Below are 57,671 nucleotides of genomic sequence, written 5' to 3'. Positions count from 1 at the left end.
GCGGCATTTCCTTTTGTTATTTTAATGCCAATCGGAACGATGGAAGAAGGGATAGCTTCTATTCCCTCTTCTTTTAGGCGATCGATAACTTCTTCAACGGTTACGCGCATCACGTTTACTCGCGCTGTTTGTTCTGGTGGGAAGTTGTTTACTTCGCACATCCGTTTCGTTTCATCGAAGCCAAACTGTTCGATCCATCGGCGCACAAGCCATACGGGATGACTTGTCGCGATGGCTAACCGTTCGCTCTCATCTTTTATGTCGTCCAAGGAGCGCAATCCTTGCCGTTGAACAGAACGTAATATGCCGTTGACGAGCGAAGCGATGCCACGATGACCACGACGCTTGGCAATTTCGACTGCTTCAAATAACACCGCCCGATCAGGGATTCGATCTAAATATACCATTTGATAAAGCGACATGCGAAGTAGTAGGTGCACCCACGGCTCGATTTTTCCTTTGATAAACGGCTGTAAATAGTAATCAAGCGTATCGCGTCGCTGAATCGTGCCGTATACTAATTCTGTTAAAAGGGCAACGTCTTGGGCGGATAATTCGTTCGTTTCGATCACATGATGTAATGATAAATTGCTATATGCTCGTTTTTTTTCAATATCGATTAGCACATCTAATGCTACATTTCGCACGTTACTCATTCGTTCCTCCTAATACTGTCCCGATGGAAATCGTCGTGCCGCGCAAAAAGTCAGTTGCGCTCATTTTCCGTTTCCCCGCTGGTTGTAGTTCCGTAATTTTAATTGCCGTTTCATTCCCTGTCGCAACGATGATGCCATCTTGTTCAACGGCGACAATGGTACCAGGTTTCGCTTGTGAAGAAGCGGGTACTTTTTCTCCCCACCAAATTTTCCACCGTTCCTCACCATACATCGTATAGGCAACAGGCCACGGATTCATGCCGCGAATATGGTTGTAAATGTCTTCTCCTGTTTTTGTCCAATCGATTCGCTCTTGTTCTGGTTTAATGTTGTACGCAAACGTCGCTTGTTCATCATCTTGCTTGATCGGCATAATGTCGCCTCGAAGCAGTTTTGGGAGCGTCTCAGAAAGTAGTCGTGCTCCTGCTTGGCTTAGTTTGTCGTGCAATGTTCCGACGGTATCGCGCTCATCGATTGGCACTTCCACTTGCGTTAATATATCGCCTGCATCTAGTTTTTCAACCATATACATAATGGTAATACCTGTTTTTTCTTTTCCTTGTAAAATGGCGTAATGAATCGGTGCCCCTCCACGCAACTCAGGCAAAAGCGAGGCATGCACGTTAATACAACCGTACGTTGGTGCGTCAAGAAGCGGTTTCGGTAAAATTTGTCCGAATGCAGCGGTCACAATTAAATCAGGCTGTAGAGCGATGACGTGCTCGTATTGTTCTTTCTCGCGAATTTTCGTTGGTTGAAATACCGGAATGCCGTACGATTCCGCTGCCACTTTGACAGGTGGTGGCGTCAATTGTTGTTTTCGCCCTTTCGGTTTATCTGGCTGTGTAACGACGCCGACCACGTTGTATCCGTCTTTGATCAATTGTTCTAAAATCGGAACAGCAAAATCAGGTGTTCCCATAAACACAATGTTCATTGTTCGAACTCCCCTTCTTCATAATAGCGAATCACTTTTGACGTAAATAATATGCCATGTAAATGGTCAATCTCATGTTGTAAGGCACGCGCTAAAAAGCCGGTCGCTTCGATTTCAAACGGGCGACCGCGACGATTTTGCGCACGTACTTTCACGTATTGAAAACGTTTTACTTCCCCAAACAGTCCCGGAAAACTTAAACAGCCTTCGGGACCGATTTGCTCGCCGTTTTGGGCAACGATGATTGGATTAATTAATTCAATGCGCCCATGACGGTCGCCAATATCGACAATGGCAATTTGTTGATCGACACCAATTTGTGGAGCAGCTAATCCAACTCCATCGGCCGCAAGCATCGTATCGTACATATCATTTAATAACTTGATTAGCTTTCGGTCAAATACGGTGACTGGTTGACAAACCGTTTCTAAAATGGGTGCAGGATATGTCACAATCGGTAAAATGGCCAAAATGGTTCCTCCCTTATTTACATCATCATATATGGATTTAAATCGATCGTAATCGTCACATCGCCGCGCGCCATGTCGCGCTGATAATGTTCGACAATCGCGCGAAGCGCTGTCGTTAAGTTCGTTTCCCGCTTGTATTTTATCATGCATTGGTAACGATATCTATCGTTCATGCGTGCAATTGGCGAAGCAACAGGTCCTAACACGACCGCTTCAGCTGACAAATGTTTTTTCACATGTGCAGCGATTTTTTCAGCGATGCTTATTCCTTTTAGCGCATCGACATGGGATACGGTAATGAGCGTTAAATAGTAAAACGGTGGATATCCATGTTTTTTTCTGTTCATCATTTCGCGCTCATAAAATGCTTCGAAGTGATGATCGGCTGCTAGTTGAATGCTGTAATGTTCGGGCGTATACGTTTGAATAACGACTTCTCCCGGCAAATGATGCCGCCCCGCTCGGCCACTCACTTGCGTCAACAGTTGAAACGTTTTTTCGGCCGCCCGAAAGTCAGGGACATGAAGCATCGTGTCTGCCGCTAATACGCCAACTAATGTGACGTTCGCAAAGTCAAGCCCTTTCGCTATCATTTGCGTGCCGAGTAAAATGTCCGCTTTTCCGTCGCCAAACTCGTTTAACAGCCGTTCATGTGCTCCTTTTCGGCTCGTTGTATCGACATCCATGCGAATGACGCGAGCATGAGGGAGAAGTTTAGTTAATTCTTCTTCCACCTTTTGTGTTCCTGTTCCGAAAAAACGAATATGTTCGCTTTGACAAGCAGGACAATGGGCAGACATGCGCTGTTCGTATCCACAATAATGGCATTTCAGTTGCTGCTGCACGCGATGATACGTAAGCGAAATATCGCAATGTGGACATTGAATGACGTGACCGCAATCGCGACACATGACAAAAGATGAATAACCACGACGATTTAAAAACAAAACAGACTGCTCCCCTTTTTGTAGCCGCTCCGTTAATTTTTCATATAAAAGACGAGAAAACATGGAACGGTTTCCTGCGCGCAGTTCTTCACGCATATCAACAATCTCAACAGGTGGGAGCGCATGATCATTCATTCGTTTCGTTAACGTCACTTGCTTATATACCCCTTTTTTCGCACGCGCAAACGATTCAAGTGATGGCGTAGCGCTGCCGAGCACAACCGGACAACGATGGTAACGACCACGAAAAATAGCCACATCGCGCGCATGATATCGAGGCGATTCTTCTTGTTTGTAGCTCGTTTCATGTTCTTCATCAATAATGATGATGCCGATGTTTTCAAATGGGGCGAAAATGGCAGAGCGAGCGCCAACGACAAGTTTCACTTCTTTTCGTTGAATTTTCCGCCATTCATCATACTTTTCTCCGAGTGATAATCCACTATGAAGAACGGCTACTTTGGAGCCGAATCGCTCTTTAAACCGTCTGACCATTTGAGGCGTAAGCGAAATTTCAGGGACGAGCACAATCGCCTCTTTCCCTTTTTTTAAAACGAGATCGATCGCTTGCATATACACTTCCGTTTTTCCGCTCCCGGTAACACCGTACATTAAAAAAACATCGTGCACGTTTTGTTCAATGGCTTGTCCGATCGCTTGTAACGCTTGATGTTGTTCATCTGTTAAGACGAATGGTTTTGTTTTTGAAAATGAGCGATTGGAGTACGGATCTCGATATATTTCTTTCTCTTTCACAGCGACAAGTTGTTTTTTAATGAGTGTTTGAACAGTTGCCCATGTGCTATTTGTTTCGCTCAACAGCTGTTTTAAAGGCAAAGCTCGTGCTGTCAACAAATGTTCGAGCACTTGCTTTTGTTTCATTGCGCGCGTTGAAAGTGATGCAAGTGCATGGGTGACGTGTTCGTCATTTGCACATAATTCGACCCATTTTTCTGTTTTTATTTTTCCTTTTTCTTCAACTCGATAAACGACTTCAATATGACCTTTTGCAATTTCTTTTTGTAATAGGCGCACATATGGCGTTTGCTCAACCTCGCTCCATGGGATGGTGAGACGATCACGAAACAGCGCGCGCACGTTTTCGTGGACGAGGGGCATATGTTGTTCGATGAGTCGAATATCTTTCTCATATTTCGCTTTCATCGCCGCAGGTAACATCGCTTGAAAGGCAGATACCATAAAACAAAGTGTCGTTTCGGTTAGCCACCTCCCTAATTGAAGTAATTCCTCGTTTAATACAGGAACGACATCAAGAAGGGAATGAATTGGCTTTAGTTGCTCGATGGGCATATCGGTCGTTTCTTTTACTTCGATGACAAATCCTTGTAAAAGTCTATTGCCAAATGGCACGACGACGCGCATGCCTGGTTGTACGATATCGACAAACTTAGGCGGGATGATATAATCAAACGGGCGATCCGTTTGACTCGCTGGAATATCAACAATGACAGAAGCAATCGTCATAAGCGTCCCTCAATTTCACGATGAACTTCACGCAAAATTTCTTTTGCCACTTCCGACTTTGGTAAAAGCGGAAGGCTTTTCACTGTTCCGTCCCGTTTAAACAGTGTCACAATATTTGTATCCGTTCCGAATCCCGCCCCTTCTTGTACGACGTTATTAGCGACAATCATATCGGCGTTTTTGCGCGCAAGCTTATCTTTGGCATATTGTTCGACATCGTTCGTCTCTGCCGCAAAGCCGACTAAAAATTGATGCGTTTTTTGTTCACCGAGCGTTTGTAAAATGTCGATCGTTCGTTCCAAAACAACGGTATAGTCCCCTTGTTGCTTTTTTATTTTATTGTCAGCGACGTATTTTGGGCGATAATCAGCAACGGCGGCTGTTTTAATGACGATGTCGCTATGATGAAAATGTTTCATCACTTCTTCATACATGTCTTGCGCACTTTCAACGCGAATCATTTGTACACCCGGAGGGCTAGGAAGCGCCGTCGGACCAGAAATAAGAACGACATTCGCTCCAAAATCACGTGCGGCTTCTGCAAGTGCATAGCCCATTTTTCCTGTCGAATGATTGCTGAAAAAGCGAACAGGGTCAAGTTTTTCACGCGTTGGACCAGCGGTTACTAACACTTTTTTTCCTTTTAATATGTGATTTGTTGCAAAATGTTGTTCAAGCAACGTAACGATCGTTTCCGGTTCTTCTAATCGTCCTTTTCCAACATAGCCGCACGCAAGCATCCCTTCGGCTGGTTCAATGAAGCGATAACCGAACGACTGCAACGTGCGCATATTTTGTTGGACGGCTGGGTGTTCGTACATATGGACGTTCATCGCTGGTGCAAGCCACACCGGTGCTTTTGTCGCAAGCAAAATCGTTGTCACCATATTGTCAGCTAAACCGTGTGCGAGCTTTGCGATCGTGTTTGCAGTCGCAGGGGCAACGAGTACGACATGTGCCCAATCAGCTAAATCAATGTGTGCAATGACGTTTGGCTTTTTTTCATCAAATGTATCGACGTACACCTCATTTTTTGATAACGCTTGAAACGTAAGCGGTGTGACGAATTGACAAGCAGCTTCCGTCATAACGACTTTGACGTTCGCCCCCGCTTGTACAAGTTTGCTTGTGAGCGCTGCTGCTTTATACACCGCAATGCCACCGGTAACACATAATAAAATGTTTTTTTGCTCAAGCATCAACGTTGCCCCTTTCGTTTTGATATTTGTAAAAAAATAACAACCTAAAACTAGGTTGTCGTAAGTAGGTTATTGCGTTGCTTCTTCTTCGCTAACGACTTCAATATGACCCGCCGCAATTTCTTCTAACGCTTTGCCGACAAATTTTTTCGACACAGGTTTTTCGATTGTTAAATCGTTTTTGACTTGCAATTGACGGGCGCGTTTCGCCGCCACGGTCACAAGCGTATATTTTGAATCTAATTTTGTCATAAGTAAATCAATGGAAGGGTACAACATATTACTCAACCTCCAACATCTTTTTGTATCGTTGTGCGACGCGTTCGCGTCGGCAATGCTCTGCCATCACAATCGCTCTAATGCGTTCACACGCAAGCTCGACTTGGTCGTTTTCGACGACGTAATCGTACGCATCCATCATTTCTAGTTCTTCTTTTGCCGCCTTTAACCGATCGCGAATGAGTTCTTCCGATTCAGTTCCGCGCATTTCGATTCGTTTTCGCAATTCGCTTAAACTTGGCGGGGCTAAGAAAATAAAGAGCGCCTCTGGGAACACTTTGCGAACTTGCATCGCTCCTTGCACTTCAATTTCTAAAAAGACGTCTTTTCCTTCTTGCAACGTTTTTTCCACGTACTCAATTGGCGTGCCGTAGTAATTTCCGACATATTCGGCCCATTCTAACAATTCATTTTGGCGAATCATTTGTTCAAACTGTTCTCGCGTTTTGAAAAAGTAATCAACGCCATCCACTTCACCTTCGCGCGGTTTGCGCGTTGTGACGGAAATGGAATATTGTAATTGAATGTCTGGCTGTGAAAATAAAGCTTTACGCACCGTCCCTTTTCCGACACCGGACGGTCCTGATAAAACGATTAATAAACCTCGCTCTTTCACGTTGATCCCTACCCTTCTGTAATAAACAAACTACTCCACATTTTGCACTTGTTCTTTAATTTTTTCAAGGGCGCTTTTCATGTTAACAACTTCCGAAGCAATGTGGCTATCGTTTGCTTTAGCACCGATCGTATTCGTTTCGCGATGGAGCTCTTGAACGAGAAAGTCGAGCTTTCGTCCGACAGATCCTCCTTCGGAAACGATGCGACGAAACTGTTCAATATGGCTATATATGCGTTTTAATTCTTCATTAATGTCGACTTTTTCTGCAAATAAAGCGACTTCTGTTAATAGCCGTTGTTCGTCGACGATACCTTGTACAAACTCGTGCATTCGCTTATGTATGCGATCGCGGTAAGAAGCGACGACCGTTGGCGCAAGTTGTTCAATACAACGTGCACTTTTTTCAATCGTTTCCAATTGCGTCAGCATATCTGCTAATAGCGCTTTTCCTTCTTGTTCGCGCATATATTTTATTTGCTCAACCGCTTCTTTTGTCGCTTCTAAAAGTAAAGAAAGAAGCGCATCGTTTTGTAACGGCTGTTCTGTCATTTCCACCGCATCTGATAGCATGTATACAACATCTCGAAGCGATACATCGTCTTTCAAATGAAACCGGCTGCGCACATCAGTCAGCATCCGATAATACGCATCGACAAGCTGCCAGTCAACGTGTAGCGTTCGTTCAACGAGCTGTTCCCCTTCAATCGTCACAAACACCTCAACACGTCCACGTGCAATATGTTCTGTAATTACCCTTTTTATTTTATCTTCAAACATCATCCACTGTCTAGGCATGCGGATCGAAATTTCACAAAAACGGTGATTGACGGATTTCATTTCCACCGTAACGCGTACGTTTTCGCCTTCTTTTTTCCCTCGGCCAAATCCTGTCATACTGACGATCATGTTCTCACATCCATTGTACATATGAAATATCGACAACAAAAGAAGGTAATAGATTCACTCCATTACCTTCTCTTATTATAGCACATATCACTATATAGCGAAAACATTTCATGAACGGCGACGCGCAAATAGCGAACCTGCCAGTAAAAACGTCGGAATAGCCGATAAGCCGATAATAAGCAACCAATCGGTAACCGGTAGCGAAACGGTATGGAAAATTGGTTGTAGCGGCGGATAATAAATGACAACAAGTAACAGTAGAAGCGACGACAAAACCGCAAGCACTAAATACATATTTTCAAATGGGTTGCGGTCAAACACCGATCGTTCGCTTCGACAATCAAAAACGTGAATGAGCTGAGCGAGCACGAGCGTTGCGAAGGCGACCGTCTGCGCATACGTTAAGTTTTCCGGATGTCGCGTATGCACAACGAGAAACGCGATAAGCGTCACCATACCGATAAGAAAGCCACGGCTAACAATTTTCCAACCGAGCCCGCGCGCAAACACCCCTTCTTTCGGATGGCGTGGCGGCCGTTTCATGACGTTTTCTTCTGCAGGGTCTAATCCGAGCGCCATGGCAGGCAATCCATCTGTCACAAGATTGACCCATAAAATTTGAATCGGTACAAGCGGGAGTGGAAGAGCTAAAATCATCGCAAATAACATGACTAAAATTTCTCCGACGTTTGATGCAAGCAAATAGCGAATAAATTTACGAATGTTTTCGTAAATGTTTCGCCCTTCTTCAATGGCAGCTTTAATGGTCGCAAAGTTATCGTCTAACAAAACGAGGGAAGCCGCTTCTTTTGAGACGTCCGTTCCTGTGATCCCCATCGCAATGCCAATGTTTGCTGTTTTAATAGCCGGGGCATCGTTGACGCCATCGCCTGTCATTGCGACAATATGCCCTCTTTTTTGCAACGCTTGTACGATTTTTAATTTATGTTCTGGCGATACGCGCGCAAAAACATACACATCCTCTACAACGTCTTCTAACTCATCGACAGTGAGTTGCGATAACGTCTTTCCGTCCATTACTTTTCCGTTTGGCGGCAACATGTGAAGTTGCTGGGCGATCGCTTTCGCGGTTAAAATATGGTCGCCTGTAATCATCACCGTTTTAATGCCTGCTTTTTTACATTCGGCTATCGCTTGTTTCACTTCTTTTCGCGGTGGGTCGATCATTCCTTGTAAACCGATGAACGTTAAGTCGCTTTCTGCTTTCGTTTCATCGTTGATCGCTTCGGCGAATGAAAGCGGACGATACGCGATCGCAATCGTTCGAAGCGCCTGTGAGGCGAGCGTATTGACCGTTTGTTGCACCGTTTTTCGTTCTTGGTCATGCAACGGTTTCGCTTGACCGTTCATGTATAGGAAACGGCATCGTTCGAGCAACATATCTGGTGCTCCTTTTGTCACGATAAAGCGCCGATTCGAACGATCTTTCACGATGACGGTCATCATTTTGCGCGTCGAATCAAATGGAAATTCATGTTCAATCGTAAACTCATTAGCGATTTTGTCTTTCGTCCATCCGGCTTTCGCAGCAGCTACAACGAGCGCCCCTTCTGTCGGATCGCCGTCAATCATATATGTTTTTCCTTTTTTCTTCAGCTCGGCATGATTGCACAACGCCCCGAACAGTAACAGTTGTTGCAACGATGTGTCTATTTTTTCTTGTTTCCCGTTCAACAAAAACGTTCCTTTTGGTTCATAGCCCGTCCCGCTGACCGTCCATAATCGGTTATTTACCCATACGTGTGTGACGGTCATTTGATTTTCTGTCATCGTTCCTGTTTTATCGGAACAAATGACGGACGCGCACCCGAGCGTTTCAACGGCCGGAAGTTTGCGCACGATGGCGTTTCGTTTCATCATTCGCTGCACACCGAGCGCTAATACGACGGTGACAATAGCTGGTAATCCTTCAGGAATCGCCGCAACCGCAAGCGACACGCCTGCCAAAAACATGTCATACAGTTCATGTCCTTGCCATACACCAAGCACAACAACGAGCGCTGTGAGCGCTAAAGCGATGACAATTAAAATTTTTCCGAGTTGTTCAAGCTTTCGCTGTAATGGTGTCATCATCGTTGGTGCAGACTGCAATAAATGGGCGATTTGTCCCATCGCGGTATTCATCCCTGTCGCTACGACAATACCTGCACCGCTTCCTTTCGTCACGAGCGTGCCCATAAACGCCATATTCGTCCGATCACCTAACGAAACGTCTTGGGGAAGTGGCGCTGTTTGTTTTTCAATCGGAAGCGACTCCCCTGTCAAAGACGATTCTTCAATATATAGTCCCTTCGCTTCAATAAGGCGTACGTCAGCCCCGATACGATCGCCGCTTGCGAATTTCACAATATCACCAACGACAAGGTCGGCAGACGGCACTTTCATCCATTGACCATCACGTAAAACGAGCGATTCTGGGGCGGATAGTTTTTTTAACGCCTCAAGCGACTTTTCCGCTCGCCGCTCTTGTATAAATCCTAGGCATGCGTTAATGATCACAATCGCTACGATGGCGATCGCATCAATGTATTCCCCTAATACGGCAGAAATCGCCGTTGCCGCCAATAAAACGAGCACCATAAAGTCTTGAAACTGCCCGATAAATTGTTTGAACGCAGACGGCTTTTTTTCTTCTGATAGCTCATTTTTTCCAAATTGTTTTAATCGTTTTTTCGCTTCTTTTTCCGTTAATCCGAAACCGATTGTTGTGTTTACTTGTTGTTCGACTTGTTCAACACGCAGTCCGTGCCAGCTCATTTCTTTCCCCCTTCCGCTTATCTTATCTATGACAGCTTATTCAGGCATGTACGAAAAAATGATATGGTATAATGAAAAGAAAAAGAGAAAGGTGTTTTTTATGTCGTTTGACGGAGTATTTACATATGCGATGACAAAAGAATTGCAGCGCACGCTTGTCGGGGGGCGCATTTCAAAAATTTATCAACCGTTTCCACATGAATTAGTACTTCATATTCGTTCGTACGGAAACAACTATAAACTGTTATTATCTGCTCATCCTACTTATGCGCGCATTCATTTAACCAATGAGGTGTACGATCATCCATCAGAGCCGCCGATGTTTTGTATGCTTCTCCGTAAACATATCGAAGGAGGCGTCATCGAAGCGATTACGCAAGTCGATTTTGATCGCATCATCATCATTCACGTGAAAGCAAGAAATGAGCTTGGTGATGTATGTACGAAGCAACTCATTATTGAAATGATGGGCCGCCACAGCAACATCATTCTCGTCGATGCACAGACGAATACAATCATCGACAGCGTCAAACATCTTTCACCTGCTGTGAACCGCTATCGAACGGTGCTGCCGGGGGCGCCTTACATTTCGCCGCCATCACACAACAAACTGAATCCGCTTGATGCGACGGAAGAAACGGTGTTAAAAAAAATCGATTTTCTCGCTGGAAAATTAGCCGATCAACTCGTCGCCACATTTATGGGCATTTCTCCGCTGTTTGCGCGCGAAGCTGTTCATCGGGCAGGGCTAGCTAATCGGACGACGCTACCGAAAAGTTTTATGTCACTCATCGCAGAAGTGCGAAATGAAGCATTTACTCCGTGTATATATCGCGGACAAAAAGAAATATTTTACGCTTTACCTCTTACGCATATGGACGGGGAAGTGCAGTCGTTTGACACATTAAGCGAGATGCTTGACCGCTTTTATTTCGGAAAGGCCGAACGCGACCGTGTCAAACAACAAGCACACGATTTAGAGCGATTTGTCGCGAATGAAAAAGCGAAAAATGAGAAAAAGCTGTTGAAATTAGAAAAAACGTTAGAGGAAGCAAAGCAGGCGGAACAATATCGACTATATGGGGAATTGTTAACCGCAAATCTTTATGCAGTCAAACGCGGAATGAAAGAAGTGGAAGTTGTTAACTATTACGACGAAAATGGTGCAACGGTCACGATTCCACTTGATGAACAAAAAACGCCATCGGAAAACGCGCAAAGCTATTTTCAAAAGTATCAAAAAGCGAAAAACTCGCTTGCGATCGTCCAAGAGCAAATCGAACGCACAAAAGAAGAAATCGTGTATTTCGATACGCTATTGCAGCAGCTAGAAACCGCCTCGTCAAAAGATATTGAGGGCATTCGCGACGAATTAATCGAACAAGGATATTTGCGCGCCAGGGCGACAAAACAGAAAAAACAAAAACCGCGCACGATTGAACTTGAACGCTACATCTCAAGCGACGGAACGGAGATTTTTGTCGGCAAAAACAATAAACAAAACGACTACTTAACAAACAAATTCGCAAGCAAAGACGACATTTGGCTTCATACGAAAGACATTCCGGGTTCGCACGTCGTGATTAAAAGTAAACAACCGTCGGAACAAACGATCATCGAAGCTGCCCATTTAGCCGCCTACTTTAGCAAAGCGCGCCACTCGAGCTCCGTCCCGGTCGACTACACGCGCGTCCGCTACGTTAAAAAACCGAGCGGTGCCAAACCGGGCTTTGTCATTTACGAAAACCAACAGACCGTTTACGTCACACCGGATGAGGAGTTAGTTGTGAGGATGAAAAAACCCGTCTGACAATGGGCAGGCGGGTTTTTGCTTTTTCTCCATATTTTTCATATTTCACAAAGTCCAGTTATTTACCCGAAATGAATTTTTCATAATCTATATAAGTTGAATTAAAGATTTACAACTGAACACACAAACGATCGATCGTTTGTTCTGGTTTCTGGTTGATTCGCTGAATAAAGGCTTGGACATTCTTTCTAATTTCTTGCACACTCGAATAGAACACGTTGTAAATCACGTCTGATTTCAGCCATTTCCATAGCCCTTCAATCAAGTTCAATTGCGGACTGTATGGTGGCAAAAAGACGAGCTCTAACCGATCTTCGTGTTCTTTTAAAAATGGCTGAATGAGTTTGGCATGGTGAATTCGAGCGTTATCTAAAATCATCACTATTTTGCCTGTGGGATAGCGTTCTAACACAAGTTGAAGAAATCGAAGAAATGTTTCCGCGTCATAGCGTTCTTCTTCGATGCAAAACACTTCCCCTGTTTCGTAGTTCAACGTGCCAATCAGCTTCAGCCCTTGATGTTTTCCAAACGTCGGAATGATTCGTTGTTTTCCTTTGACAAACCATGTTTTTTGAATCGCTTGGTAATCACGAATCATCGACTCATCTTGAAAGAGGACATGGGCGATGTTCCCATCTACCAGTTTTTTTTACTTCAGGGAAGGTGATTTCGACGAATTCTTTTTGTTTCTCTTCATCGGCATTGGCTAGTGTATAGGTCGGTTTCGTATAGCTTAGCCCTAACCGATGCAGAATGTCACTTGTTCCGCGAAGCGTGTATGTTGGCCCCCACTTTTGTTGAATGAGTTCAGCGATTATCGCAAGCGTCCAATTATATTTTGCTTCGAATCCCACATCTACGGGGAGCTGATGTTCAATGATCAAAGCCAGCTCTTTTTCCTGCTCAGGGGTCAATCGACGTGGGGCGCCAGGTGAGTATTTCATCTCCAGTCCATCAAGACCGCGCTGGGCGTAGGCATGAATATAGTTATAAATAGTTTTCTTGGATCGACCAATAATCGTTGCGATTTCTCCTTTGGTATATCCCTGCAAATGAAGACAAATCGCTTGGTAGCGTTCATATGCTCGTTTACTTTTTGCTTCTTTCATGGCAGTGGACAACTTTTCGATCTCGTCTTTGTGATTTGGCATCATAGTTTTCTCTCCGTTCCCTTATTTTCTCTTTGTATTTATTCGCCGTGGAACGGGAGAAAACCTTTATTTCAATTTATATAGCACCATAGGGAATTTTATTATCTTTCTCGCCTCTTTAACTTCACTGTTTGCTAAATCATCTATGGTAAATAAAGTTTCGATAAAAAGCTTACAAAACTTTCGCTTACTTTTTCAGCCATATTTTCTTCATGAAGCCATAGGTAAATTGGAGGATTTTTGTGATTTTTACTGTAATCAAAACATAAGTAATTACCACTATCATCATTTGCAAATGGGATAAACTTAGAAGGTAGTCTTCCTGATATCCAATTCATTACATCCAAAATATTTCCCTCATCTTTTTGATGTAAAGATAATAATGATTTAACTGTACGTTCTTTTGTTTTTTCGGTATCGTATACGTTAGGTTTCGGTCTAGCCCCGTTATAATTTAATACAATTTTCTTATATTCTTCTGGAAATTCTATATCAAAATACTTCTCAATATTAGAAATGGTCTCTCTATCAATTGGTGACTTAGTAAATTTCCATTCAATTTGCGGAAACATCTTCATTATCCTCCCTAAATCTTTATTAACGGTGCGGCGAACCTCCACCCCATATATTCCGTCCTCCAGTATGACCTGTTAGAGCATGAATCCTTTCATCAACTAATTGTAATTTCCCGACTTCCTCACTATGATGCCATGTAAATCCATCTGGTGTTTCCCCTTCTTCAATCTGTTCAAGCTGAAGAGCATTAAACCGCTTAGCCAATTCCGGGTTTTGTTGAATCGCTTCTTTAAGTTGTTGATTTGCATAGGAAAATTGCCGGTAATCAGTGTCTAAATACATATTTTCAGGTAATTGCACATCAAAAGTGGGGTCGAATTGCGGAAAAACCCCCTCAATTCTCGTGCCGTCTGTAAGTTCAATTACTTTTGCTTCAAATGGTACACCTGTTTCTGGGTGAACAGTTCCTTCTAAATGATCATTAATTGTCTCTATTCTAGCGATAGGAAAATGTGCTTCATCAATAACCGTATGTCTCTGTCGTTCAGGATATAGTTCTTGTAACTGTTTATCCACTTGTACTTCGCTTAAATCGCCGTTTATACGGTTTAGGTCAATAATATCTTTTTTACTCATTTCTTGTTCATATAAAGGTTTGTCCGCTTCTGCATAGTTTAATACCTCAGTAGCATTCAAATCCTTCACAAATGTCGGGATATCTTTTAATAATGAGCCAATTTCTTTCTTGGCTATTTCTGCTAAAAAAACTTCAATCATACTGCACTCTCCCTGCGATAATGTTCAATCCACTTAAAATAAAAATCTTTAAACTCATCATTTTCTTTCGATCGCTCCCGAAGGATACATTGAATAAATACCTTCTCGTATGCATCGTTTTCTTGTAAGTCAACATATCTCTTCAATGCTAAACTTACACGTTCGTTCCATTCATTAAAATCTTTAGAACTTCTTGCAAATCGCAATAATTTTTCTACTGGCACAAAAAGAGCAGCAAGATGCGCCAATTCCTCAAAACGATTTGTTTCCCATAGACTCATTGCTCCCTTTTCTATATATTGGTACAAATTATCTATTAATATTTGCTTTTCTTTCAAATGAATCTCTTGCTGTTCCAACCATTTTATAAGTGAATGGATATCGAGATGGCTTAAATCGAGTTTTTGTTCTGTAGCTACCCGTCCTTCTAAAAGCAGCTGGATAATATTACTCCGCATTTGCTTATCATTGTCGTTATTGGCATCATTCATATAAATATAAGGTTTCGCGCTTTTAAATTCATCAATCTCACATAGAACAGGTTCAAGCCAGTTATTTTGATAAATAACAGCAACCCCCGTTTTTAATTTTGCTACTTCGTTCATTTGCTGTTCATTCAATGTTGTAGCTTGTCCGACATCTTCACGATCATACCGATCCGGCAGGCGAAGAATGATTTTTGTATTTGTGTTACGTATCACCGATCTATCCAATAGTCCAGGAGCCTGATCGACAATAATAAATCCTTCACCATATGTCCGCATTTCAGCTATGGCATTTGCCAACATTTCAACCGCTTTCCCTTGAAGATTGGCACTTTCTTGAGTTTGATCAAAATTTGTACGTCTTAATAAATGATGGGCTTCCTCTAATACCGTTACGTGTTGTAATTCGTGATTCATAGTTGATGTGAATGACATACGATGTTCTTGTAACCGCATCAATAAAATCCCCATCATTAACGCTTTCGTTTCAGTTGAACCAATACGGCTTAAGTCGATCAAACAGTTTCGATCAAATAGTTTCATATTATCCGTCTCATGATCAGAGAACATACGCCCAATTAAACCATTTGTTAATGAGTGAACCCTTGTCACTAACGCGCCGGTATAATCGCTTTTCGTATCTTGCGAATAAGCGGAATTATTGATGACTTCCGGCAACGTGTTAAGTAAATCTTTGAATGTTGGAAAAACAGGCTCTTCATAAATATTGATGGATTCCTCTAAGTCCCAACCACATTTCTCATAACTCTGCTCAATTGCTTCTTTTAATATTGCTGGCATGGCGGCATACATCGGCCAACATGCGTTAAAAATTTCAATTAGTCGATCAATGTGCTCCAACACATGAATACCGTTTGGGAAACGAAACGGATTAATTTTTAATAAAGTAGACAACGTTGGATTCGTTCCAAAAACATAAACGTCTTTTCGTCCACCAAATACTTGTTTGTATTCACCTTTAGCAGGTTCAATGACTAGAAAATGTATATTTTCTTTTTCAAGACGATCTAATAAAGTGTAGACTGTGTTAGATTTACCAGAACCTGTAGATCCTGTAATAAATGTGTGCATAGAAAGACTTTGTAGATCAAGAGTGACTTCCGTTTCTTCGGAACGCCCCATATGGAATATTTTTCCTATAGATATTTGCTTTTTCTCATCATTTTTATTGTCATATGTCCAAACATTTCTCCCAAACTCCACTGCTTCAAGAACTGGCAACCCGCTGACCGATTTTCTCGGCAACGCAAAACTAATCGCTAGTTCCCTTCCATTAATGAGCGTCCCCGGAGATACGTAAGGAACGTTTAGCCCATTATTCACTTGCAGGCGAATGAGCGGATGATGCAATTTAGTTAAATACTTCGTAATCATTTCTAATTTTTGTTGATTATCATTATCCCACGTATTAATAACGGAATGTTCAACAGAGGAATTATCTCCTCGCATAATCGATTGATACGTACTTGCAGCCACTTTTGCAGTTTGGGCGTCTTCTGCGATAAAATAACAAGCACAATTCCATAAGCCATAGTCTTCTGAGCTTTTTAGACGTTTTAATTGTTCATCGATCTTTTCAAGTAAATTTGTAACCGATTTATTTTCAAACTTAATTTGCAAACTTCTGCTTGTCCCCTCTGTAATCGTTTCTGTCTTACTAGTTGTTGTTGCGTCTGATTTTGATGTCCCTGTCGTTGTCGTTGTTCCTTCTGTATCTGACGTGCTTAACGTTGAACTAATTGTTACTCCTTTCGTTGATGATCGATTTGTTCCTACTGAGAAAAAGAGAGAAATTCCTGTGTTTCCTCCTTTAGAAACACTCTCATTCCGGGAACTTCCTTCCGTTGAACCTTTTGTATGACTTTGTGTTTTAGCAAGGCTTTCATTAATGGTATTCGTAACACTATTACTGATTCCTTCGGCGACCGCTTTACTATCATTTTCGCTAAAAGAAAGTTCCGTTTGTTGAAATGGGACAAGCTGTGAATATAATGTTTCGTAGCCTTGATAAATTTCAGCGACTGTTTTCGGTTGTACAGGCTCAGCAATAAATATGGCTGAAAATGTCTCACCTTTCATCGAGTCAATTAATTTTTCCAACCCTTGTATATAGCTTTTTTTATCAACATCTTTAAGCGCAGGGATACCTGAAACTGATGTAATCACTTTATTCGATTCACTTAAGCGTGATTGAAATAAATTTTCTACAACTTTCTCAATTTCACTATTTCGCAAATTACGAAGTTCTGTTCCTGGGAAATGGCCGTTAAAACTTTTTTGCAATCCTTTCTTTGCTTCATTTATGCTTCGCTGTGGATCGATCGAGCGCACTCCAATATATAAATCTACATCCGTTCCTTTACTGTCGAGAATGAGAATAAGAGAACTATTCAAGTTTCCTACCGTATTAAAAATGTTAATAAGCTTTTCTGAAATATCCTCGTTTTGATCATAAACAATTTTGGTGATTTTAAACAAACGAATATGCTGTCTCACTGTTAAACTTTCAATATGAGGTGGTATAGGAACCACCTCATGTGTTGTTAGCTCAGATAAGTAGTTTTTTTCAACAAATTCATTTGCCAGCTGAAACGATTGAATAAGATCATTTTCTTTTCGAACATCAAGTGTATTCATGGGACCACCCTCAACTGCGTATTATTTATTTCGTGAAGTACTCATGATTTTCCATTCTTTTTCAAACTGTTCTTTGTTTTTATTTACCATTTGTTGTTTAAAGCTTGTTTCAGACGCCTCGTTTATTTTTTTATTAAATTTATTAGGTAATACAATACTGCTGCTGTGGCTATCACCACCATTCCTGCCACAATATTCTTTCCCGATGATTTCGGATTTTTCTTTGTTTCTACATTTCTTGAACTATTTACTTTTGAAGAATAGTTAGGGGAAACAGACGGTTTTGCTGTTAACTCCCCTTTATACACTTCTTTGCCAACTTCCATCGTATGATGAAATCGCTCTTTAGAGAAATTAGTCATTAATTGCGCCTGCAACAGTGAAAAATACTCTTCGTCCCATTTTGTCCGGTCATGCTTAAAATCTCTCCCATCATGTTCTTCCCAAATATTAATTCCAGCCGCTTCCACTTTACGAACCGCTTTCTCTGTTTCCCCATATCGATCAAGAGGATCAGCCATAATATACGAACCAATAGCACTTCGGATTTTACGGACGTTTTTTTCTTGAATCGCTTGATCTAAAAACGTTGTTGAATTTGCCATTTCTATTTCCTTCCTTTCGATGTTATATTTCGAGAATCGCATCTAATCTGGCAATAAAATCATCAAGCCATTGTTTTTTCCTTTCATTTTCTTCGATTCTTTTTTGCAGTTCATTGCTGTGACTTGCCATTTCTTTAAGTTCTTGCACACGCTTTTTCATCTCTTTCTCAAGTCGATTAATTTCAGAAATAAAATATTTTTTTAACTTTGCCTTTTCCTTTTCTAAATGATTTATCGCATTAGCGAAATTTTCTTCTAATGAAAAACGAAAAGACTGTAAAAACCCTTCTAGAAACTCCGACAATTTTACGTATTCTCTTTTTTCATATATGTCTTTTTCCACATATGCAGGCGAAAACCAGGTCCACGGCTTATACCATTTTTTATTTTCGTTTTTTACTGTCCGCGTACCAACTTTCACTTTTTTTTCGTATGTGTAGGAATTTATTAAATCGTCAACATCCGGCAAATCTGCTTCAAAAAATTCAATTGGTGCCCAAGTTGGCCATTTTCCTTCGTCAAAACCAACAATATTACGAATATACGATCGATACTCATCAATATATTGTTGGGCATCGTTACGTAATCTATCTATCATCGTTTTTTCTAAATCAGTAATTGCATCGCTTTGCAGTGCTTCTACATCTTTTCTTACATGATTCAAAATAGCATATGCTTCATGTTTAGGAACATCTTCATTACGGAATTTATTGCTAATTTTTTGTAAATTATCATAAAAAATTTTGTGCCTTATTTTTTCAATACTCCCCTTAATATCTTCAAAGGTTAAGTTTTCAATTTTTTCTCTAAACTGCTTCGCTTTTTCACCTTGTTCTAATTCCCCCCCGATCCGTTCCATTTCTCTATAAATTTCTTGACGCTTCTGCTCATCGTTTTTTATGTCCTCTTGAAGTTTTTGCGCAATGCGCTCTCGTTCGACAATTTTTCTAAACGAGTTAACCGCGTTTGTGATTTTCGATGTGACCGCATATTTATCCAAGTACTCATTGATCGCTGCTTCTATCGATGGAACGCCGGAATGATAGAGTGCTTCTGTATATCGATCTTGGTGATCTCTTGCCATCATGATCTTGTCTGCTATCGCATTTTTTAATGACGGACTTAACGGCGCATACTGCTCTAAATGCATAATCGGCTCCTCGATAAATAAATCAATTCCGTTCAATATTTGCTTTTGTTTTCTCGTTAAATCAATTCCGTTTTGATACATACGGATAACCTTTGCCGTTTCAGCTGATACAGGATAAATATTCGGATTTTCAATTCCATGCTTTTCTAAATATTTTTTGACACGCTCTAAAACGCCACGTAAGTCTTCTCCTTTTTCTGGATCAAATTCATCCGCTTTATTGACGGCAAAAATAAAACGATCTTTTGATTGTTTGCCGCCTACCTTCATTGCCTCTGCAACACTATTTAGCAGAAAATAATCATCATCTGTATGCAGTTGCGTTCCATTTAAAACATATAGGACCATTGGTTTGTCGTCATCTTTAATCACGCGATATGTGTGCTCCCTATGACTACTGTCCACTGAGTTATTAGGACCTGGAGTATCCACGAGCACTAAATTCATTGTCTTTGCCGAGATCGGCGGAATATTTCCTTCCACTTCAATGACAGACACTGTTCGATTATTATTAAAGTCATCCATATCTTCATAAGTTACATTTTCTTTGGACGTAATTTCATTCCCATCAGCATCGTAACAAACAGCTGAAAAAGTGGAACGTTCAGGAACGTTTTTAATTCGAGCGATGGTCGCTGTGCACGCCTCGTTTTTTGAAGGCATTAATTCTTTTCCTAATAATGCGTTGATTAATGTTGATTTTCCAGAACTCATCGTGGCAATAACAGCGATTTCAAATTCGCTATTTAGCGCTTTATAGAAATTTTCTTTCACTTTTTCGTTACGCAACGATTCGAAAGGACCGCTTTGCATATGTTCAACTAATTTCTTTAATTCTTCCATTTTATCGGCGCTTTCTTTTGCTGGGATATGTTCAATGCGAATAGAAGAAAACTGTTGGCAAGCTTCCCGTAAATCTTCATAGTCAGGCAATGTTCCTTTAAAGCGAATATGTATGCTATCCTCATTTAACTCTTCAATCAATGTAGGCAGCAATTCATGAATCCACACTTGCAATCTTTCATTTTTATACTTGCTTAGCTTTCCGTTTTCCATCACATTTTTCCCATCTATTTCGATGACAGTTTCAACAGTGTATGGATTATATTTCATATACACATCAACCATTGAGTGCTCTTCCCCCTAAATTACATGTAGTTTTTAATTTGATACATTCCTGAGTGCTGTAAAACGGTATAAATACGCTTAATATCATATGGTTTATTTTTTGTTTTCACCTCCCGTTGATCATTCGGAATCTCTGGTCGAAATGCGCAAGGTTCTGTTGCATATTTTGTCAAGTCTTGTGTTTCTTCCGCAAAATAGTCGTAAAAGAAATCGAATTGATTTTGTTCCCTTCTCGTTAAGCTTTCGCCGTTTAAAACTTTTTGACATAGGTTGCTTATATAGGCGGAAAGCAGTATTATGCTAGGGTTTTCAAATCCATTTTGCTTTAAGTATGTTTTTGTGCTCTCCAACAGTTCTTGAAGCGATTCATTTGCCTCTTCATCGATTTCATCGGCTTTGTTTACAATGAATATAATTGGCTTATCGTTATGATTTTCAATATGCTCTTTTACATAGCTAAGCAGCCTTCGATCATCGTCTGTACCAAGCTGGGTAGCGTTCATTAAATAAAAGATTGTATCGTATTGTTCGTTTCGAATCGCTTCCAAAGTAGCCTCCTCATGACGGCGATTCATAGAATTATTCGTTCCAGGTGTATCGATAAATACAACACGATGTTCAAAAGACAATATGGGGGACGTTTTTCCTTCGATTTGCACTCGCTTAACTGTCGAATGTTTATTTAACTCATCAATTTTCCCCATAATGTCATCAGTCACATAATCAAAAGATTCATGTTGATCCCATTGCAAAATGAAATGTTCTACAGAAGGTCGATGAACATATGTAAACAGTTTTGAGGTACATGCTTCATTTTGCGAAGGAAATATCTCTTTTCCTATTAAACTATTTAAAAAAGTTGATTTGCCGGAACTCATCGTTCCCACAATTAAATATCTTTTTTCCACACCCTTTAAAAATTGTGTTTGTTTCTTATATGCATCATAATAAAAATGCAAATGATGAAACTTCTTTCGATTCAAATACGACTTTGCTGCTTCGAAATCTCCTGTTTTTAGCGCATTGACAAAATGAACAATGCACTCTGCATCTTTATTATGAATCTTTAAATGTTGTTTATCGATTACGTCTAATACATAAGGATGATCCATTGATATATATCCATATATTAACAACAAATAATGCGCGAAAAACAAGTATTTGTAGTTATATACATGAAGTTTCGCTTTTTCGAATTTCCATCTTGTCTTTCGAATTTCTTTGATAAATTTTAGACTACTCTGCGAGGTTTGTTCCTTATAAATTTCTTCTATATTGAAACAATGTTCATATAATGTAATGATCGGTTTGCAGTACCTCTGATAATCCACATCTTCTTTTGCATAATGATGCAGCAATATTATATATGCCCTTCGGAGAGCCTTATTTTCATAAAAGATTGGGTGATTTTGATAAGGAAATGAACAAATCATTTTGTAATATTCCAAACTACTTTCTCTCCGAATGCGAACGTTATCCTCTACAGCCAGCATACATCCTATTCTCCTTCGACAAGAAACATGTAAACTTCACTATACATGGACACTATCATTCTTATGAAACTATTGACTCGTCTCCCAACATAAACTTACCGAACTTTTCGTTTGTGTCATACTTAATAAAAACACCTAACTTCTTTGCAGGTTTAGAGATTGAATGTGCAACTTGAGAATCGTCATTTATAGCAATTTTTAAATGCGACAAATCCGTTACTACTTCACTGCCTGACGGTAAAAATGAATGGCATGTTGTTCTTCTTCCTTAATTTGTTCGGCTAATAATCCACTCTAATCCTCCCTTACCTATAATTTTCCAACATCTTCTCAATCGTCTCCCTCATCTCCTCGCGAAATTCTTCCGGCTTGATTACCTCCAAATATTGCGCCTGGCTTAACAGCCACATTTTTATACCTCGACCGTATACTTCTGCCTCGATGATAAATGCTTGCCCATCGTTTCCGACTACTTCTGCAGTGGGCAAACGATCTAAAATGGCTTGTAATGAGGAACCCCAATAGCGGAATGTAATTTTCATTAACTCGCCTGGATGCATGAATTGAACTCGTTTACGAAACTGGCCTTCTTCAAACCTTGTCGCATAATCCAATTTAAAGCGCTCATCGCTTAGTTCGTAACGGACAATTCGATCTATTCGGTAAATGGTCGGAAAGCTGAATTCATATTCTGTTAAAAACGCAATAAGGTAAAAGTAATATTCAGAAAACACGATGCCTACCGGCTTGAGCTTCCTTATAACAGACTCTTCGCTACCTTCCTTTCTATACTCGACAACAACTAGCTTCTTAGTGTAAATGGCTTCGCTCAAATCCCAAATGGAACGAATGAGCGGCTTGTTATGGTGGAGGGATACGTAATGAAAACGCTCATTTCTAATCATATTCTCAATAAACGAACGGGACTTTTGATCCGCTACCAACACGAGCTTATCAAGCAACTCCTTCATTTCTTCTCTCTTTAGCGCACGACTTTCAAGTAATATTTTAGAAATAATAAGAATATCTTCATTTGTCAAACACCTTTGTTTTGATTCCTTCTGGCGCCATACGTATCCCCTTTTTTGACGGTCGTAGTCAATTGTAACCGAATCATAGAACGTGTCTGCGATATACGCCCGCAATTCTTCAATGTCTCGTTGAATCGTTTTTTCATCTACACTAAAACGATCAGCTTCTTGCTTTTTTAAAATAGTCTCCCCTTCTCGTAGACGGTCGTAAATGGATAAAATTCTCCAAGGTTTAGAACACTGTTCACTCACACTTTTCACTCCATAAATAGAAATACTATATAAATCACCCGTTTTTTTATCTTTTATAACAATATATTACTATTTTACATGGACAATATATGTACAAGAAGAAAAAAATTCAAAAAAATTGTCGTACTTTTTCGTTTTGTCTCCCTTCTTTCTGTCGAATGATGGTATAATAGAAACGGAAAGAGGAGGTGAGATGGGTGGAACAGTTGTTGCAACGCATTTTTGATGAGCTGGCATATTTGCGTGCGAATATGGCAACGAAAGAAGACGTCGCTATGTTGAAAGATGACATTCGCGTATTAGAAAACCGCGTGAGTCATATCGAACAGACGATGGCGACAAAAGACGACGTCGCAAGCATCGAGCAGCGTATGGCGACAAAAGACGATGTCGCAAGCATCGAGCAGCGCATGGCTACAAAAGACGATATCGCAAGCATCGAGCAACGTATGGCGACGAAAGACGATGTTGCCGCTTTGCAAAACAGTATGCATACGCTTGAGCATCGAGTGGGGCATATTGAACAGACAATGGCTACGAAAGACGATGTCGCAAGCATCGAGCAACGTATGGCGACGAAAGACGATGTGGCGCTTGTGCCAGCTATTCGGGAAATGGTTGGACAGTTGATGGAACGAATGACTGTTGTTGAGTTGCATGTGCAAGAAATTCCGGCCATAAAACAGCAAATCGAACAATTGTCGCAACAAATGGAAGAAGGATTTGAAAAAATGGCGCATCAAGAAACGATTCTACAAGCATTATCACTCCGTTCGATTCAACAAGCAAACGATATCCACTACTTAAAAACAAACACGATTTCCACGAAATAAGTGTAAAATCAAAAAGGGTGTCGCTCATCGGACACCCTTTTTTTATGCTTCTAACTGCTCGCGCCACTGGTGTAACGTTGCTCGCTCTTTTTCGGTAATGATACTAAGCTCTGTTGCTGTTTCGATGAGCGTATCGTAATCAGTGGCGGTGTAGTATGGGACTTGTTCCTGCTGAAACGCTCGTTTGCCTTTTTGTAATCCGTATGTGAAAATGGCAACGACGCCAAGCACGTGGCATCCTGCTTCGCGCAAAGCCCGTACAGCATTTAGCGAGCTGCCGCCTGTTGAAATTAAATCTTCTACGACAACAACGCGTTGCCCTCGTTCGACTTTCCCTTCAATTTGTTTCCCTTTTCCATGTCCTTTCGCTTGACTGCGAATATAACACATCGGTACATCGAGTCGTTCGCTCACCCATGCCGCATGGGGAATGCCTGCCGTCGCTGTGCCAGCGATAACTTCCACATCCGGAAAATGCATGCGAATAAGCGAAGTGAGTTCATCGGCAATCATTTTTCTCACCGCTGGGTACGCTAACGTCAGCCGATTGTCGCAATAAATAGGAGCTTGTATGCCGGAAGACCACGTAAATGGTTCGTTTGGGCTTAACGATACTGCACCGATCGAAAGAAGTTGTTTTGCGATTTCTTTTTTCATCATTGTCCACCATCCCATTCTCGTTTTAGCCGTTCATATGCCGCATATGGATTGTGCGCTTTTGTGATGCTTCGTCCGATGACGATATAATTTGTTCCAAGCTGTTTCGCCTCATATGGTGTTACAACGCGCACTTGATCGTCCGCTTGATCATCCGCAAAACGAATGCCTGGGGTAACGGTGATGAACGATGCGCCAAGTGATGCGCGAAGAAACGGCACTTCTTGCGCCGAACAAACGACGCCGTCAAGCCCGCTACGATACGCAAGCGTAGCGTAATGAAGCACCGTTTCATTCATCGTCCGGTCAATCAACAATTCATCATGAAGCATTCGTTCGCTTGTGCTCGTTAGCTGCGTCACCGCGATGCAACAGGGACGCTTCATTCCAGGCGGCGTTCCTTCTTCTAATCCTTCGATCGCTGCGCGCATCATCGCGCTTCCCCCTGATGCATGAACGTTCACTAAATCAATGCCTAATTTCGCCAATCCTTTCATTGCTCGTTTTACTGTATGTGGAATATCATGAAGCTTTAAATCTAAAAAAATATCATGTCCGCGCTGCTTTAATTCGTCGATGATCGCTGGACCTTCTTGAAAATATAGCTCCATGCCGACTTTTAAAAAAAGCGATGTGTCAGAAAATAACTGCAAAAACGACCGCACTTCTTCCTTTGATGAAAAATCAAGTGCCACAATAAACGGTTTGTCCATTGTTCCAGCCCCTCCCCGTACATTCCGAAATATGATGAATGCCAAGTTCATCTAAAAGCGGTGGCAAATCGCGGATAATATGTGGACAAACGTACGGGTCGATAAAATTCGCTGTTCCGATCGCGACCGCACTCGCACCAGCGTAAAAAAACTCGATGACATCTTCGGCGCTTTGAATGCCGCCCATGCCGATAATCGGAAGCGATACCGCTTGGCTTACTTCATAAATCATTCGAATGGCAATCGGTTTAATGGCTGGACCGGATAATCCGCCTGTTCCGTTCGCTAAAATCGGCTTCCCTGTTTTGACGTCAATACGCATGCCTAATAACGTATTAATCATCGTCAATCCGTCCGCGCCTGCTTGTTCAATCGCTTTCGCCATCGCGACAATGTTTGTCACGTTTGGAGATAGTTTCACATACACAGGCACGGCAGACACTTCTTTTACCGCCCGCGTCAGTTCGGCGGCAACTTCCGGCACAGTACCGAACGCAATGCCACCTTGTTTTACATTGGGGCATGAAATATTTAACTCGAGCGCATGAACGTTTGGCGCTTTTGATATGCGCTTGGCGACTTCCACATATTCTTCCATCGTAGAACCGGCAATGTTTGCGATAATCGGCACGTCGTATTGCGCTAACCACGGCAGTTCTTCGGCAAGCACATAATCAACGCCGGGATTTTGCAACCCGATCGCATTTAACATGCCGCTTGCCGTCTCGGCGACACGTGGCGTCGGATTGCCGAAGCGCGCGTCAAGCGTCGTCGCTTTAATCATAATTGCTCCGAGAACGCTTAAATCGTAAAATTTCGCGTATTCCCGTCCGAATCCGAAACAGCCCGATGCAGGCATAATCGGATTTTTTAATGAAAGTCCTGGCAATTCAACTGCTAATCGGTTCATAACACGACCTCCCCTGCTCGAAACACCGGCCCGTCGCTACATACTTTTTTATATGCTGTTTCGCTGTTTGGCACGTGGCATACGCATGCAAAACAAGCGCCGACGCCGCAACCCATTCGTTCTTCTAATGACAAATATAGTTCTTTATGCGGAAATTGTTGTTGTAATGCTTTTAACATCGGCTTCGGTCCACACGCATATAGCACATCAAACGAAAGGGCGTGACGTTGAATGACGTCGGTAACAAATCCTTTCATGCCGTACGAACCATCTGCCGTTGCAACGTACGTCTTACCGAACGAAGCAAATTGTTGCTCGTAAAAGACGACTTCTTTCGTTTGAAAACCGAGCACGACTGTGACACATACACCGTTTTTCACTAGTTGCTTTGCTAGTTCATATAACGGCGGCACCCCAATGCCACCACCGACAAGAAGGGCATGTTGCCCGCTTGAAAGAGCGGAAAGCGGAAAGCCGTTTCCGAGCGGACCGAGCACATCGAGCGACTCCCCAGGCTGTTTTTGCGAAAGGAGCATTGTTCCTGCCCCTTCCGCACGGTAAATGATCGTACATTCTCCTGCTTCGGGATTAATGTCGCAAAGACTGAGTGGCCGTCTTAGTAACGGTTCACGATGTCCCACTTTAACATGCACAAATTGTCCGGGCGTACGCATGCGCCGAACGAGTGAACCAGCGAGCGTCAATTCATAAATGTCTTTTGCGATTTGGCGATTGGAGATAATCGTCATATTTTCCTTCATACGCCCACCTTCTTTTCTGCCATCGCTGTTGTCGAAAACGTCATCGCTTCTAAGACGAGAAGCATCGCTTTCGCTGTATCGAGCGACGTTAAACAAGGAATGCCGTTTTCTACCGCTTCGCGACGGATGCGGAAGCCGTCGCTTTCTGTTTCTTTTCCTTTTGTTAATGTGTTAATAACGACTTGCGCTTCGCCTTGGCGAATGACGTCAAGAATGTTTGGTGAGCCGGTATGAATTTTATTGACGACAGTCACAGGAATGTTCGCTTTCCGCAACGTTTGCGCTGTGCCGTTTGTCGCTAGCAACTGATAACCAATGTTGTAAAAGCGGCGCGCGATATCAATCGCCTCTTCTTTATCTTTATCGGCAATCGTCAATAAGACGGCACCGTGCGGACGAATGTGGATGCCAGAAGCGACAAGCCCTTTATAAAGCGCCTTCGCAAACGTGTCGTCTTTCCCGATCACTTCACCCGTCGATTTCATTTCTGGACCGAGCGAAATATCGACGTTACGCAACTTTGCGAATGAAAACACAGGCGCTTTCACATATACCCCTTCACTTTCTTCTTTTAATCCAGTGTAGTAACCAAGCTCGTTTAACTTTGCGCCTAAAATGACTTTTGTTGCGATGTTTGCCATCGGCACGTTCGTAATTTTACTTAAAAATGGAACGGTGCGGCTTGAACGTGGATTCACTTCTAACACGTACACATCGCCGTCATATAGTACGAACTGAATGTTCAACAATCCGACGATGCGCAATCCTTTTGCCAACGCAATCGTATAGTCAACAATTTGTTGTTTGATGTCTCTTGTTAACGTCTGCGGCGGATAGACGGCGATCGAATCGCCCGAATGAACACCGGCGCGCTCAATATGCTCCATAATGCCTGGGATAAACACATCTTCCCCATCGGAAATCGCATCGACTTCAATTTCTTTTCCAATTAAATAACGGTCAATTAATACCGGGTGTTGCGGATTGACTTTCACTGCATGCTCCATATAATGTAACAGCTCTTCTTCTTTATATACGATTTCCATCGCACGACCACCAAGCACATACGATGGGCGCACGAGAACAGGATAGCCGATGTCTTCAGCAATGCGTACCGCTTCTTCAACCGAAAACGCTGTTTTTCCTTTCGGTTGCGGAATGCCGAGTTGCGCAAGCGTTCGTTCAAATTTGTCGCGGTTTTCGGCGCGATCTAAATCTTCAAGCGAAGTGCCGAGAATGCGCACCCCACGCGCCGCTAATTCCGCCGCTAAGTTGATCGCTGTTTGTCCACCAAATTGAACGATAACGCCAATTGGCTGTTCTAAATCGATGACGTGCATCACATCTTCAATCGTTAACGGTTCAAAGTAAAGCTTATCGGAAATACTAAAGTCGGTTGAAACCGTCTCTGGATTGTTGTTAATAATAATCGCTTCGTATCCCGCTTCTTTAATCGCCCATACGGAATGAACGGTCGCATAGTCAAATTCGATCCCTTGCCCGATCCGAATCGGACCCGAACCGAGGACGACAACACTTTCACGCGTTGTAACAATAGATTCGTTTTCTTCTTCATACGTGCTGTAATAATACGGCGTTTCTGATTCGAATTCCGCTGCGCACGTGTCGACCATTTTATATACAGGTGTAATGCCAGCACGTTTCCGCATTTCGTACACGTCGCGTTCGGTCATCTGCCAATATTTCGCGATTGCCACATCGGAAAAGCCCATTTCTTTCGCTTTTTTTAGTACGTCGATATCACCAACATGTTCGCGTAAAACGGATTCGTACTGTACGATGCCTGAAATTTTCGTTAAAAAGAACGGATCGATTTGGCTCCATGCATGCACTTGTTCGACTGTTACGCCGCGGCGAAACGCTTCCGCAATGTAAAATAACCGTTCATCACCCGCTTTTTGAATGCGTTTTTGTAGCAATGCATCATCGACTTGTTCTTTTAATTCTAAATGATAGACGTTCGTTTCGAGCGAGCGGACCGCTTTTAATAGCGACTCCTCAAACGTGCGCCCGATCGCCATCACTTCGCCTGTCGCTTTCATTTGCGTGCCGAGATGGCGGTTCGCTGATTCGAATTTGTCAAATGGAAAGCGCGGAATTTTTGTGACGACGTAATCGAGCGTTGGCTCAAAGCAAGCGTACGTTTTTCCCGTCACCGGATTCATCATTTCATCAAGCGTTAAACCGACCGCAATTTTTGCGGCAAGCTTCGCAATCGGATACCCCGTTGCTTTCGATGCAAGCGCCGATGAGCGACTGACGCGCGGGTTGACTTCAATGACGTAATATTGAAAACTGTGCGGATCAAGGGCAAGCTGCACGTTGCAACCCCCTTCAATGCCGAGCGCACGAATAATGCGGAGCGAGGCGTTTCGCAACAGTTGATATTCGCGATCGCTTAACGTTTGGCTTGGCGCAACGACAATCGAATCGCCCGTATGAATGCCGACAGGATCAATATTCTCCATATTGCAAACGACGATGGCGTTATCTTTCGCATCGCGCATCACTTCGTATTCAATTTCTTTATAGCCTGCGATACTTTTTTCTAATAAACATTGATGAACAGGGCTCATTTTTAAACCGCTTGAGACGATGTCGATTAGCTCTTCTTCGTTCGTACAAATGCCTCCGCCTGTTCCACCGAGCGTAAATGCAGGGCGAACGATGACCGGATACCCGATTTGTTCAACGAACGCATACGCCTCTTGCAAACTATGCACGATTGAGCTTTCCGGCACCGGTTCGCCAAGTTCGTTCATAAGCGCTCGAAATTTTTCGCGGTCTTCTGCTTTTTCAATCGCTTCTAATTTCGTGCCGAGAATTTCAACGCCGCACTCTTCAAGCACTCCTGCTTTTGCTAATTCGACAGCTAAGTTTAATCCCGTCTGCCCGCCAAGCGTCGGCAAAATGGCATCGGGCCGTTCTTTCCGAATGACGCGCGAGACAAATTCGAGCGTTAACGGTTCCATGTATACTTTGTCAGCAATTTCTGTATCGGTCATAATCGTTGCCGGGTTGGAGTTGACGAGAATGACTTTATATCCTTCTTCTTTTAACGCCAAGCAGGCTTGCGTTCCCGCATAATCGAACTCCGCTGCCTGCCCGATGACGATCGGTCCAGAACCGATGACGAGAATCGTTTTAATATCTTGACGTTTAGGCATGAACGGCACCTCTTTCTTTTTTAAACTGTTCAATCATCGCAATAAAATCGTCGAATAAACCGTTTGCGTCTTCTGGACCTGGCGACGCTTCCGGATGATATTGCACGGTAAACGCAGGAACGTCGCGGTGGCGAAGCCCTTCAATCGTTCCGTCATTTAATGCGATATGCGTCACTTCTAATCGCGTATGAACGAGCGACTTTTCCGTGACAGTGTAGCCGTGATTTTGCGAGGTGATCGCTACTTTTCCTGTTTCAATATGTTTCACAGGATGATTCGAACCGCGATGGCCGAACTTCATTTTTTCTGTATTCGCTCCGCAGGCGAGCGCAAACAGTTGATGGCCGAGACAAATGCCAAAAAGCGGAACGTGGCCAAGTATGTGTTGAATCATGTCAATCGCTTCGGGTACGTCTTTCGGATCCCCTGGTCCGTTCGATAACATGACACCATCGGGATGAAGTTGTAACACGTCTTCTGCTGTTGCGTTGTATGGTAATACGATAACGTCGCAATGACGTTTATTTAACTCGCGCAAAATGCCGTGCTTCATGCCAAAGTCGATTAAAACGATGCGATGGCCGCGCCCTGGACTAGCGTACGGACTTTTTGTCGATACGCGTTTCACTTGATCGCGCGCAAGCTCCGTTTCCTTTAAATAAGCGACTGCCTCCGTCACAGACACGTCCATGTCGCAAATCATCCCTTTTAACGTGCCGTATTGACGAATAATGCGCGTTAGTTTCCGCGTATCGACACCTGCTAAGCCGGGGATATTTTTCATGCGCAAATATTCGTCAATCGTTAGCTCACTTCGCCAATTGAACGGAGATAGGCACGCTTCTTTCACAATAAATCCAAACACATGCGGTTCGATTGATTCGAAATCGTCGCGGTTGACGCCATAGTTTCCGATTAAAGGATACGTCATCGTTACGATTTGTCCGCAATACGACGGGTCCGTTAAAATTTCTTGATATCCTGTCATTCCGGTGTTAAAAACGACTTCACCGACTGTTTGTCGTTCGCTTCCAAACGCTTCGCCAACAAAACGTGTACCATCTTCTAAAATGAGTTGTCGTTTCATTCTCCTCTTCCTTTCTGCCAAACCATTTTTCCATCTACAATCGTCATCGTTGGCCATCCTTTACACGTCCAGCCTGCAAACGGTGTATTTTTTCCTTTCGATACAAAAGTGTTTGGATCAATGGCTTGTTCGTTATGTAAATCGATAATGACGAAATCTGCTTTGGCGCCAACTTTTAGTTCCCCGCCGTCAATGCGAAACGTCTCGGCTGGTTTTTTTGAAAGCCAGTCAACAAGCTGTTTTAACGTACATATTCCTTTTTCAACAAAATGCGTATATAAAAGCGGAAAGGCGGTTTCTAATCCAACGATGCCAAACGGGGCAAGCACCATCCCTTCGCTTTTTTCTTCTTCTGTATGCGGTGCATGGTCGGTTGCGATAAAATCAATCGTTCCATCAAGCAATCCTTCAATTAACGCTTGTTGATCTTCTTTCGTTCGCAACGGTGGATTCATTTTAAAGTTCGCATCTAACGTTGGGATGTCTTCATCACAAAGCAGTAAATGGTGCGGAGTCACTTCAGCAGTGACCCGAATGCCTGCTTGTTTCGCCTCGCGCACGATGCGCACCGACTGTTTCGTGCTTATATGGCAAACGTGGTAGTGACACCCGGTCGCTTCGGCTAACAACACATCGCGTGCAATATGTACCGCTTCACAAACGGAAGGAATACCGGTCAGTCCGTGTCGTTTCGCAAACGCTCCGTCATGCACGCATCCTTTATACGTCAGCGTTTCGTCTTCACAATGTGCGACAATTGGCATATCGAGAGCTGCCGCTTGTTGCATCGCTTCATACATGATGCGCGCGCTTTGCACTCCCACGCCATCATCTGTAAATGCAAACGCTCCTGCTTCTTTTAATGCGGCAAAATCAACGAGCTGTTTTCCTGCTTGGCGCACGGTAATGGCGGCATACGGTAACACGCGCACGTGCGCCGTTTCGCGAATGCGGTTGACGAGCCACTCCATTTGTTGTTTCGTATCAGGTACTGGTTTTGTGTTTGGCATCGCTGCAATCGTTGTAAATCCACCTTTCGCCGCAGCGAGCGTACCTGTCGCGATCGTTTCTTTATGCTCACCACCGGGTTCGCGCAAATGAACGTGTACGTCGACAAATCCTGGCGCGACAAATTGGCCGTTAACATCAATCACTTCATCGTCATCGCTTGCATCGAGGTCAGGGGCAATATGAACGATGCGACCTTCGTCAATTTGTATATCGGCCGATATGAACTCGCCTTGCTCATTAAGCAAACGCGCACGTTTGAAAATGATAGCCATGTTTCGTTCCTCCTTTTTGTAATGCTCGTTTTAAAACAGCCATGCGCACGTATACACCGTTTTCCATTTGTTTAAAAATGCGTGATCGTTCACATTCAACGAGTTCACTTGCGATTTCTACATCGCGATTGACAGGAGCGGGATGTAGAATAATACTCGTTTTCTTCATCTGTTTTTCTCGCGCGATCGTTAAACCGTACTGTTCATGATATTGCTCTTTCGTCCATCCCATTTTTTCTTCATGCCGCTCATGTTGAATGCGAAGAAGCATGACGACGTCTGCTTCTTTCACTGCCGTGTCAAGATCGACGTATGTGCCGTACGGATTCGTTATATCTTGCCACTCAGGAGGGCTGCAAAAGAAGACGTTTGCGCCGAGCCTTGTTAATATTTCAGCATTCGAACGTGCTACTCGGCTATGACGAATGTCACCGACAATGGCAACATTCAGTCCGATAAATGTGCCAAATTGTTGACGAATCGTCAGTAAATCTAATAACGATTGCGTCGGATGATGACCGCACCCGTCGCCTGCATTAATGATCGGAATGTCAATCGTATGGCGCAACGGTTCAAAGTAATGATCGGATGGGTGGCGAATGACGACCGCTTCCACTCCGATCGCTTGCAACGTCCGAATCGTATCGTACAACGTTTCTCCTTTTTGGACGCTCGACATGTCTGCATCAAACGGAATGACTTCAAGCCCAAGTTTTCGTTCCGCTATTTCAAAACTACATTTTGTGCGCGTGCTCGGTTCAAAAAATAAGTTGGCGACAAACGTTTGTTTATTGACTTTCCACGTTTCACCGTTCGCAAATCGTTCCGCTTCATGCAAAATGGCGAGCACTTCATCAACCGAGAGCTCTGCTAACGTTAGTAAATGCATATAAACTCCTCCTTTTTAGTAAAAAAACACCTTGCCGAGCGAGGCAAGGTGTTTGAAAGCTCGAGGAAATAGACCGTTTCGATGAACGGGTTTCCTCTAGTACACCTTTGTAAGCCTCGCTGGACTTCTTTTAAAAGGTGTGTTATGCGACATCATGTTTTTGTTCAAATACGCTATCCGACACTTTCGGACGACCAGGCAAAATGAGGTTTAATACGATACCTGTGATTGCTGCAAGCGCCATACCGTGCACTTCAAATTGTTCTGATACTTTCACAACCGCATCCCCGATGCCGATGACAAGAATAACTGATGAGATGACTAAGTTTCGTTTGTCACCAAAATCAATTTTGCTGTCGACGAGCATGCGCAAACCTGAAGAAGCGATAATTCCGAACAGTAAGATCGATACGCCACCCATGACCGGCGTCGGAATCGAGCTAATAAGCGCCGTCACTTTTCCTAAAAATCCGAATGCGATCGCGAGCACAGCCGCACCAGCTAACACATATACGCTATATACGCGCGTAATTGCTAATACACCGATATTTTCTCCGTATGTCGTCTTTGGCGGACCGCCGATGAGGGCTGAAATCATCGTCGCTAATCCATCACCGAAAATCGAGCGATGTAAACCTGGTTCTTTAATGTAATCGCGCCCAACGACTTTGCTTAATACGAGCTGATGCCCGATATGTTCAGATAATGTCACAATGGCGACAGGCACCATCAATAGCACAATATCGAGTGTCACGCGGACATCGTAATGAACGAACGGCAACAAGAAATCAGGCATCTCAAGCCATTTTGCTTTTGCTACCCCTGATAAATCGACGACACCAACAGCTAATGCGTACACGTAGCCGACGATAATGCCCATAAGGACAGGTACAAGGCTAAACATTCCTCGCGATAAAATCGAGAATACAATCGTTGCCGCGAGCGTCACGATCGCAACGGAAAAGTGCGTTAAACTATATTTTCCGTCTGGACCGTTCATCGCCATGCTGACGGCAACGTTTGCTAATCCTAAACCGATGACGATAATGACTGGACCGACGACGATCGGTGGAAGTAAATTCATAATCCAACGATAACCTGCTTTTTTAATCGCTAAAGCGACGATGCCGTACACAAGCCCCGCTAAAAAGCTGCCAATCATCGCCGCACCCGGACCGCCAGCTGCTTTCGCTGCAATAATTGGCGTAATAAACGCGAACGATGAGCCGAGGTAAGCAGGTACTTGCCATTTTGTCACGATTAAAAAGGCGATTGTACCGAGTCCGCTGGAAATGAGCGCCATCGCTGGACTTAATCCGACTAAATATGGCACTAAAATCGTTGCACCAAACATCGCAAACAAATGTTGTAAACTAAGCGTAACAAGCTGTCCAAAAGAAGGGACATCTTTCACGTCTAATACCGGTTTGTTCATCTTCTCTCTCCCTTTCTCAATTTATATAAAAAACCCTCTTTGTCCGTACGAAGGCACAAAGAGGGTGTAAAAAACCGTTCCCCTTTGTCAGCCTCGCTGGACTGCCTTTAAAAAGGGTGCTTTATTCATGTATGCTCACTTGATCGATGTCGTCTACTTCTTTTAATTCGACGACAATTCTTTCTGCGCTTGATGTCGGGATGTTTTTGCCGACGAAATCAGCCCGAATCGGCAACTCGCGATGACCGCGGTCAACGAGAACAGCTAATTGAATTTGCGCCGGACGACCGAGATCCATAACGGCATCCATGGCGGCGCGCACCGTTCGGCCTGTAAATAATACGTCATCAACTAAAACGACTTTTCGATTTGTAACAGAAAATGGGACGTCCGTTCCTTTCACAAGCGGTTCACGATCGTCTGTTTTTACTGTTAAATCATCACGATATAATGTAATATCTAACTCGCCAACAGGAATAGACGTTCCTTCAATTTGTTCAATGCGTTCAGCTAATCGCTTTGCTAAGTAAATGCCGCGCGTCTTAACACCGATGAGGACGCAATCGTCAATCCCTTTATTGCGCTCAATAATTTCGTGAGCAATGCGCGTCAACGCGCGTCGAATCGCTTGTTCGTCTAATACAATGGCCTTTTGCATCGTTCCACCTCCATACAAAAAACCCTCTCACCGTTTGGCGAGAGGGTATATGTAGGCAGACGTCACCTAAATCCGACACCTTCTCAGCCTCACGGGACTGAACTTAAAGGTCTTTGTTCACTTGAGTTCATTTTACGTTTCCTTGTTTCGTTTGTCAACGATTATTTCGCAACATATCGAGCAATCGTTCAAATTCGTGAGGAATCGGGGCTTCAAACTGCAAATATTCGCCTGTGCGCGGGTGATGAAACCCTAATACGCCGGCATGAAGCGCTTGTCCATCAATCGGTAGCGTTTTGCGCGGACCGTATTTCGGGTCACCCGCAAGCGGATAGCCGATATATTTCATATGAACCCGAATTTGATGCGTTCGCCCTGTTTCGAGTTGACACTCCAAAAACGTATAATGTTCAAATCGTTCAAGAACGCGAAAATGCGTCACCGCTTCTTTCCCATTTTCAACAACGGCCATGCTTTGACGATCGCGTGGGTCGCGCCCGATTGGAGCATCAATCGTCCCATAATCGTGCGGAATAACACCGTGAACGATCGCGACATATTTGCGCGTCACCGTTTTGTTTACAAGTTGATTGACAAGCGACTCATGCGCCAAATCGTTTTTGGCAATCATTAATAAACCGGACGTATCTTTATCGATGCGATGAACGATGCCCGGTCGAAGCACACCGTTAATGCCGGAAAGGTCTTGACAATGTGCAAGTAACGCGTTAACAAGCGTCCCGTGCATATGCCCTGGTGCTGGATGAACGACCATGCCGCGCGGCTTATTGACAACGAGCACGTCCGCATCTTCGTAATAAATGTCGAGTGGAATCGGCTCCGGCTCAACATCTAACGGTTCTGGGTCAGGAATGGAAATGACCACTTCATCGTCGACATGGCATTTGTAGTTCGGTTTCACCGCTTTGCCGTTGACAAGCACGCGGCCTTCTTTTAGCCATTGTTGTACTTGGGAGCGCGACCATTGTTCATTTAATTCGGCAATGACTTTATCAATGCGCTCTCCATCGTGTTGTTCTTCAATCGTGAGTTGAATTTGCTCCATCGTTCATTCCCTTTCGTTGTTTTTCTTCGGTCCATGTATAAATAAACATGAGCGCGACACCAATCGTTAACGCGGCATCAGCAACGTTAAAAATCGGAAAGCTGTAACTAAATATGTACGCATGAATGAAATCGACAACTTCTTTTCGAAATACGCGATCAATAAAGTTCCCGAGCGCGCCGCCAAGCATGAGCCCGAGCGCGATGCCAAACAGCCGTTGCGTCGGTTGCAACCGTTGAATGTATATGACGATGCCGACAACGACGACAATTGTAATCAAATAAAACAGCCAAAATTGTCCTTGCAACATGCCCCATGCCGCTCCACGATTGCGATGCGATGTAATGTATAACACGTTTTCAATAATTGGAATGCTTTCCCCTAATTCCATATAGCGAACGACAAGCCATTTTGTCCATTGGTCGATCAATATAACGACAAAAGCAAGCAAATAATATAACATCATACCCCTCCAAAGCAAAATTCTTTTTCATTTTATCATAAACAATCCCCCCTTGAAAGCGAGGGGGGATATGTGTTATTGCTTGACAATGGCCACACAACGTGGACATAGCTCTGGATGGTCTGCATCTTCGCCGACTGTTGGTGTAACGACCCAGCAACGTGCGCACGTTTTTCCTTCCGCTTGTTTGACGACAATCGCTGTTTTCGTAAATGTTTGCGCCTCGCTCGGTGCATCAGCAAACGTTCCGCCGATCGAAAATGCTGAAACGATTAATAGCTGTTTCATATCTTCTTCAATTGAATCGATGAGCGCTTTCGTGTCGTCCGTCGGATATAAAATGACGTGCGCCGTTAGCGACTTGCCGATTAGTTTTTCATTGCGCGCCACTTCTAGCGCTTTTAATACTTCATCGCGCAATTCCATAAACGCATCCCATTTCGCAACGATGCGATCTGCATCATCAATATGCACCGCTTCTGGCATATCGACAAGCTGTACGCTTTCTTCTTTGACGTGTGGAATGTACGACCACACTTCATCTGCCGTATGCGGTAAAATTGGCGCAACAAGTTTCGTTAACGCTACAAGCGTTTCATACAACACCGTTTGAATCGAACGACGTTCATGATTATTTGCCGCTTCGATGTACAACACGTCTTTTGAAAAATCGAAGTAAAAAGCGCTTAAATCGACGGTGCAGAAGTTGTTTATTTCATGGTAAATCGTCGCAAATTCATACGTTTCATACGCTTGTTTTACTTTGTCGATGAGACGATTTAATTTAATGAGCATGTAACGGTCCACTTCGCGCAACTGCTCGATCGCTACCGTATGTTCTGCAGGATTGAAATCGAATAAGTTCCCGAGCATGAAACGGAACGTGTTGCGAATTTTACGATATACTTCTGCGACTTGTTTTAAAATGTTGTCAGAAATGCGCACGTCCGCTTGATAGTCGACAGAAGCAACCCAAAGACGCAAAATGTCGGCACCAAGCTGTTCCATGACTTTTGCTGGCACGACGACGTTGCCGAGCGATTTGCTCATTTTTCGTCCTTCGCCATCTAGTACGAAGCCGTGGCTTAATACGCCTTTATACGGCGCTTTTCCGGTAACTGCAACTGCGGTGGAAAGCGATGAGTTAAACCAGCCGCGATATTGGTCGGACCCTTCTAAATAAAGATCTGCTGGACGTTGTAAATCATCGCGTTCTTCTAATACCGCTTGATGAGAAGAACCAGAGTCGAACCATACGTCCATAATATCTGTTTCTTTCGTAAAGCGTCCGTTCGGGCTACCTGGATGCGTAAACCCTTCTGGGAGCAAATCTTTCGCTTCGCGCTCAAACCAAACGTTTGAACCGTATTGGCGGAACAAGTTCGATACGTGTTCAATCGTTTCGTCTGTAATAATTGGCTCACCATTTTCGGCATAAAAGACCGGAATTGGTACCCCCCATGCGCGTTGGCGCGAAATGCACCAGTCGCCGCGATCGCGAATCATGTTGTGGATGCGAATTTCACCCCATGCCGGCACCCATTTCGTTTCTTCGACAGCTTTCAACAATTGCTCACGAATTTTGTCGATGGACGCAAACCATTGAGCTGTCGCACGGAAAATCGTCGGTTGCTTCGTCCGCCAGTCGTGCGGATATGAGTGCGTAATAAACGATAGTTTTAATAAAGCACCTACTTCTTGTAGCTTTTCTGTAATCGCTTTGTTTGCGTCATCGTAAAACATGCCAGCAAACCCTGGCGCTTCTTCTGTCATATATCCGCGCTCATCGACAGGGCAAAGGACACCTAAGCCGTACTTTTGGCCGACGATAAAGTCGTCTTCCCCGTGTCCTGGGGCCGTATGAACGCAACCTGTTCCGGCGTCTGTTGTGACGTGTTCGCCACAAATGACGAGCGAATCGCGGTCGTAAAACGGATGTTTCGCAACGACGTATTCGAGTTCGCTTCCTTTCACTGTTTTTAATACAGTCACATGCTCCCAGCCGATTTCTTTTTGTACCGATTGTAATAACTCGGATGCAACGACATATTTGCCACCGTCTGCCTCAACGACGCTATATTGCAACTCTGGATGAACAGCGATACCTAAGTTCGCTGGAATCGTCCATGGCGTCGTCGTCCAAATGACGATTTTTTCATCCCCATCAAGCACTCCTTTTCCGTCTTTGACAGGAAAAGCGACGTAAATCGATGGGGAACGTTTGTCTTTGTACTCGATTTCCGCTTCGGCAAGCGCCGATTCACTTGATGGAGACCAATACACAGGTTTTAATCCTTTATAAATTAATCCTTTTTTTGCCATTTCACCAAATACTTTAATTTGTTGTGCTTCATATTCTGGCGTTAACGTAATGTAAGGATTGTCCCAATCGCCGCGCACACCAAGGCGTTTAAATTGTTCGCGCTGGCGGTCGATTTGCTCGTATGCATATTGCTCACATAGCTTGCGGAATTCCGCAACGCTCATTTCTTTCCGATTGACGCCTTTATTTTTCGTCAGCGCCGTTTCAATTGGCAAGCCGTGCGTATCCCAGCCCGGTACGTACGGAGCACAATAGCCGCTCATTGACTTATAGCGAACGATAAAGTCTTTTAAAATTTTATTAAGGGCATGTCCCATATGAATGTCGCCGTTCGCATACGGCGGTCCGTCATGCAATACGAAAAGCGGGCGATCTTTTGTACGCTCTTGCACTTTTCGATAAATGTCCATTTCATCCCATTTTGCTTGCATTTGTGGTTCACGTTGTGGAAGATTTCCGCGCATCGGGAAATCGGTCTTTGGCATTAATAACGTATCTTTGTAATCCATCATGTAACCTCCTTTTATGTAAATAAAAAAACCTTCTCATGCCCAAAAGGGACGAGAAGGTCTCGCGGTACCACCCTTGTTGACTATGTAAACATAGCCCACTTGACATTCGTAACGGGAATGACGCGCCGTGGCCTACTATTTGTTCAGCACGGAACTCCGGGGTGATTTTCATTCTTTCGCTTATGCCGAGCTTCCACCGCCCTCGGCTCGCTGTAATAAGCTGATGAAAGAACTACTGTCCCCTTCATCGTTTTTACGATATAACTGTAATCGATATTATAGGCAATCACAATAGCCATCGTCAAGACTCTGTTATTTCTTGCACCGCTTCATCATCAAGTTTGTAATCTAATAAATGATCCCAATCGTCGTTGTTTAACATATCGAGCTGCGCTTCAATTAACATTTTAAAACGACTGCGAAACACTTTCGCTTGCCGTTTTAATTCTTCGACTTCCATCGCGATTTTCCGCGTTTTGGCGAGCGCCTCGCTAATGATGCGATCCGCGTTTTTTTCCGCTTCTTTAATGATGAGCTTCGCTTCTTTTTGCGCGTTTCGCTTCACTTCTTCGGCTGTTTCTTGCGCAATTAAAATCGATTTATTTAACGTTTCTTCAATATTTGTAAAATAGTTGAGTTTTTCTGTCAGCTCTTTCACTTTTTCTTCTAATTGCTTTTTTTCACGCAACACCATTTCGTAGTCTTTAATCACTTGATCTAAAAATTCGTTTACTTCATCTTCATCATATCCGCGAAAGCCTCGGCTAAATTCTTTATTATGAATATCTAACGGCGTTAACGGCATGCGGCCACCTCCATCTTATGTACGTATCGGGTTATTCGACATCTTTTGCGGAAATCCTGCTTTTATTTTGCTTTTTCGACAACGATGCGCCATTTTTCTTTTTTTGTTTGACCGACAATCGCTTGCAGTCGGCAGCGCCCATACCCACGCAGCGACAATAAATCGCCTTCTTGGCACTCCATATGAGCTTGGTCAACCGTTTTCCAATTCACTTTCACGAAGTTTTGGTCAATGAGCGCTTGCGCTTTTTGGCGTGATATGCGAAAACATTGCGCTAAAATGGCGTCAAGTCGCAAAGAAGAAACGGTAAACGTCTCTTCCTCCCACTGTTCTTCCACGACGAGAAGTTGCGAAAGCAGTTGTTCTTCTAACGATACTTTTGCTTTTCCAATCGTTGTGACGTTCATTTGAACAAACGGCGCAATTTCTTTAGCAACGACAAATTGAATAACATCATCAACGATGATAATGTCACCAAACTTTTCCCGCTTCACACCGAGCGACAAAAGTGCGCCGAGCACGTCGCGATGCCCGAGCGTCACAAATTTTTTCGGGTAGCGAATGGAAAATAACGATAGTTGAAAATCCTCTTCATTCGGTTGCATGTACGGCGGATATAATAGCGCACGCTTTCGTTCGACCGACGATGAACCGCCAAAAAACGCAACGTGTACATCATCGTGATGGCCGACAATCGAGCGGACAATTTGCTGTTCGCGCGGAGTTAAAAAGTCGGTTAGTTTCGGAGCGTATTGTTCCGTCACGAGCCGCTTCCATTCGCACACGAGATCGATGAAATGATGCTCTTCTTTGCGGAAATGTTGATAAATGTCCATTACAGCCCTCTATTAACCATATCAACTAACCCATAAACGCCTGCTGTCGCAAAGCGCAAAACAAGCAAGGCGACAATTGGAGAAATATCGATCATACCAATCGGCGGAATAAAGCGACGAAACGGCTCTAAATACGGCTCACAAATGTTGGCGAAAAACTGCCCGACTTTTGTGTCGCGCGCATTTGGAAACCAAGACATTAAAATGTAAACAATAATCGCATACGAATATACTTGAATAATTGTCACAACAACATTTGCTATTTGATACATTTTACCACCTCTTTATCGTTGAGTCATCGTCCGATACGACCGAAATTGAACCGCTCACATCGACGTTATCTGGCGTGCATAAAAAAATGGTCGAGCCGACTTGTTGAATGTCTCCGCCTATTGCATACACCGTTCCGCTTAAAAAGTCGACGATGCGCCGCGCTTGATCGCGGTCAACACGATGGACGTTGACGACGACAGCACGCCGGTTTTTTAAATGGTCGGCAATTTCTTGTACTTCCGCATATGCGCGCGGCTCAAATAAAACGAGCTTGGACGATTTTTGTACACTTTGTAAACTCACAACATTTTGTTTTTGTTCGGCTTTCGGTTGTTGAACGACTTCTTCTTCCTCGTATTCATCTTCTTCCCATTTTTCCTCATCTAAATCGAAAAAATCACGAATTTTTTTCACAAATCCCATTTACTCCACCTCCTCTTCACCAACAAGGCATGTACCAAGTCGAAGAAACGTTGCTCCTTCTTCGACTGCAATTACATAATCGTTTGACATCCCCATGGACAATTGTGTACAAGGGGCGTGCGGCAATTGTTTTTCTTGTACTTGTTCTTTTAACTCGCGCAACGTCCGAAAACAGCGACGAATCGTCGCCTCATCATCCGTATATGGCGCCATTGTCATTAATCCGACAACTTCGATACGCGAAAAAGCGGATAATGTTTCAATAAACGGCAATACGTCTTCTGGTGCTAATCCGTGTTTAGACGTCTCTCCTGATACGTTAACTTGCACAAAACATTTGATCGTTCGATTCGCTCGTTTGTTAATTTCTTCCGCTAATGAAAGACGGTCGAGCGAATGAACGTAGTCAACGTAATCGATGATTTGTTTCACTTTTCTTGATTGCAACGTGCCGATAAAATGCCACGTTGCTTCGTTTCCAATCGCTTCGTATTTGCGTAAAAAGCCATCGGCACGACTTTCGCCTAAATGAACGATCCCCGCTTCGATCGCTTCTTTTGCGCGCGCGATGCTTACATATTTCGTCACCGCAACGATTTGAACGTCTGATGCGCTTCGTCCTGTTTTTTCACACGCTTCGGCAATTTGTTGTTGAATCGTTTGTAAGCGTTGTTTCACAGACATATGATCACCTCCAGCCAATAAGCGCCATCATTCTTCCTGTTTTTCCACCATCGCGACGGTGGGAGAAAAATAATGACCGCTCACAGCTTGTGCAATACGATGAAACAGCGATACGTTCGCTCGGAACACCTGCTTGCTGCAAAAGCTGTTTATTCATTTCTTTTAAATCAAGCGCATACTGTCCCTTACTTGTTTCATTATAAAGAGATTGTGGCGAGTTGACTAGCGCCTTTTGAACGAATTCAATGACGCGATCATCGACGACGTAACAACAACGGCCGATCGACGGACCGATCACAACATGAATATGTTGGGGAGCGACGCCTTCTTCTTCCCACCGTTTCACCATTTCACCCGCGATGTTATGCACCGTCCCTTTCCAGCCGGCATGTGCAAGTCCAATTAGCTTTTTACTTGGCGAAAAAAAGTAAAGCGGAACGCAATCCGCAAAACAAAGCGCCAACATGAGATCTTGTTCGCTTGTATACAGACCGTCTGTATGAGGCACAGCGGTATCGTACGCGCGTACCCCTTTTCCTGCATGATTGTTCGTCACTTTTTCGATGTGTACGCCATGCACTTGATCGGCACATACCCAGCGATCAAGCGAAACGTTTAACTGCTCGGCTACTTTTTTTCGATTTTCATATACGACATCGCAATCGTCTGCGACATGCATGCCGAGGTTTAACGTGGCAAACGCCCCTGTGCTCACTCCGCCTCGTTTTGTCGTAAACGCAACGCTCACATTTTCCCATCCATCAAACAAAAGCAATGACTCGCTCGCTTGTCGAAATATTTCATTCATCGTTCGACATCCTTCGTACAATTTTATCACTTTTTTTCCTATTTTATCACAGCTTGCCGAAAACGTGAATTATTCATTGCCATCTAATCGAACGAGAATGACGTCGGCACCAACTTTCACAATATCGCGCCACGGAATGATCATTTCATCCGCCCGTCCAAATAAACCGAGCACTTTTCCCGTACCGATAATGATGATAGCTTCAATTTGACCGGTCGTTAAATTAATATCGATATCTCCAATATTTCCAAGCCGTTTGCCGTTTGCGACATTGACGACGTCTTTTTGTTGGAGTTCAGAAATTTTCACCATGTTCCCCCGCTCCTTTTCTTCTTTCTATCTCCTATATGTATGCGTAAATCGAAGGTTGTAGTCATGTTGAAAGCATAGAAAAACCCCCAGCTGTGTGGGGGATGTTACCATTGAATATTTTTATTCATTTGTTTAATGGCCGCTTTTTCTAAACGAGATACTTGCGCTTGCGAAATGCCGATTTCTTCGGCCACTTCCATTTGTGTCTTCCCTTGAAAAAATCGTTTGCGAATAATCATTTTTTCGCGCTCATTTAGCCGACGTAGCCCTTCTTTCAGCGCGATTTCCTCAATCCAATTTATATCGCGGTTTTTCTCGTCGCTCAGCTGGTCCATCACATAAATCGGGTCGCCGCCATCGCTGTAAATCGGTTCAAATAAGGAAACAGGATCTTGAATCGCATCCAATGCAAACACAATTTCTTCGTGTGGGACGTCTAAAATTTTTGCAATTTCTTCTGCTGTCGGTTCTTTCGCTGTTTCGCCCATCATTTTTTCGCGCACTTGTAGCGCTTTGTATGCAATATCGCGCAGCGAGCGGGACACGCGAATCGGGTTATTGTCACGTAAATATCGGCGAATTTCACCAATAATCATCGGCACAGCGTACGTGGAAAACTTAACATTTTGGCTTAAGTCAAAGTTATCAATTGATTTCATAAGTCCGATGCAGCCGACTTGAAACAAGTCGTCGACATATTCACCACGATTGTTAAATCGCTGAATGACGCTTAATACGAGCCGTAAATTCCCGTTGATTAATTTTTCGCGTGCCGATATGTCACCGGCTTGCATTTGTCGGAATAGTTCACGCATTTCTTCGTCTTTCAGTACGGGAAGTTTCGATGTATCAACGCCGCAAATTTCAACTTTGTTTCTTGCCATGTCTTTCCCTCCTTGCAGGAGATGCTGTCAGCTTTCAGTATCTCCTTTGAAGGGAAAAATATGCATTACATCATTTTGTTAAATTCTTTTCGCAATCGTTTAATAATTCGCTTTTCTAAACGGGAAATGTACGATTGAGAAATACCTAACAAGTCCGCGACATCTTTTTGTGTTTTTTCTTCTCCACCACTTAGCCCGAAGCGAAGTTCCATAATTTGTTTCTCGCGTTCACTTAATTGATCGAGCGCACGAAATAATAAGTTTCGGTCAATATTTGCTTCTAAATCTTTCGTAATGACGTCATCTTCTGTGCCTAATACGTCCGACAACAGCAGTTCGTTGCCGTCCCAGTCGATGTTTAACGGTTCATCAAACGATACTTCTGAACGTACTTTATTGTTGCGTCGTAAATACATTAAAATTTCATTTTCAATGCAGCGCGATGCATATGTAGCGAGTTTAATTTTCTTCTCCGGGTTAAACGTATTGACTGCTTTAATTAATCCGATCGTACCAATGCTAATTAAATCTTCAATGTTAATGCCGGTATTTTCAAATTTTCGGGCGATGTAGACGACGAGGCGAAGATTTCGCTCAATAAGGAGCGAACGCGCTGTTTCATCCCCAGAAGGAAGTTTTTTTAATAACATTTCTTCTTCCTCTTTTGTGAGCGGCGGTGGCAATGCCTCGCTTCCACCAATGTAATAAATTTCGTCCGCTTTAAGCCCTAATTTTTTTAATAGTTTGTACCATAAATAAGTGAGACGTAATTTGAATAACTTCATAAAAAAACCTCCTTCTATTTCAGCACGAACGGCCGTATGATAATAATAATTACGAAGCTTGCGACATAACCATATGCGGATGAACGATGCAGTTATACTCTCCGTCTGCTGATAATGATGACGGATAAAAGCCAACAAGCACTTTTTTGACAGATATCCATTGTTTTCCGTCCAACCATTGTACGTCGTCTGGTTTCATCGCCACTAACAGCTGTTGCTCGACGCCAACGGCACGGTACGGGACGAAACGTATCCGGCTCACCCATTCGTTCGGGATGTCATCTGTGTACGTACGTTTTTGAATCATTTGTAAAACAGCTTGAGGGAAAATATGTGCGAACGGTTGCAATTCGACGATCATAACCGGTGTGTTTGTGAATGGGTCGCGCAACTGGTTTCCGCTGTCGATTAATCCTTTTAAACATACCGTTTGTCCAAAACATGTGACACGCACATCGATGACGTGTTCAAACCGCAATTTTTTTTCGCGAATCGTTCCCATTTGCACTTTTGATAACATCCATAAAATTGGAAACATGATGACGATAAACAACCAGCTGATCGAAGTTGAATGAGTGAGCCAACCCGATGAATAAGGCGTGATTTCACTTTGCAACAAAAAGTGAAAGGCCACCATCCCTCCCCCCATCATAAACGTGGCAAAATAAAAAGCGAGCACGTTTTCCACAAAAAAGCGAAAGCGATGAAAACCAAAACAAATCCACACGATGAAAAAAGAGATGACAAGTTTCGTTACGAAATGAGATGTCATATAAGCAAAAGGAGTGAAAACAAGCAAGACGAGCAACGAACCGAATAATGCTGCAAGCATAAGCCGCCATAAACGAACGCGGCGCTTTAACATAATTGCCGCAAGCCATAGCAACATCGCATCAAAACAAAAATTTAATAACCATACGAGATCGGCATAAATCAGCGGCATCCCCTCCTTACAACATCTTGAAACTAGTATATAGCACTTCCAATAGAAAAGTGTGTCAAACGATGACGTCATTTCTTCAGAGATTTTGTCATATGATGATGGAAATAAAAAAACGCCCACACGTAGTGAGCGTTTTTTTAACGGCGACGGTTGCGATTGCGTAAAAAGGCAGGGATGTCGAGTGGATCCTCGACTTGTTGTCCGCGTGTTGGCGAGTAGTCGACTGGCTCTTCTTTTTTCTCGCGCTTGACGCCAACTGTCGGTTTGACAACCGCTTGTCGCGTCGCTTTCGCTTGATTCACTTCTTCGTTAAATCCTGTCGCGATAACCGTAACGACAATTTCGTCTTTTAAGTTTTCGTTAATAACCGAACCGAAAATCATATTGACGTCTTGATCAGCAGCAGATGCGACGATATCAGCTGCTTCTTGCACTTCGTACAAGCTTAAGTTCGTACCGCCTGTAATGTTCATTAATACGCCTTGGGCACCGTCGATCGATGTTTCTAATAGCGGGCTCGAGATCGCCTTTTTCGCCGCTTCTGCCGCGCGATTTTCGCCCGTCGCTACGCCAATTCCCATCAAGGCTGAACCTTTATTTGACATAATCGTTTTCACATCGGCAAAATCTAAGTTAATTAATCCCGGTACGGCAATTAAGTCAGAGATGCCTTGTACCCCTTGACGAAGCACGTTGTCTGCTTCGCGGAACGCTTCTAACATCGGCGTATTTTTATCAACAATTTCTAATAGACGATCGTTCGGAATGACGATGAGCGTATCAACGGCTTCTTTCATCGCTGCTATACCACTTGCCGCTTGCATCGCGCGCTTTCTTCCTTCGAATGTGAACGGCCGCGTGACGACGCCGACAGTAAGCGCACCTAAATCGCGTGCGATTTGAGCAATAACTGGCGCCGCTCCTGTTCCTGTTCCTCCGCCCATGCCGGCTGTGACGAATACCATATCGGCTCCTTTGAGCGCTTCTTCAATTTGTTCTTTACTTTCTTCTGCTGCTTTTTTTCCTACTTCTGGATTTGCCCCTGCACCTAATCCACGTGTCAATTTCGCGCCAATTTGTAGCTTAATTGAAGCCTTTGATAAGTTTAACGCTTGAGCATCTGTATTGACCGCAATAAATTCAACACCTTGTACTCCGTGTTCAATCATGCGATTGACAGCGTTATTTCCGCCGCCACCGACACCAATTACTTTAATTGTCGCTAACTGATCAACAGTCGTGTCAAACTCCAACATGATAATCCTCCTAGCCATTCAAATTGTCATTCAAAAAAGTATCCGAAAAATTTCTTGACTTTATGTCCTAAATGTTCTTCTTTTTGTTTTGGTTTTGCTGGCGCTTTATGCACCTTTTTCTCCGGTTGGAAATCGTCTGTCGCGCTCGAAGAAAGAACAGGAACGTTTCTTCCTTGCAACTTCGCGTTTTTATAGGCGAATTGAATTAAACCGACACCGTTTGTATATTGTGGATCACGAACACCAATATAATCCGGCATCGCCACGCGAACAGTATGTTCAAAAATCGCTTCGGCAAGTTCTAATACGCCCGGCATATTGACTGTCCCACCTGTTAACACGTATCCGCCAGGCAAATCGCGAAATCCACGTCTACGAATTTCAGCTTGCGCCATTTGCAAAATTTCTTCGACACGCGCTTCGATTATATCCGCAATTTCCAATTGACTAAACTGTTGCTGTTGGTCGGTGCCAATGATCGGAACGCTAAATACTTCTTCATCCGAAGCGAGGTCGTAAAAAGCATGTCCATGCTTAAGTTTAATGCGTTCTGCATCTTCTGTCGACGTACGCATGCCGATCGATAAATCTTTTGTAATATGTTCACCACCGATCGGAAGTACGGTCGTTGCTTGTAAAAAGCCTTGTTCAAACACAGCGACCGTCGTTGAACCACCACCGATATCAATAAGTGCCACACCTAAATTTTTTTCATCTTTCGATAACGCAATCGAGGCGGCAGCCAGCGGTTGAAGACACACATCAAGCACATCTAACCCCGCTCGTTCGACACAGCGAAGCACGTTATGTAAAGCGGTTTTCGATGCAGTAATCATCGTTCCTTCCATTTCCAATCGGACACCTAACATACCGCGCGGGTCGTTAATGCCATCAAGGCCGTCAACGATAAACTGTTTCGGAATGACGTCAATAATTTCGCGCTCTGGTGGAATGGAGACGACTTGTGCCGCTTCAATGACGCGTGTGACGTCTTCAGTTGTAATTTCTTTATTTTCGCTTGATACAGCGACAATCCCGTTGCACGGTTGAAGTTGAATGTGGTTGCCGTTTACTCCGACAATGGCGCTTTTAATCGTTACACCGACCATCCGTTCCGCTTGTTCAACCGCTCGTTTAATGGATTGTACCGTTTCATCTATATCAATAATAGAGCCTTTTTTTAGCCCTTGCGACTTCACATTGCCGACACCGATAATGTTTAACTGATCGTTAATCATTTCGCCAATGATAACTTTTACACTAGACGTACCGATGTCAAGACTAACATAAAAATCGTTGCTGTTCATTCTGGTGGCACCTCCTTTACAAAATGAACGTTACTATGTATATCAACACTATATTCCACATTCGAACAGCATTCCCTTTTTTATAAACGATTTTTTTGGCGGCTTTCTAACCATTTCGTTAGCAAAATTCGGCGGATGACAGCGATGTTTTGAAACAGGCGCACACCGAACGCAAATACAGCTGCTAAATACAAGTCTACACCAAGATGCACACCGAGAAAAGCTAAACTTGTTGCTAAAATAATATTAAAAAAAAATCCGGATACAAACACGTGCTCATCGTAAATATTTTGCAAATGTGCGCGAATACCACCTATGAGCGTATCAAACGCTGCGAGCACCGCGATCGATAAGTAGTTGGCATATTCGCTCGAAATGCGCCAATCCGTCAACAAGCCGAGCAATATGCCAATGACGAGGCCGAGCAGGGGAAGCCACATCATGTTCACCTCCTAGCATCTTCAACTGCTTCCATTTGTTTGACGTGCACTGCTCCATCGTACGGAGGAATGACGACACGCTGTTGCGGTTCTGAAATCGTAAGAAGCAAATTTTCAATGGCAAAGTCATCAGCAATCGTTGAAGCTTTTAGCCGGTTGTACATTTTTTCGGCGTCCGCCGCAATGACTTTAATTTCAAATGGGAAAGAGCGAAGCGGATACGAATCGACTTTCGTCACACCGTTAATGTCGCGAATGACCGTCGTGTTGACGATGCGTTGGTCGGCAATCGATACGTATTGAGCGCCATACATGTTTAATTCATTAAGGAGTCGGCGAAGCAACTCTGCCGACACCGTATCGCTAATCGGGCCGACGTACGATTCATCATACATTTGTTCGACATAAAGCACGACACCTTCCCCGACAACTTCCGTTAACCCAGCTTCTTTTTTTAGTTCTTCTACCGTTTGGCGAAGAATCGCTCCTTTGCTTTCTGAACGTTGCTGTTCGTATTTTTCTAACGTTTCTTCATATTTTCGTATTTCGTTTAATAGTTGTTTATGTAGCTCTTGTTCTTTTTTTAAATCTTGTCTAATTTCCCATATGTCACGTGTATCGCGCACGTCTGGCTCGTTGTTCGTTCGGAATTGGACAGCTAACATAAAGCCAATAATGAGCGACACAAGCGTGAAATGCCATATCGTTTTTTTCGTCAACATCGGTCCTCCTCTATTTTTGCATCAACGGTTCCATTGTAATTTCCAATTTTTCCGTAATGTCAACAATAATATGGTCGCTCGTCAGCTGGTCTTTCACCCCACCAGCAATCGTTAACGCCGAAATAAGTACGTTTGGATCGCCGATCGCTTGAATAACGAACGGGGCTGGATGTTGTATCCCGTCGATTTCAATGACCGGACCATTGCACAAAATATACGATCGGTGCGATAATCGCTGTCCGTTAATCGATATTGCAGACGCCCCTGCAATCAGTAGTTCATTGACGACTTGAAACACATGTTGTTCATGGACGATGTAGTTTGTGGCGTTCGCTTCTGAAGGAATGTATGAAGCATCAGATAGCGTCACTTCGACCCCTTTTCCTTTCACTTTCACTTTGCCAAGATACATGCGCAACCGTTCTGCATCTTCAGCGAGGTTAAAATAAATTTGTTCTTCGCTTGCTAATTGTTTTTCCATTTCGCGTACGCGTTGTTGTTTTTTAAACAATTCAGCTTGCAACTTTTTGTTTTGCTCTTGTTGTTCAATGAGCTGTTGACGATATTCATATTCTTTATTCCATTGACGTTCAAGCTGGCGATTGGTCGTCTCTTTTTTCGTTATCTGATAAGAAAAGGCCAACATAAAGCCTAAAACTAAACAAACGAACGACAAAATGACGTGGCTACCGTTCATTTTCATCGTCTTTGTCATCCCCTTCATCCGCTTTGTACGGTTTGAAATATGCGCTCATCTCTAAATGAAGAACGCCTTTTACCCCCGGTTGTAACTGACTAACGATCGAAGGATAATGCACAATTTTTTTCGCAAAACGATCGATTGTAGCACTCACTTCGATGCCGTCATTCATATAGACAGTAATATGCCTTTCGTCCGATGCGTTTGGGGTATAATGAATTTCTGAGATAAGGTTTAAAATCGAATTTGGCGTATTCGCCAATTGGGCAGCCATGTCTTGAATAGCCTCTCCTTCTTTCCATCCGACTAAAATCGGAGCATCGCTCGGAATCACTTGTTTCGCATACGTCAACACTTTTCCGTTATCTAAAATCGGCAAAAAGGAATGCTTGTCCAAAATGTAAGCGATGCGCGTTCGCTCGACGATCACGATGTCGATACGATTCGGAATTCGTTTTTTTACGCTGACGTCTTTCACTTCTGGATGTTGTTTCACTCGCTGTTCGACCTCGTCTTTTTTCACTTTCCAAAAGCTCGTTTGTTTCGTTATACCGCTTAGTTGGATGATCTGTTGCGAAGCGATATGATGATTTCCTTCGACGTGGATGACTGCGACGTTGCTAAGTGGCGACTGGGCATAAACAACGCCTAATAAAAGCATAAAAAATAAAGCGATATATGCAACAAGTAAGCGATTAGCACGCTGTCGTCGCTGCTCCTTTAATTTTGGTACACGTTCTTCAAGAACAACAACTTTTCCTTTTTCTTTTCCCATTCACTCCACCCCGGTCGATGGACCAAATCAAAATAACAAGAAAACTAACGGCGCATGTCAGCCACCGTTAGTTCATCATCTCCATTTCTATTATAGCATAATATAGCAAAAATTAGGATGGGGAAATTGCATTACTTCCGCCCAACAATTTCAACTTCTGTTTGCAACGACACGCCATATAAGTCGTGAATCGTCTTTTTCACATAATCGATGAGTTCGAGCACGTCGTTTGCCGTTGCTCCGCCTGCGTTGACAATAAAGTTCGCATGTTGTTCAGATATTTTCGCCCCGCCGATCGTATATCCTTTTAGCCCTGCTTGTTCAATTAACTGACCGGCGTATTGCGGAAGCGGATTGCGGAAAATGCTTCCCGCACACGGATAGTTCCACGGTTGCGTCTCGCGGCGGTAATCTTTATTTTTTTGCATCGCTGCGACAATTTCATCACGGTTTCCTTTTTTCATTTCAAGCGTTGCTGCAACACAAATGCCTTTTCGTTTTTTCTGCAATACCGATGTGCGATACGAAAACTCCATCTCTTCATTCGTTAACCATTCAATCGTTCCGTCTTCAAATAAAATTTGTGCTTTTTTTACGATGCGCGACATATCCGATCCGTGAGCACCAGCGTTCATATACACCGCTCCGCCAACTGTGCCCGGAATGCCTCCTGCAAACTCCAACCCAGACAATCCTTGCTTACTAATGACCGTCGCTAGTTTAATGAGCGAATATCCCCCGCCGACTGTCACTTCAGTATCATGAATGTATAAATCATCTAATCCTTCGCCAAGTTTAATGACGACCCCTTCAATGCCTCCGTCTCGCACAAGTAAGTTGGAGCCGCGACCGATCGCACGCCAAGGCACATTATATTTTCGTACGATTTCTATCGTCTTTTTTAAACCATCTATATGTTTCGGTTCCACAAACAAATCAGCAGGCCCACCGATTTTAATCGTTGTATGACTAGCCATGCGTTCGTTTTCTTTTACTGTTCCCACGTTAGCTTGCAGGAGCTCTTCACGTAGTTTTTCCAATGGTCTACCTCCTCTACCTCTTTCCTATATCGTATGCAACTTATGAAATCATCTCCACCATGACGCGATATAAACGCTCTGCCGCGTCACGAATGCCTAATTGAAACGCTGCTTCTTTCATATTTTTCAACGTTTGTTCGTCTAACAATATGCGGTCGATATCATCAAGCAAGCGCCCGCCTGTCAATTCGCTTTCTAAACGAACGATCGCTGCTCCCTTTTTTTCAAGCGCCCGCGCATTTTTTTCTTGGTGATTATTTGTCACATACGGGCTCGGAATTAAAATGCTTGGAATGCCGAGCGCTGTAATTTCTGCGAGTGTCGTTGCGCCTGCACGAGCGACGATGACATCGACCCCTGCCAATACTTCCGGCATGTTGTGAATAAACGGACGGATGATGACGTTTGAAGGATTGCCGACATCGTTTACCGCCTTTATTACTTTATCATAATGAACGTCACCTGTAACATATAAACATTGATACGGCTTTTGTTCAACTTCATGCAGCACTTGCAAAAACGCCTCATTGATCGGACGTGCACCGCGACTACCACCGACAATGAGCACCGTTTTTTTCTTCTCATCTAATCCGAGCGACCGTCTCGCTTCTCGTCCGTCTTTTCCTACGACTTCTGAAGCGCGCGGGTTTCCTGTTAACACCACTTTTTCTTGTGGGAAATATTGTTTTGTTTCTTCAAAACAAATGGCCACTTTATCGGCATAACGGCTTAAAAAAGTATTCGTCAGCCCCGGAATGCTGTTTTGTTCATGAATGATCGTTGGAATACCTAGTTTAGCTGCCGCATATACGACAGGTCCGCACACGTATCCCCCTGTGCCGAGCACAACGTCCGGTTTGTATTGTTTCAACAGTTTTTTGCATGCGCGCACACTTTTTATAAAACGTACGATCGTTTTGACGTTTTCAAATGAAAGACTACGTTTCAATCCGCTAATGTCGATCGCATGAAACGGGATGTTTTCTCTTGGAACGATCGTGCTTTCTAACCCTTTTTTTGTCCCGATATATAATACATCGACGTTCGGATGTTGTTTTTTCACTTCATGAATAAACGAAAGCGCAGGATAAATATGACCTCCTGTTCCGCCACCACTTACTACAATTTTCATCGTTTTTCCCCCTCATCAAAAGTAACAGAAGAAGCTGACTTCCGGGAAGTCAGCCTTAATATCGCGCATAACGGCTAATGTTTAACAAAACACCAATCGCCATAAGCATGAGCGTCAATGACGAGCCGCCATAACTTAAAAACGGCAACGTGATCCCCGTTACCGGCATAAGTCCGGTCACGACCCCGATATTGATCATCACTTGGATGGCCACCATCGCAATGATACCGACAGCTAAAAAACTGCCGTATAAATCTGGTGCTCCTAAAGCGATACGAATGCCACGCCAAAGCAGTAAACTGAACAGAAGCAAAACGAGCGAGCCGCCAATAAAGCCAAGCTCTTCTGCTAAAATGGCAAAAATAAAGTCCGTTTGTGGCTCAGGCAAGTAAAAAAACTTTTGGCGGCTTTGTCCGAGCCCGAGCCCAAATAGCCCGCCCGGCCCGATCGCATAAAGCGATTGAATGATTTGAAAACCGCTTCCTAACGGATCTTCCCACGGGTTTAAAAATGACGTAATGCGCTTGATGCGATACGGAGCGGATAACACAAGCCCAGCAAAACCAGCCAAACCAAGCAAGCCAAGAAGAACAAAGTGGCTCATACGCGCACCAGCGACAAAAATCATGACGACGCACGTGCCGACCATGACCGTTCCCGTCCCTAAATCGGGCTGCAACATAATCATTCCGAACGCAATAAATACGAGCGTTAAAGACGGAAGTAAACCTTGTTTAAATGACGCGATTTTTTTTTGGTTTTCAGATAAATATTTCGCTAAAAACGCGATCATCGCCATTTTCATAAACTCAGATGGCTGAATGGAAAACGCACCAACACCAATCCAGCTACGTGAGCCGTTGCGCACCATGCCGATGCCCGGAATTAAGACGAGAATGAGAAGGATAAAACAAACGATAAGCAACACTTTCGCCCACGTCCGCCACGTCCAATAGTCGATGTTCATGAAAAAAAACATCGCGACGATGCCAACCCCTGCGAACAATAGTTGGCGTTTCGCAAAGAAAAACGAATCATGAAACTTGTAATCCGCCCATATGGCGCTAGCGCTATACACCATAACAAGCCCGATTGCCAACAACGAAAACGTGATGATCATTAACAAAAAATCAGGTGCAGACTTTTTTCCATGCAATGCAGAACACCTCAATTTACTTAAAATTCGTCTTATTTAAGCTTATGCACCGCATGTACAAACATGTCCCCACGCTGTTCGAAAGTTTTATATTGATCCCAACTTGCACACGCTGGGGAAAGTAAAATAATATCGCCCGGTGACGACCATTCATATGCGGCAAAAGCTGCTTGTTCCACATTATCGACACGTTTCAGTTGCTGTATTCCTGCTTCGCGCGCAACGCGCTCAATTTTTGGTGCCGTCTGCCCGAATGTAATGACGGCTTTCACATGTTTGAAGTACGGCAATAACTCATCAAACTCGTTGCCGCGGTCTAACCCACCGGCAAGTAAAATGACCGGCTCATGAAAGGCGCTTAACGCTTTTTGCGTCGCTAATATGTTTGTCGCTTTTGAGTCGTTATAAAATTTTCTTCCGTTGATTTCAGCGACAAATTGCAAGCGATGAGGAACGCCTGTAAACGTCGTTAAGACACGGCGAATCGCCTCGTTGTCTGCACCTGCTAGTTTTGTTGCTGCAACAGCCGCCAATATATTTTCGATATTATGCGCCCCGCGTAACGCCACATCTGTGACATCAATGATCCGCTCGTCATGAAAATAAATCGCTCCCTCTTTCACCGTCGCACCGTACGATAATGGCGTAGTCGCAGAAAACGGCACGTGTTGTGCGCGGCTTTTTTTCGCTAATTGCATGACGATCGGATCATCGGCGTTGACAACCGCGTAGTCTGTTTCCGTTTGGTTTTTAAAAATGTTTCCTTTCGCTTCTGCGTACGCTTCTTTCGTTCCGTGATAGTCTAAATGTGCATCAAAAATATTTAACAACACGGCGATGTGCGGACGAAAGCGAATCGTTCCGAGCAGTTGAAACGAAGATAATTCCATGACGATCACATCATCTTTTGTCGCGCGTTTCGCCACTTCGCATGCGACCGTTCCGATATTTCCTGCAATAAGCGGCCAACGTTTCGCTTCTTGTAACATGTGATAAATCAAGGTCGTCGTCGTCGTTTTTCCGTTTGAGCCTGTAATGCCGATAATAGGCGCTTTAGACGTTTCATAGGCAATTTCAACTTCCGTAATGACCGGAATTTGTTTGCCAAGCGCTTTTTGAACGAGCGCGTTTGAGTATGGAATGCCTGGGTTTTTCACGACAACATCAAATGGCTCGTCAAGTAGTTCAAGCGGATGCCCTCCGCATACGAGGCGGATGCCAAGCGCCTCTAATTCGCGTTTATCTTGCTCGCTCGGTTCATTTCGATCGTTGACGACGACATCCGCTCCTAGCTCACGAAGCCTTTTCGCCGCTGCGAATCCACTTTTCGCTAAACCTAATACAAACACTTTTTTTCCGTTATACATTATACCCACACCTCTATGTAAATTCCTAAAATGGCAAACAATAAGCCAACTGCCCAAAACGTCACGACAACACGCCACTCCGACCAGCCGATTAATTCGTAATGATGATGAATCGGGCTCATGCGAAACACGCGTTTGCCTGTCGTTTTAAACGAAATGACTTGAATAATGACGGATAACGTTTCGATGACGAACACACCGCCGATAATGACTAATAATATTTCAAGTTTCGTCAAAATGGCAATCGTCACAATCGCCCCACCAAGCGCAAGGGAACCGGTATCGCCCATAAACACTTTCGCAGGATGAGCGTTAAAAACGAGGAATCCAAGCACCGCACCGACGACAGCGACGCTAAAAATGGCGATGTCATATTGCCCTTGGTTCCATGCCAATACAGCATATGCACCAAACGCAATCGCCGCTGTACCCGCAAGCAAGCCGTCTAAGCCGTCTGTTAAATTAACTGCATTCGAGCCGCCAACAAGCATAAAAATAATAAGCAAAACATAAGCGACACCTAAATCAATGGACACGTCTGTTCCGGGAATGGAGACGACGGTTGACATGCTGTAACGTTGAAAGAAAAAGTAAAATACGAGCGCGATAAGCAATTGCCCAGCTAGTTTTTGTTTGCTCGTCAAACCGAGATTGCGCTTCATGACGACTTTAATGAAATCATCAATAAAACCGAGCAACCCATATCCGACCGTAACGAACAACAACATGTATGTGTGCGCTGTGCGTTCAAAAAATATATCGCTCATGATCCATGTGGTGATAGAAAGCGACAATAAAATCATTAACCCGCCCATCGTAGGCGTACCTGATTTTTTTTGATGAGATTTTGGTCCTTCTTCACGAATGCTTTGCCCGAATTTTAATCGTCTTAAAAACGGAATAAAAATGGGCG

At 43.5% G+C, this 57,671-nt stretch carries 53 protein-coding genes and 1 other annotated feature (2 of these 54 cut by a window edge); of the genes, 2 read left to right on the top strand and 51 right to left on the bottom strand.

Going from position 1 to position 57,671, the window contains the following annotated elements:
• The 9 genes from rsmB to NST18_RS05055 form a co-directional block, all read right to left on the bottom strand.
• Positions 1 to 656, bottom strand: partial view of a 16S rRNA (cytosine(967)-C(5))-methyltransferase RsmB gene (rsmB, locus tag NST18_RS05095; RefSeq protein WP_004891135.1) — the beginning only. 685 nt of this gene lie to the left of the window's left edge; the window shows 656 of its 1,341 coding nt (coding positions 1-656); its start codon is at positions 654 to 656; its stop codon lies beyond the left edge, outside the window.
• Positions 649 to 1,593, bottom strand: coding sequence for a methionyl-tRNA formyltransferase (gene fmt / locus NST18_RS05090; protein ID WP_004891137.1), 945 nt, complete (start codon positions 1,591 to 1,593; stop codon positions 649 to 651). The genes rsmB and fmt overlap by 8 nt, the downstream gene beginning before the upstream one ends.
• Positions 1,590 to 2,063: a peptide deformylase gene (def, locus tag NST18_RS05085; protein ID WP_004891139.1), complete on the bottom strand. Its 474-nt coding sequence runs from the start codon at positions 2,061 to 2,063 to the stop codon at positions 1,590 to 1,592. The genes fmt and def overlap by 4 nt, the downstream gene beginning before the upstream one ends.
• Positions 2,064 to 2,080: 17 nt before the next feature.
• A complete protein-coding gene (priA, locus tag NST18_RS05080) occupies positions 2,081 to 4,495 on the bottom strand; it encodes a primosomal protein N' (protein WP_004891141.1) in 2,415 nt (804 codons plus the stop codon).
• Positions 4,492 to 5,694, bottom strand: coding sequence for a bifunctional phosphopantothenoylcysteine decarboxylase/phosphopantothenate--cysteine ligase CoaBC (coaBC, locus tag NST18_RS05075; RefSeq protein WP_004891143.1), 1,203 nt, complete (start codon positions 5,692 to 5,694; stop codon positions 4,492 to 4,494). The genes priA and coaBC overlap by 4 nt, the downstream gene beginning before the upstream one ends.
• 69 nt (positions 5,695 to 5,763) lie before the next feature.
• Positions 5,764 to 5,973, bottom strand: a complete 210-nt coding sequence (gene rpoZ / locus NST18_RS05070) for a DNA-directed RNA polymerase subunit omega (protein WP_003395016.1) — start codon at positions 5,971 to 5,973, stop codon at positions 5,764 to 5,766.
• 1 nt (position 5,974) lies between these two features.
• On the bottom strand, positions 5,975 to 6,589 hold the full coding sequence (gene gmk / locus NST18_RS05065) for a guanylate kinase (protein ID WP_004891145.1): 615 nt from the start codon (positions 6,587 to 6,589) through the stop codon (positions 5,975 to 5,977).
• Between the two features lie 30 nt (positions 6,590 to 6,619).
• On the bottom strand, positions 6,620 to 7,498 hold the full coding sequence (locus NST18_RS05060; RefSeq protein WP_004891147.1) for a YicC/YloC family endoribonuclease: 879 nt from the start codon (positions 7,496 to 7,498) through the stop codon (positions 6,620 to 6,622).
• A 108-nt stretch (positions 7,499 to 7,606) separates the two neighbouring features.
• Positions 7,607 to 10,276: a calcium-transporting P-type ATPase, PMR1-type gene (locus NST18_RS05055; protein ID WP_004891148.1), complete on the bottom strand. Its 2,670-nt coding sequence runs from the start codon at positions 10,274 to 10,276 to the stop codon at positions 7,607 to 7,609.
• A 100-nt stretch (positions 10,277 to 10,376) separates the two neighbouring features.
• Here NST18_RS05055 and NST18_RS05050 point away from each other — a divergent pair, with 100 nt between their 5' ends.
• Positions 10,377 to 12,086 carry an Rqc2 family fibronectin-binding protein gene (locus NST18_RS05050; protein WP_004891150.1) on the top strand — a complete coding sequence of 570 codons (1,710 nt, stop codon included), beginning with the start codon at positions 10,377 to 10,379 and terminating at the stop codon, positions 12,084 to 12,086.
• Positions 12,087 to 12,195: 109 nt separating this feature from the next.
• On the opposite strand, the gene NST18_RS05045 is transcribed toward NST18_RS05050, so the two are convergent.
• The 8 genes from NST18_RS05045 to NST18_RS05010 all read right to left on the bottom strand — a co-directional run bounded on the left by NST18_RS05045 (position 12,196) and on the right by NST18_RS05010 (position 23,332).
• Positions 12,196 to 13,240, bottom strand: a protein-coding gene (locus NST18_RS05045) for an IS630-like element ISBs2 family transposase (protein WP_088223366.1) whose coding sequence is annotated in 2 segments (ribosomal slippage) — positions 12,196 to 12,735 and positions 12,737 to 13,240 — 1,044 coding nt in all. Because the reading frame shifts where the segments join, the coding sequence is not laid out codon by codon here.
• Positions 13,241 to 13,380: 140 nt separating this feature from the next.
• Positions 13,381 to 13,809, bottom strand: coding sequence for an SMI1/KNR4 family protein (locus NST18_RS05040; RefSeq protein WP_051035087.1), 429 nt, complete (start codon positions 13,807 to 13,809; stop codon positions 13,381 to 13,383).
• Between the two features lie 25 nt (positions 13,810 to 13,834).
• Positions 13,835 to 14,530 carry an HNH endonuclease gene (locus NST18_RS05035; protein WP_196762566.1) on the bottom strand — a complete coding sequence of 232 codons (696 nt, stop codon included), beginning with the start codon at positions 14,528 to 14,530 and terminating at the stop codon, positions 13,835 to 13,837.
• Positions 14,527 to 17,673, bottom strand: a complete 3,147-nt coding sequence (locus NST18_RS05030; RefSeq protein WP_340721268.1) for an ATP-binding protein — start codon at positions 17,671 to 17,673, stop codon at positions 14,527 to 14,529. The genes NST18_RS05035 and NST18_RS05030 overlap by 4 nt, the downstream gene beginning before the upstream one ends.
• Before the next feature lie 122 nt (positions 17,674 to 17,795).
• On the bottom strand, positions 17,796 to 18,278 hold the full coding sequence (locus NST18_RS05025; protein ID WP_064220864.1) for a hypothetical protein: 483 nt from the start codon (positions 18,276 to 18,278) through the stop codon (positions 17,796 to 17,798).
• A gap of 22 nt (positions 18,279 to 18,300) precedes the next feature.
• The gene (locus tag NST18_RS05020; RefSeq protein WP_340721267.1) at positions 18,301 to 20,556 is read right to left on the bottom strand and encodes a dynamin family protein; all 2,256 of its coding nucleotides are present in this window, start codon (positions 20,554 to 20,556) and stop codon (positions 18,301 to 18,303) included.
• 20 nt (positions 20,557 to 20,576) lie between these two features.
• Positions 20,577 to 22,004, bottom strand: a complete 1,428-nt coding sequence (locus NST18_RS05015) for a dynamin family protein (protein ID WP_230456200.1) — start codon at positions 22,002 to 22,004, stop codon at positions 20,577 to 20,579.
• Positions 22,005 to 22,354: 350 nt separating this feature from the next.
• Positions 22,355 to 23,332 carry a helix-turn-helix transcriptional regulator gene (locus NST18_RS05010; RefSeq protein WP_004891164.1) on the bottom strand — a complete coding sequence of 326 codons (978 nt, stop codon included), beginning with the start codon at positions 23,330 to 23,332 and terminating at the stop codon, positions 22,355 to 22,357.
• A gap of 197 nt (positions 23,333 to 23,529) precedes the next feature.
• On the opposite strand from NST18_RS05010, the gene NST18_RS05005 reads away from it, so the two are divergent.
• A complete protein-coding gene (locus NST18_RS05005; protein WP_004891165.1) occupies positions 23,530 to 24,165 on the top strand; it encodes a hypothetical protein in 636 nt (211 codons plus the stop codon).
• Between the two features lie 42 nt (positions 24,166 to 24,207).
• On the opposite strand, the gene pyrE is transcribed toward NST18_RS05005, so the two are convergent.
• The 34 genes from pyrE to mraY form a co-directional block, all read right to left on the bottom strand.
• Positions 24,208 to 24,822 carry an orotate phosphoribosyltransferase gene (gene pyrE / locus NST18_RS05000; protein ID WP_004891167.1) on the bottom strand — a complete coding sequence of 205 codons (615 nt, stop codon included), beginning with the start codon at positions 24,820 to 24,822 and terminating at the stop codon, positions 24,208 to 24,210.
• Positions 24,822 to 25,535 (bottom strand): orotidine-5'-phosphate decarboxylase, encoded by a 714-nt coding sequence (gene pyrF / locus NST18_RS04995; protein ID WP_340721265.1) that lies wholly within the window; start codon positions 25,533 to 25,535, stop codon positions 24,822 to 24,824. Before pyrF ends, pyrE begins: the two co-directional genes overlap by 1 nt.
• Entirely contained in the window at positions 25,507 to 26,445 is a 939-nt protein-coding gene (locus NST18_RS04990) for a dihydroorotate dehydrogenase (RefSeq protein ID WP_004891170.1), read from the bottom strand. The genes pyrF and NST18_RS04990 overlap by 29 nt, the downstream gene beginning before the upstream one ends.
• The gene (locus NST18_RS04985) at positions 26,442 to 27,206 is read right to left on the bottom strand and encodes a dihydroorotate dehydrogenase electron transfer subunit (RefSeq protein WP_004891171.1); all 765 of its coding nucleotides are present in this window, start codon (positions 27,204 to 27,206) and stop codon (positions 26,442 to 26,444) included. Before NST18_RS04985 ends, NST18_RS04990 begins: the two co-directional genes overlap by 4 nt.
• Positions 27,203 to 30,394, bottom strand: a complete 3,192-nt coding sequence (gene carB, locus NST18_RS04980) for a carbamoyl-phosphate synthase large subunit (RefSeq protein WP_004891173.1) — start codon at positions 30,392 to 30,394, stop codon at positions 27,203 to 27,205. The genes NST18_RS04985 and carB overlap by 4 nt, the downstream gene beginning before the upstream one ends.
• A complete protein-coding gene (locus NST18_RS04975; RefSeq protein ID WP_340721263.1) occupies positions 30,387 to 31,481 on the bottom strand; it encodes a carbamoyl phosphate synthase small subunit in 1,095 nt (364 codons plus the stop codon). Before NST18_RS04975 ends, carB begins: the two co-directional genes overlap by 8 nt.
• On the bottom strand, positions 31,478 to 32,764 hold the full coding sequence (locus tag NST18_RS04970; RefSeq protein ID WP_004891175.1) for a dihydroorotase: 1,287 nt from the start codon (positions 32,762 to 32,764) through the stop codon (positions 31,478 to 31,480). Before NST18_RS04970 ends, NST18_RS04975 begins: the two co-directional genes overlap by 4 nt.
• Positions 32,730 to 33,653, bottom strand: a complete 924-nt coding sequence (locus tag NST18_RS04965) for an aspartate carbamoyltransferase catalytic subunit (protein ID WP_004891176.1) — start codon at positions 33,651 to 33,653, stop codon at positions 32,730 to 32,732. Before NST18_RS04965 ends, NST18_RS04970 begins: the two co-directional genes overlap by 35 nt.
• 142 nt (positions 33,654 to 33,795) lie before the next feature.
• A complete protein-coding gene (locus tag NST18_RS04960) occupies positions 33,796 to 35,088 on the bottom strand; it encodes a solute carrier family 23 protein (RefSeq protein WP_004891177.1) in 1,293 nt (430 codons plus the stop codon).
• Positions 35,089 to 35,209: 121 nt separating this feature from the next.
• The gene (pyrR, locus tag NST18_RS04955) at positions 35,210 to 35,746 is read right to left on the bottom strand and encodes a bifunctional pyr operon transcriptional regulator/uracil phosphoribosyltransferase PyrR (RefSeq protein ID WP_064214018.1); all 537 of its coding nucleotides are present in this window, start codon (positions 35,744 to 35,746) and stop codon (positions 35,210 to 35,212) included.
• Between the two features lie 154 nt (positions 35,747 to 35,900).
• Positions 35,901 to 36,812 (bottom strand): RluA family pseudouridine synthase, encoded by a 912-nt coding sequence (locus tag NST18_RS04950; RefSeq protein WP_004891180.1) that lies wholly within the window; start codon positions 36,810 to 36,812, stop codon positions 35,901 to 35,903.
• Entirely contained in the window at positions 36,787 to 37,275 is a 489-nt protein-coding gene (lspA, locus tag NST18_RS04945; RefSeq protein WP_004891181.1) for a signal peptidase II, read from the bottom strand. The genes NST18_RS04950 and lspA overlap by 26 nt, the downstream gene beginning before the upstream one ends.
• A gap of 75 nt (positions 37,276 to 37,350) precedes the next feature.
• Positions 37,351 to 40,107 (bottom strand): isoleucine--tRNA ligase, encoded by a 2,757-nt coding sequence (gene ileS / locus NST18_RS04940; RefSeq protein ID WP_004891183.1) that lies wholly within the window; start codon positions 40,105 to 40,107, stop codon positions 37,351 to 37,353.
• Between the two features lie 44 nt (positions 40,108 to 40,151).
• Positions 40,152 to 40,367, bottom strand: a binding site (T-box leader).
• Positions 40,368 to 40,411: 44 nt separating this feature from the next.
• Positions 40,412 to 40,915 carry a DivIVA domain-containing protein gene (locus tag NST18_RS04935; RefSeq protein WP_004891184.1) on the bottom strand — a complete coding sequence of 168 codons (504 nt, stop codon included), beginning with the start codon at positions 40,913 to 40,915 and terminating at the stop codon, positions 40,412 to 40,414.
• A 62-nt stretch (positions 40,916 to 40,977) separates the two neighbouring features.
• Entirely contained in the window at positions 40,978 to 41,751 is a 774-nt protein-coding gene (locus NST18_RS04930; protein ID WP_004891186.1) for a YlmH family RNA-binding protein, read from the bottom strand.
• Positions 41,751 to 42,023, bottom strand: coding sequence for a YggT family protein (locus NST18_RS04925; protein ID WP_004891187.1), 273 nt, complete (start codon positions 42,021 to 42,023; stop codon positions 41,751 to 41,753). Before NST18_RS04925 ends, NST18_RS04930 begins: the two co-directional genes overlap by 1 nt.
• A gap of 1 nt (position 42,024) precedes the next feature.
• Positions 42,025 to 42,447, bottom strand: coding sequence for a cell division protein SepF (locus tag NST18_RS04920; protein WP_004891188.1), 423 nt, complete (start codon positions 42,445 to 42,447; stop codon positions 42,025 to 42,027).
• The gene (locus NST18_RS04915) at positions 42,448 to 43,131 is read right to left on the bottom strand and encodes a YggS family pyridoxal phosphate-dependent enzyme (protein WP_004891190.1); all 684 of its coding nucleotides are present in this window, start codon (positions 43,129 to 43,131) and stop codon (positions 42,448 to 42,450) included.
• Positions 43,132 to 43,135: 4 nt separating this feature from the next.
• Positions 43,136 to 43,939, bottom strand: coding sequence for a peptidoglycan editing factor PgeF (gene pgeF / locus NST18_RS04910; protein WP_035018748.1), 804 nt, complete (start codon positions 43,937 to 43,939; stop codon positions 43,136 to 43,138).
• Positions 43,940 to 44,008: 69 nt separating this feature from the next.
• Positions 44,009 to 44,251 carry a YlmC/YmxH family sporulation protein gene (locus tag NST18_RS04905; protein ID WP_004891192.1) on the bottom strand — a complete coding sequence of 81 codons (243 nt, stop codon included), beginning with the start codon at positions 44,249 to 44,251 and terminating at the stop codon, positions 44,009 to 44,011.
• 104 nt (positions 44,252 to 44,355) lie between these two features.
• On the bottom strand, positions 44,356 to 45,135 hold the full coding sequence (sigG, locus tag NST18_RS04900; protein WP_004891193.1) for an RNA polymerase sporulation sigma factor SigG: 780 nt from the start codon (positions 45,133 to 45,135) through the stop codon (positions 44,356 to 44,358).
• Positions 45,136 to 45,200: 65 nt separating this feature from the next.
• A complete protein-coding gene (gene sigE, locus NST18_RS04895; protein WP_004891195.1) occupies positions 45,201 to 45,920 on the bottom strand; it encodes an RNA polymerase sporulation sigma factor SigE in 720 nt (239 codons plus the stop codon).
• Between the two features lie 49 nt (positions 45,921 to 45,969).
• Positions 45,970 to 46,863, bottom strand: coding sequence for a sigma-E processing peptidase SpoIIGA (gene spoIIGA / locus NST18_RS04890; RefSeq protein WP_004891197.1), 894 nt, complete (start codon positions 46,861 to 46,863; stop codon positions 45,970 to 45,972).
• Positions 46,864 to 47,000: 137 nt separating this feature from the next.
• Positions 47,001 to 48,119 (bottom strand): cell division protein FtsZ, encoded by a 1,119-nt coding sequence (gene ftsZ, locus NST18_RS04885; protein ID WP_004891199.1) that lies wholly within the window; start codon positions 48,117 to 48,119, stop codon positions 47,001 to 47,003.
• Between the two features lie 26 nt (positions 48,120 to 48,145).
• Positions 48,146 to 49,426 carry a cell division protein FtsA gene (gene ftsA / locus NST18_RS04880; RefSeq protein WP_340721261.1) on the bottom strand — a complete coding sequence of 427 codons (1,281 nt, stop codon included), beginning with the start codon at positions 49,424 to 49,426 and terminating at the stop codon, positions 48,146 to 48,148.
• 80 nt (positions 49,427 to 49,506) lie between these two features.
• Positions 49,507 to 49,866 (bottom strand): small basic family protein, encoded by a 360-nt coding sequence (locus NST18_RS04875; RefSeq protein ID WP_004891201.1) that lies wholly within the window; start codon positions 49,864 to 49,866, stop codon positions 49,507 to 49,509.
• Between the two features lie 5 nt (positions 49,867 to 49,871).
• Positions 49,872 to 50,588 carry a DUF881 domain-containing protein gene (locus NST18_RS04870; RefSeq protein WP_004891202.1) on the bottom strand — a complete coding sequence of 239 codons (717 nt, stop codon included), beginning with the start codon at positions 50,586 to 50,588 and terminating at the stop codon, positions 49,872 to 49,874.
• Between the two features lie 10 nt (positions 50,589 to 50,598).
• Complete coding sequence (locus NST18_RS04865) at positions 50,599 to 51,291, bottom strand: DUF881 domain-containing protein (RefSeq protein ID WP_004891204.1); 693 nt, start codon at positions 51,289 to 51,291, stop codon at positions 50,599 to 50,601.
• Entirely contained in the window at positions 51,275 to 52,063 is a 789-nt protein-coding gene (locus NST18_RS04860; protein WP_004891205.1) for a cell division protein FtsQ/DivIB, read from the bottom strand. Before NST18_RS04860 ends, NST18_RS04865 begins: the two co-directional genes overlap by 17 nt.
• A 131-nt stretch (positions 52,064 to 52,194) precedes the next feature.
• Positions 52,195 to 53,103 (bottom strand): UDP-N-acetylmuramate dehydrogenase, encoded by a 909-nt coding sequence (gene murB, locus NST18_RS04855; protein ID WP_004891208.1) that lies wholly within the window; start codon positions 53,101 to 53,103, stop codon positions 52,195 to 52,197.
• A 40-nt stretch (positions 53,104 to 53,143) separates the two neighbouring features.
• A complete protein-coding gene (gene murG / locus NST18_RS04850; RefSeq protein ID WP_004891210.1) occupies positions 53,144 to 54,235 on the bottom strand; it encodes an undecaprenyldiphospho-muramoylpentapeptide beta-N-acetylglucosaminyltransferase in 1,092 nt (363 codons plus the stop codon).
• A 55-nt stretch (positions 54,236 to 54,290) separates the two neighbouring features.
• Complete coding sequence (spoVE, locus tag NST18_RS04845) at positions 54,291 to 55,355, bottom strand: stage V sporulation protein E (protein ID WP_049754165.1); 1,065 nt, start codon at positions 55,353 to 55,355, stop codon at positions 54,291 to 54,293.
• A gap of 68 nt (positions 55,356 to 55,423) precedes the next feature.
• Entirely contained in the window at positions 55,424 to 56,758 is a 1,335-nt protein-coding gene (murD, locus tag NST18_RS04840; RefSeq protein WP_004891212.1) for a UDP-N-acetylmuramoyl-L-alanine--D-glutamate ligase, read from the bottom strand.
• On the bottom strand, positions 56,758 to 57,671 hold the 3' portion of the coding sequence (gene mraY / locus NST18_RS04835; protein WP_004891214.1) for a phospho-N-acetylmuramoyl-pentapeptide-transferase. Its footprint extends 61 nt past the window's final position; 914 of the gene's 975 nt are visible here — the last part of the coding sequence; its start codon lies beyond the right edge, outside the window; the stop codon is at positions 56,758 to 56,760. The genes murD and mraY overlap by 1 nt, the downstream gene beginning before the upstream one ends.

The organism is Anoxybacillus sp. FSL W8-0104 (genome assembly GCF_038004465.1).
Lineage (GTDB): Bacteria > Bacillota > Bacilli > Bacillales > Anoxybacillaceae > Anoxybacillus > Anoxybacillus flavithermus_G.
The sequence above is the reverse complement of the archived record's forward strand: the minus strand, read 5'-3'. Positions and strand labels throughout refer to the sequence as shown.

Coding starts and splice junctions, on each gene's coding strand:
- fmt (WP_004891137.1), bottom strand. CDS start 1,593: ATGAACATTGTGTTTATGGGAACACCTGATTTTGCTGTTCCGATTTTA.
- priA (WP_004891141.1), bottom strand. CDS start 4,495: ATGACGATTGCTTCTGTCATTGTTGATATTCCAGCGAGTCAAACGGAT.
- coaBC (WP_004891143.1), bottom strand. CDS start 5,694: ATGCTTGAGCAAAAAAACATTTTATTATGTGTTACCGGTGGCATTGCG.
- rpoZ (WP_003395016.1), bottom strand. CDS start 5,973: ATGTTGTACCCTTCCATTGATTTACTTATGACAAAATTAGATTCAAAA.
- NST18_RS05060 (WP_004891147.1), bottom strand. CDS start 7,498: ATGATCGTCAGTATGACAGGATTTGGCCGAGGGAAAAAAGAAGGCGAA.
- NST18_RS05055 (WP_004891148.1), bottom strand. CDS start 10,276: ATGAGCTGGCACGGACTGCGTGTTGAACAAGTCGAACAACAAGTAAAC.
- NST18_RS05050 (WP_004891150.1), top strand. CDS start 10,377: ATGTCGTTTGACGGAGTATTTACATATGCGATGACAAAAGAATTGCAG.
- NST18_RS05040 (WP_051035087.1), bottom strand. CDS start 13,809: ATGTTTCCGCAAATTGAATGGAAATTTACTAAGTCACCAATTGATAGA.
- NST18_RS05035 (WP_196762566.1), bottom strand. CDS start 14,530: ATGATTGAAGTTTTTTTAGCAGAAATAGCCAAGAAAGAAATTGGCTCA.
- NST18_RS05030 (WP_340721268.1), bottom strand. CDS start 17,673: ATGAATACACTTGATGTTCGAAAAGAAAATGATCTTATTCAATCGTTT.
- NST18_RS05025 (WP_064220864.1), bottom strand. CDS start 18,278: ATGGCAAATTCAACAACGTTTTTAGATCAAGCGATTCAAGAAAAAAAC.
- NST18_RS05020 (WP_340721267.1), bottom strand. CDS start 20,556: ATGGTTGATGTGTATATGAAATATAATCCATACACTGTTGAAACTGTC.
- pyrE (WP_004891167.1), bottom strand. CDS start 24,822: ATGAAAAAAGAAATCGCAAAACAACTTCTTTCGATCGGTGCAGTATCG.
- pyrF (WP_340721265.1), bottom strand. CDS start 25,535: ATGGACAAACCGTTTATTGTGGCACTTGATTTTTCATCAAAGGAAGAA.
- NST18_RS04990 (WP_004891170.1), bottom strand. CDS start 26,445: ATGAACCGATTAGCAGTTGAATTGCCAGGACTTTCATTAAAAAATCCG.
- NST18_RS04985 (WP_004891171.1), bottom strand. CDS start 27,206: ATGAAGGAAAATATGACGATTATCTCCAATCGCCAAATCGCAAAAGAC.
- carB (WP_004891173.1), bottom strand. CDS start 30,394: ATGCCTAAACGTCAAGATATTAAAACGATTCTCGTCATCGGTTCTGGA.
- NST18_RS04975 (WP_340721263.1), bottom strand. CDS start 31,481: ATGAAACGACAACTCATTTTAGAAGATGGTACACGTTTTGTTGGCGAA.
- NST18_RS04970 (WP_004891175.1), bottom strand. CDS start 32,764: ATGGCTATCATTTTCAAACGTGCGCGTTTGCTTAATGAGCAAGGCGAG.
- NST18_RS04965 (WP_004891176.1), bottom strand. CDS start 33,653: ATGCATTTACTAACGTTAGCAGAGCTCTCGGTTGATGAAGTGCTCGCC.
- NST18_RS04960 (WP_004891177.1), bottom strand. CDS start 35,088: ATGAACAAACCGGTATTAGACGTGAAAGATGTCCCTTCTTTTGGACAG.
- pyrR (WP_064214018.1), bottom strand. CDS start 35,746: ATGCAAAAGGCCATTGTATTAGACGAACAAGCGATTCGACGCGCGTTG.
- NST18_RS04950 (WP_004891180.1), bottom strand. CDS start 36,812: ATGGAGCAAATTCAACTCACGATTGAAGAACAACACGATGGAGAGCGC.
- lspA (WP_004891181.1), bottom strand. CDS start 37,275: ATGTTATATTATTTGCTTGCTTTTGTCGTTATATTGATCGACCAATGG.
- ileS (WP_004891183.1), bottom strand. CDS start 40,107: ATGGATTACAAAGATACGTTATTAATGCCAAAGACCGATTTCCCGATG.
- NST18_RS04935 (WP_004891184.1), bottom strand. CDS start 40,915: ATGCCGTTAACGCCGTTAGATATTCATAATAAAGAATTTAGCCGAGGC.
- NST18_RS04930 (WP_004891186.1), bottom strand. CDS start 41,751: ATGGACATTTATCAACATTTCCGCAAAGAAGAGCATCATTTCATCGAT.
- NST18_RS04925 (WP_004891187.1), bottom strand. CDS start 42,023: ATGTATCAAATAGCAAATGTTGTTGTGACAATTATTCAAGTATATTCG.
- NST18_RS04920 (WP_004891188.1), bottom strand. CDS start 42,447: ATGGGATTTGTGAAAAAAATTCGTGATTTTTTCGATTTAGATGAGGAA.
- NST18_RS04915 (WP_004891190.1), bottom strand. CDS start 43,131: ATGTCTGTGAAACAACGCTTACAAACGATTCAACAACAAATTGCCGAA.
- pgeF (WP_035018748.1), bottom strand. CDS start 43,939: ATGAATGAAATATTTCGACAAGCGAGCGAGTCATTGCTTTTGTTTGAT.
- NST18_RS04905 (WP_004891192.1), bottom strand. CDS start 44,251: ATGGTGAAAATTTCTGAACTCCAACAAAAAGACGTCGTCAATGTCGCA.
- sigG (WP_004891193.1), bottom strand. CDS start 45,135: ATGGCAAGAAACAAAGTTGAAATTTGCGGCGTTGATACATCGAAACTT.
- sigE (WP_004891195.1), bottom strand. CDS start 45,920: ATGAAGTTATTCAAATTACGTCTCACTTATTTATGGTACAAACTATTA.
- spoIIGA (WP_004891197.1), bottom strand. CDS start 46,863: ATGCCGCTGATTTATGCCGATCTCGTATGGTTATTAAATTTTTGTTTT.
- ftsZ (WP_004891199.1), bottom strand. CDS start 48,119: ATGTTGGAGTTTGACACGACTGTTGATCAGTTAGCGACAATTAAAGTA.
- ftsA (WP_340721261.1), bottom strand. CDS start 49,426: ATGAACAGCAACGATTTTTATGTTAGTCTTGACATCGGTACGTCTAGT.
- NST18_RS04875 (WP_004891201.1), bottom strand. CDS start 49,866: ATGTGGCTTCCCCTGCTCGGCCTCGTCATTGGCATATTGCTCGGCTTG.
- NST18_RS04870 (WP_004891202.1), bottom strand. CDS start 50,588: ATGTTGACGAAAAAAACGATATGGCATTTCACGCTTGTGTCGCTCATT.
- NST18_RS04865 (WP_004891204.1), bottom strand. CDS start 51,291: ATGAAAATGAACGGTAGCCACGTCATTTTGTCGTTCGTTTGTTTAGTT.
- NST18_RS04860 (WP_004891205.1), bottom strand. CDS start 52,063: ATGGGAAAAGAAAAAGGAAAAGTTGTTGTTCTTGAAGAACGTGTACCA.
- murG (WP_004891210.1), bottom strand. CDS start 54,235: ATGAAAATTGTAGTAAGTGGTGGCGGAACAGGAGGTCATATTTATCCT.
- spoVE (WP_049754165.1), bottom strand. CDS start 55,355: ATGATCATCACGTTTTCGTTGTTGGCAATCGGGCTTGTTATGGTGTAT.
- murD (WP_004891212.1), bottom strand. CDS start 56,758: ATGTATAACGGAAAAAAAGTGTTTGTATTAGGTTTAGCGAAAAGTGGA.